Genomic DNA, 57,671 nt, shown 5'->3' on the forward strand with positions numbered 1-57,671 from the left:
ATATTAACGTCTTGGAATGGTCTTATGTTAGCGGCTCTTGGAAAGGCATATAAGATTATTGGAGATAAAAAATATCTAGAGTCTGCTAAAAAAGCTATAGATTTTATTTTTAATAATATGATAGATGGTAATGGCAGATTATTTGCAAGATATAGAGATAGTGAAATATTACATAAAGGATATTTAGATGATTATGCATTCTTAATATTTGGACTTATAGAGATTTATGAAAGTAGTTTTGAAAGCACATATTTAGAAAAAGCTATAAAATTAACTAAAGATATGATTAATTTATTTTGGGATGAAAAAGATAATGGATTTTTTATTTATGGTAAGGATGGAGAAAAGTTAATAGCACAGCCTAAAGAATTATTTGATGGTGCAATGCCATCAGGAAATTCCGTTGCCTCTTATGACTTAATAAAACTTTCTAAGATTACAGGTGATTTAGAATTTGAAGAGATAGGAGAGAAGCAACTTAATTTTATAACAGGTTCTGTAAATAATCAAGAAATAAATCATAGCTTTTATCTAATATCAGCTTATCTAGCATTAACACCATCTAAAGAATTAATATGTATCTTAAAAGATAAAAATGAATTATATGATTTAATAAAATATTTAAAATCTATTAATAGATTTAATTTAAATATTTTAGTTAAAGTAGAAGATAACAAGAAGAAAATAGAAGAAATATTACCATTAATTAAAAAGTACTCTTTGATTAATGATAACTCTACATATTATTTATGTGAAAATAATTCTTGTAAATCGCCTGTTAATAACTTAAAAGATCTTAATTTAAAATGATAGTTTATACTTATTGAGAAATATTGTTTAAGTATATTTAAAATCAATAAATCTTACAATAATTAAAATAGTTTAATATTGGGAGATTTATTGATTTTAATATAAGAAGTTTGACTTTTAATTAAGGACTAATTATTCTGTGATAACTTAAAATTTTTTATATTATTAAGTCATATTTTGAAACATGGTTACTATGTTTAAAATTCCATATCCCCATTGAGGATTAGGATAAATATCACCTATTCTTTTAGTAGTTCCTCTTGCAAGAAAGGATTTCATACTTTGAGAATACATATAAGGATAATTTCCAAGAACAATTCCCCATTCAAATAACATAGCACAGGCACCAGCTAATACAGCAGCAGCTACACTTGTTCCATTAACAATTGCAGTTTTATTATTTGGAGCTACAGTTAAGGCGTTAACTCCTCCAGCAGCAACATCTATTTTATTTTCATAATTGCTTGTGAATGCCATTCCTGAATAATTTACTATATTGTTATTGTTTTGATTATAGGCAGCAGCAGTAATTAAATATTCAGAATTTCCAGGATTAGTAATTGTCCCATAAGGATCTGACCAAGAAAAATGAGTACTTCCATGTTTTATACCTTCTTGTGGTATCCAAGCATTAATTGTAGCATATAAAATAGAATTACCTGTTAATCTAAGTTTCCATATGCCTTGCTGTATATTATAAAATCTAATACGTATTAATTCATCACCGGTAAATTCTTCTGGTAAATAATAATTAACTCTTATTGAGGTTTTTTCAAATATAAAGGTATAAAATTCAACAGAATTAATTAATGGAGTCATTATACCAGTATTCTCGCCAGAAGGAGAAATTACATCTAAAGATACCACATTTGGAGAATCTACCCAAATTTCAACCCACAAATCGGTCTCTTCAGGAGATACATCTATTTCGATTGATCTTATTTGATTATTATTAGTCATTATTCTAGAAGCATGACTCATTTTATTTCTTTCATTTCCAGTTCCTGTAACAATTGCAATTCCATTATTTGATGAAATTGTTTCTAAATATTTTTCTAAAATGTCATTTCCAGTATGACTACCTAAGTTACTTCCAAGTGGTAAATATATAACTATTGGTTTAAAAGCATTTAAATAATATCTGTATAAATACTCCATTGCGGAAAAAATAGCTGTTATATTAAATACAGGTACTTTTACATTAAATTGTTCTTTAAACGAATAATCTTCTAATAACTTTACAACTACAAAGTTACATTCTGGAACTACACCTCTTAGATTAGGATTTTTACCAGTACCTCCAATTATCCCAGCCATATTTGTACCATGTCCAATTTCATCTTTTGTAGGTACTATTTCATAAGGAGAATTACCATTATTATAAGCTTGTATAGCTTCATTTATTTTATCTTTTGAATAAACACTTCCAAAAGGTACATCATCATTATCACTATTAATTGTTTGATCCCAAATATATTCAATTCTTGTATTTCCATTTTCATCCATAAACTCTTCACACAAATAATCAATTCCAGTATCTATAATGCCAATATTAACCCCTTTTCCTTTTAAATTTAAAGGCGAACCTAACTGTAAAAAATTAGCTCTAGAAGCTTCTACTGGTGAAATTTCTTGAAGTGTATACATTTCAGCTGGCTTTACATATACGATAGAAGAAAATTTAAGTAATATTTCAGTTGGTTCTACATCTTTGGGTACAGAAATTATTGCATATTTATCATTAATTAATAATACAAAATAATTAGGTTCCTTTGATACTTCTTCTGCTATATCGCCTTGATATTGTATAACGTAATTATCAAAATTTACATCTCTAAGAATAGTTTTAGGTATATTAAAATTTCTTTTCATAAAAGTCCTCCATCAGCTCTTTTGGAATTCTTATAAATAAGTTATTTATATAGTATTCAATAAAATTATTAAATTTATTTCTAGACATTGTATACGATCTACTTATAAAATCAAATATCCCTAGTAAGTCAAAGGAACCATATCCAATTTCTTCATTTGGAAAAACAAAAGCTTTACTTCTAGAAGCTCCATGCATAAAATAACTTCTAAGTTTTTTTGAATACATAGTAATATCATTTTCATTTACAATTGCCCATTCAAATAAAAGTGCACAAGCACCAGTTATTATTGCTGTAGCAGCAGAGCTTCCAGATAATAAAGAAGTACCACCACCAACTTGGGTTGTTAATATATTTATTCCTATAGTAGCAATATCAGGATTTATTGCATTGTTTGTATTAAATCCTTTTCCAGAAGAAGCAACTAAAGTGTTATTACTGCCATAGTATGCTACAGTAACAGTATTAAAAGCTGTACTTGGTATTGTTAATGTATTAAGAGGACTTGGTTCAAGAAATATTGTATTTTCTGGTAAAGTTATTTTAGGAGGAAGCCAAATATCAAATCTTCCATCAGTAATATATTCTCCTAGCAAACTAAATTTCCATATACCAGATTTTATATTATTAAAAGTTACGTCTATAAGTTCATGTCCTGTATAATATTCAGGGGTATAATATCTAACAGTCATACTAGTATCCACAAAAACAAAATCAATTACTTGTATTTTATCTATTTTAGATTGAATTAACTTTGATGATTCACCAGTTGGAGAAATAACAGTTAAAGAAGCTCTATTCGGTTTCTTTATCCATATTTTAAATGAAAAATATTTAAGTTCTTTAGGAATTTTCAATTCAACTGTTTTTACATCATTTACATTTTTAATATAACCAACTACATGACCTTGAGAATCGCCCTCGTTTCCTACACCTGTTATTAAAGCTATTCCTCTAATACTTGCAATAGATGATACATATCTAGAAATTAAATTCATACCATCATGACTACCTTCAGTACTTCCAACCCCTAGATATATGACAGTAGGTTTTCTAGACTTTATAGCGAATTGTTTTATATATTCTATAGCAGATAAAACTTCTGATAAATTATAAACAGGAACAGGTTTAATTCTATTATCTACCAACATTTTTTTGTAATTTGTCGATTCAAATAACTTGACCACAATAAACTCACAATTATTAGCTATACCTTTAAATTCAGGATTATAACCTCTAGCTCCAATTATTGCAGCTGCTTTTGTGCCATGGCCAACTTCATCTTTAGATGGAACAATTTTATAAGGATCTTCTTTATTTCTATAAGCAGTAATAGCTTTGTTTATTTGCTCATTGGAATAAGTTTCACCTATGTATATTGAATTATCTGTATTAGAACTTTCTTTAATACTTTGATCCCATATATTAATTATTCTTGAAGTATCATCTTCTCTAATAAATTCTTCATTTAAATAATCAATACCAGTATCAACTATTCCAACTAATACGTTTTTACCTGTTAAATTTAAATAAGGGTTGATTTTAATAGTATTTATATTATCAACAGAACTTGGAGAAATATCTTGTAATACAAACATAGTTCTAAAATCAACAAATATAATTTCTGGTACATCATTTAAAAGTCTAGATAAGTCAGAAGAACGTACAGCTATAATTCCTAAAGTAGAATTAATTATATCCCCACAAGCATAAGATATTTTATCTATTTTTTCTTTAAAATTACCTTTATATTCAATTATGTAGTTTTCAAAACCTGGATCAAAGTAAAAATCACAACTTCTATTCTTCATACTTAACTCCTAAAAATTACTTAATATTAGTATATTTTAATAATATATAGTTAATGAGTATTGTTTATTAAAATATGAATATATATTAATAAAATAATTATTTTTTTAATTACACTTGAATTTAATCTTATTTTTATGTATTATTTAAATATGAAAACATTTCCACAAATGTATTAACTAATAATATAAGTATTTTATTGTATTTATATATTTTTTTAGCAATTAAAGCAAACGTTTGCATTGCTTTTTTAAAAAAGTAATAACCAATGCAAAATAAATGAATTTTTTATCATAAATATAATATAATTATAATAAAATTTTAATTATATAGCATACAAAAACAGTAAACTAATTGTGATTTAGTAGCAAATACAAGTTATATCAATAGATAAGAAATGAAAGGAGAAATTTATATAAATTATAAAACAAAACTAGAAAGGGGAACAAAAATGAACTATTTAAGTAAAAAATTAAAAAAATCATTAGTAATTATTTTAACATTTGTAATATCGTTTTCGTGGTTTCTATCTTACGATACATGCGCAAATGCATCATCTATTAATGGGGATTATAAAGTTTATGTAATGGCTCCGTTAGAAAAAATAACAGATTGGAATAAATTTAAAAATGAATTAATAACTTTAAAAGAAAAAGGTGTACATGCTCTTACTACAGATGTATGGTGGGGTGATGTTGAAGATAAAAGTGATAACGATTTCTCTTGGAATTATTATAAGAAATATGCAAATGTTGTACGTGAATCAGGTTTAAAATGGGTTCCTATCATATCTACTCATCAATGTGGTCAAAATGTAAATGATACAACTTCTATACCACTACCAAAATGGTTGTGGTCAAAGGATACTACTGATAATATGCAAATTAAAGATGAACTAGGACATTGGGATAAAGAAACACTTAGTCCTTGGTGGTCTGGAATTGAAAAACAATATGATGAACTTTATGCTTCATTTGCATCAAATTTTAGTAATTATAGTGATATAATAGATAAAATTTATCTTTCAGGTGGACCATCTGGTGAATTAAGATTTCCTTCATATAATTTAGCATTTAAATGGGATTATCCAGAACGTGGATATTTACAATGTTATAGTAAATCAGCTATATCAGATTTTCAAAATGAAATAAAGAATAAATATACAACTATTTCTGCAGTTAATCAGGCTTGGAATACCAATTTAACAAGTTTTAAAGAAATAACTCCACCTACAGATGGTGATAATTTCTTTACAAATGGTTATAAATTAACTTACGGAAAAGATTTTTTAAACTGGTACCAAGGAGTTCTTGAAAAACATTTAGATAAAATAGCTTCAATTGCACATAAAAATTTTGATCCAGTTTTTAATGTTAGAATAGGTGCAAAAGTATCAGGAGTACATTGGTTAATTAATAGTCCAAGTATGCCACATTCAGCAGAATATTGTGCAGGATATTATAATTATGATGATTTACTTGATGAATTTAAGAAATCAAATATAGATTTAACTTTTACATGCCTTGAAATGAATGATAAAGATGCATATAAAAATCCAATGTATTCAGCACCAAAAAGTCTTGTTATCAATGTTGCAAATTTATCTAATGATAAAGGCATAAGAATATTTGGAGAAAATGCACTACCAATTTCTAATAATAATAGGGCTTATGAAAATATTAATGAAATGTTATATAATTATAATTTTTCTGGGTTTACACTTTTAAGATTTGGACAATTATTTAATGAAAATGGTACTCCAAAACCAGAATTAGATTCTTTTGCTAATTATATTATTAAAAAACCTGTTAAAGTAACATTTAAAATAGATAATCTTAATTTAAAGGAAGGTGAAAATTTATATTTAACAGGTAATTCATGGGAAATGGCTAATTGGACTACTGGATTATATCCATCAAAATTTAATTATAAAGATAGAAAGGCTACAGTAACTGTAAATCTTGCCGAAGATCATACTTATGAATTTAAGGCCATAAAAAAAGATAAAGATGGAAAAGTAACTTGGGAAAGTGGAAATAATCATTCTTATACAGTTCAATCAAGTGGAGGAATATGTAATTTTAGTTTCAACAACTAAAACATATTTTAAATAATTTAGGCTATTGTATTTATACAATAGCCTAAATTATTTATCCTTAAATTTTCTTATTATTAAAGAAGGCAGTAATAAGGAGAAATTTAAGTTATATTAAAAATATTAGTAAGTTCTGAAGTAGTTAATAAAAAAATTATTTAAATATAAATAGTAAATATAATGAAGTGCAAGATTTAATATTGAATTATCTTAATAACTTATTCTTTAAATACATTTATGTTATGAAAATATAAATATATTCAAAGAATAGGCTGCTACAAAAATGTAACAGCCTAAATTTATCTACTTACTTATATATAATTATTATTTAGTTACCATAGTTGCTATTTGATTTCCAAAAGTAACTGGATTATCAGGAACCCATGCATCGCTACCTTTATCATCGTGTATCTTTTTAAATGCAAATGTATTTTCTACAGTATCTGATGATGCTTCAGCTCCATTACATTTTTCTATTAGTTTTTGTATATAAAGTTCACCCAATTTAGCTAATGCAACTTTTCTATCTGTAATATTCATTTTTTGAACTTCTGCTAATGCTTCTTTAGCAGCATTTTCATCAAGTTGTGTTGTATTAACATGAGTTGTTTTTATTTTAACAACTGCAGTTTTTTTATCACTTGATACTGTTTCTACAGTACAAGTTGCTTTTTTTTGTGCATTTATTTGAGCATTATAAATACTATTTATTTGATCATCTGTAAATGATAAACTAGCTGCATTTAAATTATTTTTAATTGCATCTTTAATTGTTTTTTCATATTGTGTTTTTAAAGTAGAAGCTTCTTCATCTTTAATTCCCAAAGTTTTCAAAGTATCTGATTCTCCATAAATAACCATTTCATAAAATGCTTTAGCGAAATCTTCTGGTGGTGCAACTTTTTTACCACATCCTGTTATCATAGTTACAAGCATTAAAGTAGATAAAATTACTGTAATTAGCTTTTTAAAATTTTTCATTATTAATCCCCCTATTTAGTTAAATAATTTGCAAAAAATTAACATATACATAATTTGCAACATATTAATTATCGTAACATTATTACATAACTTTACCTTAATAAATAAAAAATTTCAATTAATACTATATTTTAGGCATATTATCCTTAAAATATATTTGTATATCCAATAAAATAAAAAATTATTATTAAAATTAAATTTACAAGAATTTTATTTTGTGTGATAATGTAATAATGAATTTTTAGTAATGAAAAGTAAGTGAGGTAAAAACATGAAAACAGGATTTGATCACCAAAAATATTTAGAAGAACAATCAAAATATATTTTAGAAAGAGTTGATAGTTACGATAAGTTATATTTAGAATTTGGTGGTAAGCTTTTTAATGATAGACATGCTATGAGAGTACTTCCAGGATTTGATGAGAATGCAAAAATTAAATTATTACATAAATTAAAAGAAAAAGTTGAAGTAGTAATATGTGTTTATGCTGGAGATATAGAAAGAAATAAAATAAGAGGTGATTTTGGAATTACATATGATATTGATGTTTTAAGACTTATTGATGATCTGAGAGCTTATAAATTAGAAGTTAATAGTGTAGTTATTACAAGATATAATGGTCAACCAGCTACTACAGTATTTATAAACAAGCTTGAAAGAAGAGGAATAAAAGTATATAAACATAAATCAACAAAGGGATACCCAACTGATGTTGATACAATAGTTAGTGAAGAAGGTTATGGACAAAATCCATATATAGAAACTACAAAACCAATAGTAGTTGTAACGGCTCCAGGTCCTGGAAGTGGAAAACTTGCCACTTGTCTTAGTCAATTATATCATGAATCAAAAAGAGGAAATATAGCTGGATATTCTAAATTTGAAACATTCCCTGTATGGAATGTTCCATTAAAACATCCATTAAACATTGCATATGAAGCTGCAACGGTTGATTTAAAGGATGTCAATTTGATCGATTCATTTCATATGGATGCATATAATAAGGTTACTGTAAATTACAATAGAGATATTGAAAGTTTTCCAGTGTTAAAAAGAATAATAGAAAAAATCACCAGAAAAGAATCTATCTATAAATCACCAACTGACATGGGAGTTAATAGAGTTGGATTTGGAATAATTGATGATGATGCAGTTAAAGAAGCTTCAAAACAAGAAATAATAAGAAGATACTTTAAAACTGGCTGTGATTATAAAAAAGGCTATGCTGATAAAGAAACTTTTGAAAGATCTAAGTTAATAATGGAAGAAGTAGATTTAAAAGAAACCGATAGGAAAGTGGTTCTGCCAGCTAGAGAAAAATCTGGAAAATTAAAAAAGGCTACTGATGAAAATGAAATTTGTCCAGTGGTAGCAGTAGAATTAAATGATGGAACAATATTAACAGGGAAAAGCTCTGATTTAATGGATGGAGCAGCTGCTGTAACAATTAATGCAATAAAATATTTAGCTAATATTGCAGATGACATATATTTAATTTCACCTGTTATACTTGAACCAATAATGAATTTAAAATCTAAAATATTTAATGAAAAAAATATATCATTAAGTTGTGAAGAAGTTCTTGTTGCTTTAAGTATTTCAGCAGCAACAAATCCAATAGCACAAGTTGCAATGGAAAAATTACCTTTATTAAAAGGATGTCAAGCTCACTCAACAACTATATTATCACGATCCGATGAAAAAACTTTTGGAGAATTAGGAATAGACGTAACATGTGATCCTAATTATCCATCAGCAAGCTTATATTATAATAACTAAAATTTTTTATAGGTTTAAATTATTAATAACATAAAGAGATTATAATAGATTTTTAGTCTATTATAATCTTTTTTTATTAAGCTGTGTTTTAGGAGAGGACTGATATATACATAAGCAACGCTGGACTAAGTAATTGAACTTAGGAATGCTAAATCAGGATAGTTCCATTTTAGCTTATTTCCAATATAAAATTGTAACAAGCAGTAAATGTGACAATACTCATTAAAGATTCTCAAAGTATAATTACAATCCCACTTTACTTTTTAAATGTATCAACACACATTTAAAACACAGCTTTTAATTAAAGTAAATTTTACTAAATTAATATAAAGATAATATATAGAATTTTTAGGATAAAATATTTTATTATATAGTAAAATATAATTATAGTTAAACAATATGTAAAGTACTATTTTAGGTAATGTTAAGAAAAATACGTTTAATTATTTACTAAATTTTTTAAAAGTAAAAATTATATAGATTAGTATAAAGTAAAAATATTAAGGAGGATATAACTTGGAAATATACACAATAGGACATTCTAATTATTCTATAGAAAGGTTAATAGATATGTTAAAACATTATAATATTGATACTGTTGTAGATATACGAGGTACCCCATATTCCAAATATAATATTCAATTTAATAAAGAGATGTTTAGAAAAACTTTAATACAAGCAGGGTTTATATATATTTATATGGCAGAAGAATTTTCTGCAAAACGTGGAATTAAAATATCATATAATGGAGAAGGATATGCAGATTTTGAAAAAGTAATAAATGAATCCTCCTTTTTAAAAGGTATAGATAGATTAAAAAATGGAATAGCCAAAGGCTATAAAATAGTATTACTTGGAGCTATGCAGGATCCTATAAGATGCCATAGAAGTATACTTGTTGGAAGAGCATTAAGAAATAATAATCTTAATGTTAAACATATATTAGATGATTATTCTATAGCAACTCAGGAGGATATTGAAAAAAATCTTTTAGATAAATATTTTAGTAATAGAAATCAATTAACAATAGATAATTTGCTAGGAAACCAACCAAGTGAAGATGAACTTATAGAAGATGCTTATAGACTTGCTAATAAAGATATAGGTTTTAGGGTTGAAGGAATAAAATAATAATTAATATAAAATTTTTATATTAGTTTTACACTTTAAGAAAACGTGGTGTACAATAATTGATTAAATACATATTTATATAATATAAATACCTATTTACAATAGCTTTATTTAATTGAATTTAAGGAGAAAGATTATGAATATAGATTTTCATGTACATGGTATTCTTAGTAAAAAACTTAAGTTTGATTCTGAATTGTTTTTACAAGGAGTAGAGTATGCTAAGGAAAATGGTTTAGATGGATTTGTTTTATGTGAGCATTTTAATGCTATAGATTTGCTATCTTCATACTCATATTTGGAAGAAAATTATGAATATGTTGGAGATAGATATATAGTTGACGGATTTTCTGTTTTTATTGGAATGGAAGTAGATATAAGATATGGAGGACATGTTATAGTTTGTGGTAATAGAGAAGATATACTAAAAATCAGAAATTATCTGGAACCATATACATCAAAATCTAATTTTATTCCTTTTGGAAAATTATTAGATTTAGGAGAAAAATACAATTGTTTGATGATTGGTAGTCATCCCTATAGAGAAAAGCATAAGTTATATTTACAACCTAAAAAATATTTAGAACGATTAGATGCATTAGATTTAAATACAAAAGATATTTATAAAAGAGGACTTTCTATTGTAGAAGAAGAAGTTGCAACTTTAGCAGAAAATTTAAATATACCATATGTAACAGGAAGTGATAGTCATTATCCAGTTCAACTTGGAACTGTAAAAACCTGTTTTGAAAATGAATGTTATACAATAAATGATTTAAAAGAAAATATTAAATCTAAAAAATATGTAATAGAAATTTCTAAAGCATTAAAATTGAAAGTCTATACTTCTAAGATAACTAAAAATTATATAAAGAAACAAATTAAATTATCAAAAAACAATTATAAAAATTTAAAAAGTAATTAAATTAAAGATAGACTATTTTAATCACTTAATCATTAACCTTTATACATTTCTTTTAATATTTCATATGATATCTTAAGAACAATTCTAAGGAAAGAAAGTAATGAATGTTTTTTTTAGTAAACTATTTAGAGGGGATAGCTTAAATTTTATCAATGGGACAAAAGCAAATTATGAAACTGTTATAACTGATTATGTTAATTCTCATAACTATTCAAGCAAAACTAAATATTTTATATGGGTTGATTTAAAAAATTTTAAAGTAAATATATTTCATGGTAGTAAAAATAATTGGAAAATAATTCATAGTTATTTATGTACTATTGGGAAAAAAGAAACCCCAACTCCAAAAGGGACTTTTACAATTGGAGTAAAAGGATTATATTTTGGAACTAATAAAGGGTATAAATGTTGGTATTATACACAATTTAAAGGAAATTATTTATTTCATTCTATAATATATAACTTAGATGGATCAATTAGAGATGGAAGATTAGGAAAAGAACTATCTGATGGATGCATTAGACTTACCAAATTAAATGCAAAATGGATTTGGGATAATGTGCCTGAATCTACGAAAGTAGTAATAAGTTAATTTAAATGTTATTATTAATCTAAAAATATGTTATATAAAGGCATAGATAATATAATTTATGCTTTTATATAATTTATTTTTAGATTTAACATAATTTCTAGCATATCTGATATATAATATTGTTATAAAAGATTCTTATTAAAATGGAGAAGTATATGAATATAAATGAAATAAAAGAAAAAATTGAACATACAATCCCTTATATAAATGGATGGAATAAAGATAAAAGAGCTTCAATAATAATACCTTTAGTAAATATAAATGATGATATCTGTATTTTATTTGAAGTTAGATCTAAAAAATTAAATGCTCAGCCAGGAGATATATGCTTTCCAGGTGGAAGAATAGATAAAGATGAAACGCCTAAACAAGCTGGAATTAGAGAGTTCTATGAAGAACTAGGAATTAAAGATGTAAATATAATAAATGAATTAGATCTTACTATAAGACATGATGGAATGATTATTCATTCGTTTGTAGGAATAGTAAATAATATAGATGAACTACTAATAAATGAAAGTGAAGTAGATCATATATTTTATGTTCCTCTTCAATATTTACTTTCTCATGCTCCATTAGAATCTGTGGGAAAATTAACTGTTAATAGAGCCTCTGATTTTCCATATAATTTGATATTTAATGGAAAGAATTATAAATTTAAAGAAGGTAAATATGTTTCTCTTTTTTATAGATATAAAAAGTATGTAATATGGGGAATTACAGCTAATATATTAAAAAACTTTTTAGATAAATTGTAGTCATTATACATAAAATCAATAGAATTATATAACTTGAGATCTATACAATTATCCATAATATTTATTGAGGAGGTATTAGGTAATATTACTTTAATTAGAATTTTAGTTTTAGAAATATAATTTATATTTTATGCACATACTAATACTATAAATATTGTTTAGTATTTATATAATTATAAAATATTTTTAAATAAGGAGAATTATTATGGAAAAAGAACATTATACTATTCAAGGATTATCAAATTCTAATATGAAAACACAAGTAAAAAATGCACTTGAAAAAATAGAAGGTGTAAATCAAGTATGTATAGACATGGCAAGGGAAACTGTTGAAGTTATGTATAATAATCCAGCAACATCATCAAAAATTAAGAGTTGCATTGAAGGTACAGGACATAATATTGAATAATATATTAGAATAGTAAGATTATTGAAGATTACTTATAAATAAAATAAATTTTTAGTAATTATCTCTTGTAATCTATTACAATAAGACGTATAATTAAATTAAGATAAGATATCATTTATCTTAGTGTGCTGACACTTAAATCCGGCAGAGGAGTATATCAAAAATAGATATACAGTTGGTGACGGGCAACGGAAAAATCCCGGAAGCAATGTACGATATTTAAAGGCGTACTCAGTTGGCGGACAACTTAAAAATCAGTACTAAGAAGAGAGCAAGCATTTTAAATGTTTGCTCTTTTTGTAGTGTAAATATTTAGAAAATTGTATCGTAATAATTAAGTTAAGATTAATTATTACAGATATTTTTTAGTGATGATAAGTTAAATAATCTACTAACAGTTAATAATGTGAATTATTGGATGAAATATTGTCGTTGAGTTATAATATATTATATAATTTAAAATTTATAAAAATAAATAACGTAGAGTCAATATTAATGGAGGTAATATTAAATGCTTGAAGAAAATACATACCAAGAAATATTAAATAGATCATATGAAAGATGTATTAAATATGGTGTGGAAAAAAATATTCACTATCCTTCAAGAATTCTTAAAAAGAAAGAACTTAATATATTGATGAGAAAAAATTTTCAATTAATAAATATAGCTAAACCATTTATGGAGATACTTTATGATTTTTTAAGAGGATCAGGATTTTCACTATATCTTACTGATGAAGATGGAGTTGTTCTTACTATTATAGGTGATGAAGATATAATAAGAGATCAGATTAAAGTTGGAATTATAGAAGGAACAGATATGAGTGAGAAAAGTGCTGGTACTAATGGAATAGGAACTGCCCTTTATGAAGATTGTTCAGTTCAAATCTTAGGAGAAGAACATTTTATAAAAATTTTTCATATTTGGACATGCTCCTCTGCTGTTATTCATAATGAAGGAAAAGATATAATTGGATGTTTAAATTTAACTGGAAGACGTCAACTAGCACACGCTCATACTTTAGGTCTTGTAGTGGCAGCTGTAAAATCAATTGAAAATCATTTGAAGTTTGAGAGAACTCAAAAAGAATTATTTAAAGCACATCAATATCTAAATAGAGTTATGAATTCGTTAAATTTGGGTATTTTTGCTGTAGATATAGAAGGTATAGTGAAAGCTATAAATAATAGTGCATGTGATATGTTAAATATAAAAGAAAATGATGTTATAAATAAGAATGTAAATTCAGTTTTATCTAATTGGGAAGAAATATTTGACCATCTAAAAAATGGAAGGACATATGAAGATATAGAAATTGTATATTCAAATAAAAAGAAAAGATTTAATTTAAATGTATATCCAATAAAAGATAAAGAAAAAAACATAAATGGTATGGTGTGTATATTTAAAGATATAAAAAATGTATATAATTTAGTTAATAAATATACAGGAAGAACGGCCCAATATACATTTACAGATATAATTGGTAAAAGTGAACAAATCATAAAATTAAAAAAACAAGCTCAAAGTATATCAAATAGTCCTTCTACGGTACTAATTCAAGGGGAAAGTGGAACAGGAAAAGAACTTATAGCTCAATCTATTCATAATAATAGCGATAGAAGAAACTATAGTTTTGTTGCAATAAATTGTGGAGCAATACCTAAAAGTTTAATTGAAAGTGAATTATTTGGATATGAAGAAGGAGCGTTTACTGGTGCTAAAAGAGGTGGATGTGCAGGAAAATTTGAACTTGCAAATAAAGGAACATTATTTTTAGATGAAATAGGAGAAATGCCATTAGATATGCAAATAAACCTTTTACGAGTATTACAAGAAGGCTGTATTACTAGAATAGGTGGAAACAAATGTATTAATGTAAATGTTAGAATTATTGCTGCAACGAATAAGAACCTAAAAAATGAGGTGGAAAAAGGAACTTTTAGAGAGGATTTATACTATAGATTAAGTGTAATTCCAATATATGTCCCACCATTAAGAGAACGAACTGGTGATATAGAAATTCTTATAGAGCATTTTTTGAAAATAAAGTCTCTTAAATTAGGAAAGTCTATTCCTAATTTAAATAAAAATTTATATAAAAAGCTTTTGAATTATGATTGGCCAGGAAACATTAGAGAATTAGAAAATTGTATTGAGAACATTGTAAATATGGATGGAGATACTTATTTTAGTTTTGAAAATAAAAAAACAGTTAAAGAAAAGAAGAATCACTCAAATATAGAATTGCAGTATAATATGTGTTCATTAAAAGAATTGGAAGAAAAAGCTATAAACATTTGCTTAAATAATTACAATGGAAATATATCTAAATCTTGCAAGGTTCTTGGAATAAATAGAAGTACTCTATATGCGAAAATTAAAAAATATAATATTAAATTTAGATAAAATAGTATGCTAATTTTTTAAATTTTTATGTATATTTTATATACTGTATGAAAAAGCAACAGTGTTGTAAAATACAACAATATATGTATAAAATTATGTTGTATTTTACAACACTTTTTTATTTAAAATTAAAAAATTATAATATAGATTTAAATTATTTTTATTGAAATAATAAGATAATATGTAGATTTATAAAGAAAATTTCAACAGATTAAATTTAAATAGTAAAATTGGCATAACAATTGCTAAAACATATTATGGTAAAGTTTAAAATAAAACTTAAAAATATGTTTATTATTTCTAAAATATTTTTAAACATTTTAGAAATAATAAACAAATTAATAGATATTAGGGGGATTTTACTATGAAAGGTTTTGCTATGTTAAGTATTAATAATGTGGGATGGATTGAAAAAGATAAGCCAGTTGCAGGTCCGTATGATGCCATTGTACGTCCATTAGCTGTGTCACCATGTACTTCAGATATTCATACTGTTTTTGAAGGAGCACTTGGAAATAGACATAATATGATTTTAGGTCATGAAGCTGTAGGCGAAATTGTTGAAATTGGAAGTGAAGTTAAGGAATTTAAAGTTGGCGATAGAGTAATAGTACCTTGTACCACTCCTGATTGGAGATCTTTAGAAGTTCAAGCTGGATTTCAACAACATTCAAATGGCATGCTTGCTGGATGGAAATTCTCAAACTTTAAAGATGGAGTTTTTGCAGAATATTTTCATGTAAATGATGCTGATATGAATTTAGCTCTTTTACCAAAAGAAATACCTCTTGAGAGTGCTGTTATGATAACGGATATGATGACTACTGGTTTTCATGGAGCTGAATTAGCTGATATACAAATGGGTTCTAGTGTTGTAGTAATAGGAATTGGAGCAGTTGGATTAATGGGAATAGCAGGTGCTAAACTACGAGGAGCAGGTAGAATTATTGGCGTAGGAAGTAGACCTGTTTGTGTTGAAGCAGCTAAATTTTATGGAGCAACTGATATTGTAAATTATAAAAATGGTGATATAGTTAAACAAATTATGAATTTAACAAATGGAAAAGGGGTAGATCGTGTTATTATGGCAGGCGGTGGTTCCGAAACTCTATCTCAAGCAATATCCATGCTTAAGCCTGGAGGAGTTGTTTCAAATATTAATTATCATGGAAGCGGAGATACCTTACCAGTGCCACGTGTTGAATGGGGCTGTGGAATGGCTCATAAAACTATAAGAGGAGGTCTTTGTCCAGGTGGACGTCTAAGAGCAGAAATGTTAAGAGATTTAGTAATATATAATCGTGTTGATTTAAGTAGATTAGTTACACATGTATATAATGGTTTTGAACATATAGAAGATGCACTTTTATTAATGAAGGATAAGCCAAAAGATTTTATTAAAGCAGTAGTTTTATTATAAAAAGATTTCTACTAAAATATTACTGGAAATTAAAGTTTTCAGTAATATTTTTTTATTTTAAAAGATAATAGATATTATTAAATTATGTTTAAATTAAGTGCACTATTTTTATTGTTAATTAATATATTAAAATTATTATATATTTTAAATCACTTTTTATGGAGGATAAACAATGTCTCATTTAAATAATAGTGAATTATTACTATTATCTAATTTAATATATCTTAAACTTAATACATTTAATTATAATACTATTAGAAAACTTGTGAAATCACTGTTATATAAAAATAACTTAAATAAAGCTATTATAACTAATGGTGAATGTGGAGAAGCTGTAAACAAGAAAGAATGGTTATTAATCTTAAAACAAATACAAAAAAATAATAAGCTAAGTAGCTTAAAGATTGAAAATATAGAAGTTGATAATAATGGTTTAAAAACTGCTTGCTTTATTGATAATTATGATAATGTTTATGTTGTATTTAGAGGAACTAAAACAATAGAAGAGTGGGAGGATAATGGCGAAGGAGCTTATATGTCTGATACACCAGAACAAATAAGTGCACTAAATTATATAAATAATCTTAAATATATAAATATTACAGTCACAGGTCATTCCAAAGGTGGGAATAAAGCTAAATATGTTGCACTTTTATCTGATAAAGTAGATAGATGTGTATCTTTTGATGGACAAGGCTTTTCAAATAAATTTATTGATAAATATTATAAAAAAATAAATGAAAATAAAGATAAAATATTATCTATTAGTGCTAAGTATGATTATGTAAATTGTCTTCTTAACTCTGTAAATGAAGAGAAGGTATATATAAATACACCAATTGAAAAAAATCCATTATATTATCATAAAGCTAACATAATGCTAGATAATGCAGGTACATTAAGAGAAGAAACCACTCCATGTTCATTTGTAAAAATAATAAATAAATTTTCTACATCACTAATATCTGAACTGCCAGAGCGACATAAAAGTTTTGCTATAAATAGTTTAACTGATATTGTTGAACTTATTTTATGTGACAAGGACTTAGATAAAAATTTATTACAATTTGCAAAAGGAATAATAATATTATTAGAATATACGAAGCACTATAATTTAAAATTAGAAATAAATTTAGCATATAATCTGCTTAAAAGCTTAAGTGTACCATTTGTATATTGGAATGATTTTATAAAAATTGAAGAAAGTAATTCTGAAATAATATTAAATAATACCTTATTAGAAATTAAAAATAATGAAGATAGTATAATTTTTAAACTAAAAAAATTGGGATTAGAAGGAGAAAAAATAGCTACTATTATTCAAAATGCTACTAACAATTTAATACTTGACTTTCAAAATGTTAATTAAAATACATTATTAATTAAAAAAATTCTAAAGTCGTAGATTTCAGTCTTTTAGATTTGAAATTTATATGAATTTATTTACAGTAAAAAATAATCCATATCATTAATTTAATTACAGGGATTATTTTTTATTATATACATGCTTTTTCTATTTAATCTAAAAATATTGTGCTATAATGAAAAACAAGTTTTTATTAAAAAGAAAGCAAATAAATTTAGAATAATAGATTTTGCAAGTAAAATTAGAGAAGATCTTAATTTTATAATAAAAATAGGAAAAGAAAATCCGAAATGCAGAAAAACATATATGAAATATAAGAAAATGAGGGATTAATATGTCTATTTTAAATGAGTTATTACAACCTAAGTTATTAGATATTTTAGAGGATGATATAAATATTGAATATGAACTAATTAATGAAAAAGATATGTCAGATAATTTAATTGAAAATCATAAATTAGATTGTATAAATGAAGAGAGAATAGAAATAAACAGGTGTAAATTTGTAAATGTTATATTTAATGAATGTTCTTTCAAAAATATAAGTTTGCTAGATGTTGTATTTGAAAATTGTAATTTATCTAATATAGATTTTTCTGATGGAAGTATCCATAGAGTTGAATTTAAAAAGTGTAAGTTAACAGGAAGTAATTTTGATGGATGCAATATGCAAAATGTGCTTTTTAAAGAATGTATAGGTAAGTATTCTAATTTTTCATATTCTAAAATGAAACTAATAAATTTTGATGAGTGTAATATGGAAAGTGGAATTTTCTTAGAATGTAATTTTAATAAGATAGCTTTTAATAGTTGTAATTTAATATTAAGTGAGTTTACAAATACTTCTTTAAAAGGGATAGATTTTACTAACAGCGATATATCATCAATTATATTAACTGGAAAAGAATTAAATGGTGTTATAGTATCACCTATTCAAGCTTTAGAATTTTCTAAACTACTTGGAATTATTATCAAGTAGAGCTCTAAAATATGTTAATATATGAAGTGTACTATTTATTTAGAAGAAGAAAAAACTTAATAAGGAGAATTTATGATTAGAGAATTAAAAAAAGGCATTTACAGACATTTTAAAGGAAAAGAATATCAGGTTATAGATATAGCAATACATAGTGAAACGAGAGAAAAATATATTGTATATAAAGCACTTTATGGAGATTTTAAAACTTTTATTAGACCATATGATATGTTTATGAGTAAAGTTGATAAAGAGAAATATCCTGAAGTAATTCAAGAATATAGATTTGAATATATACATGATTAAATGAAAATTAATCGTAAATATCTATACTATATATTAAATTAATCATATATTGTATAATTTAAATTAGACAATTTTTAAAATTGATACTATAATGCAATATTTATAAATATTATTTAATTAAGGAGCTGATTTTTTTAATGAGCAAAGTTATTGTTATTGGAGCAGGTCCAGCAGGAATGATGGCTGCAATAACAGCTGCAAAAGAAAATAAAGTATTACTGCTAGATGGAAATGAAAGATTGGGAAAAAAACTATTTATTACAGGAAAAGGTAGATGTAATGTTACAAATGCAAAGGATATTTCTGAGTTTTTTGATTATATACCTGGTAACTCACATTTCTTGTATAGCGCATTATATACATTTACTAATGAAGATACTATGAGTTTTTTTTCTAATGAAGGAATTAAATTAAAAGTTGAGAGAGGAGATAGAGTATTTCCAGAGTCAGATAAATCATCTGATATAATTAGAGGTCTATCAAATGCATTAAGTAGAACAGATGTAAAAATAAGATTAAATTCTAAGGTTACTGATATAAAATGTAAAAATAATAAAATAATAGGAATTGAGATAAATAAAAATGAAGTTTTAAAGGCAGATTACTATATTATAGCTACTGGAGGAGCATCTTATCCTCTTACTGGATCAAGGGGAGAAGGACAAGGATTTGCTAAAAAATTAGGTCATAGTATAATTCCATTAAAGCCAGCACTTGTTCCTATGGTTGTGAAAGATTCTAAAACAAAAGATATTATGGGATTAGCACTTAAAAATGTAGAAATAACAATAAAAGAAAATGATAAAAAAGTTGTATATAAAAACTTTGGGGAAATGTTATTTACTCATTTTGGTGTATCAGGACCTATTATATTAAGTGGAAGCCGATTTATAGAAGATAATAAAAAGTATATATTACATATAGATCTTAAACCATCATTGAATTTAGGTGAGTTAGACAAAAGAGTGCAAAAAGATTTTAATAAATATTTAAATAAAGATTTTAAAAATTCTTTAAATGAGTTATTACCTCAAAAATTAATTCCAATAATAATAGAGAGATCTAATATACCTGAAGATAAAAAAGTTAATGAAATAACTAAAGAGGAAAGAAGAACATTAGTAAATCTTCTTAAAGACTTATCGTTTGAGTTAGATGGATTAAGACCTCTTGCAGAAGGGATAGTTACAAAAGGTGGAGTTGATGTTAAGGAAATTGATCCATCCACAATGAAATCTAAAATTATAGATAATCTTTCTTTTTGTGGAGAAGTAATTGATATAGACGCTTTTACAGGTGGATATAATGTGCAAATAGCATTTTCTACTGGAGTAATTGCTGGAAGTCATATTAAATAGTAAGTTAAATATTTCTTGTTTGAAATACTAAAAAATTATATAATCTTATTAAAGGTTTTTATTTAATATAAGATTTTTAGAAAAGAGGAATTGTTTTGAAAATAGCAGTAGCAATAGATGGTCCGGCTGGAGCTGGAAAAAGTACAATAGCAAAATTAGTAGGTAAAGAATTTAATTTAATGTATATAAATACTGGTGCTATGTATAGAACTGTAGCATTAAAATGTAAAGAAAATAATATATCTGAAAATGATGTAGAAAAAATTTGTTTATTAATAGATACTATGGAAATGCACTTTGAAAATGATGATTTATTTTTAAATAATGAAAATATTCAAAGTAAAATAACTTTACCTGAAATAAGTAGTATTGTTTCTTCATATGCATCTATACCTGAAGTGAGAAATAAACTTGTTAAACTTCAAAGAGATATGTCAAATAAATTTGATGTCATAATGGATGGAAGAGATATTGGTACAGTAGTGCTTAAAAATTCTAAGTTTAAATTTTTCTTAACTGCTACTCCAGAAGAAAGAGCAAATAGAAGATTTAAAGAACTTAAAGATAGAAATATTGAGTGTTTATATGATGATATATTAAAAGATATTATAGAAAGAGATTATAAAGATACTAATAGAAAAGTTGATCCATTAAAAAAAGCAGATGATGCAATTGAAATAGATACTACTGGTTTAAATATAGTTCAAGTTACAGAAAAAATTAATTCTTATATTAGAGAAAAAATTAAAAATATTTAAATCTTTAGGAGAATAAACTAATGAAAGAAATAATTTTAGCGCAAAACGCTGGATTTTGTTTTGGAGTAAAAAGAGCTGTTGATGAAGCTATTAAGATACAAAAACAAGAAAGCAGAAAGATATATACTTTAGGTCCATTAATACATAATAATGATGTTGTAAAATTTCTAGAAAAAAATAATATATATTCTATAGATTTAGAAAATATAAATACTTTAAATAAAGATGATGTTATTGTTATAAGATCTCATGGAGTGTCTAAAGAAGTATTAGATCTTTTAAAGCAAAATCAATTAAAAATTATGGACGCTACTTGTCCTTTTGTAACCAATATACAAAAAAAAGTAAATAAATATTATAAGCTAGGATATACTATAATAATACTTGGAGATGCTAATCATCCAGAAGTTGTTGGGATAAATGGTTGGTGTAATAATGAAGCTATAATTTCTAGAAATGGTGAAATTGAAGAAGAGGGATTTTCTAAAGTATGTTTAGTATCACAAACAACAGAAAAAGCTACTAATTGGGAAAGATTATTAAAAAATATATCTACAAAAGCTAAAGAAGTTTTAGCTTTTAATACAATATGTGCAGCTACAGATGTAAGACAAAAAAGCACTAATAAATTATCAAAAGAAGTAGATACTATGATAGTAATTGGTGGTAAAAATAGTTCTAATACAACTAAATTATATCAGATTTCAAAACAAAATTGTAATAATACTATACACATAGAAAATGTTAATGAGTTACCTGAAAAATTTATAAATAATAATATAAATAAAATAGGTATTACAGCTGGTGCATCTACGCCAGATTGGATTATTAAGGAGGTAATTGGAATTATGAATAATACAGAAAATATTAAAAATTATGATCAATTATCATTAATGAATGAACTTGATAGAAGGTTTGTAATTGGTGATGAGATAGAAGGAGAAATACTTTCAAAAACTAGAGATGCTATTATAGTTTCACTTGTTGGATATAAGATAGATGGGGTTATTCCTTTTAATGAATTAACTTCAAATGAAGATGTAGAAAGTGTATTAGAAAATCTTAATGTAGGAGATAGTATAAAAGCTAAAGTTATAAAACTTCAAAATTCTGATGGATATGTTGTTTTATCAAGACTTGAATACGAAAGAGAAGAAGCGTATAAAGAACTTAATGAATTATTTAATGAAGGGAAAACTTTAAATGTTAAAATTAAAGAAGCTTCAGAAAATGGACTAGTTGCTTATCATAAAGGAGTAAGAATATTTATACCAGCATCTCAAATAGATGTTAAGTTCACTAAAGATAAATCTCAATATATCAATCAAATATTAGAAGTTAAATTAATTGATTATTCTACAGAACAACCTAAAAAAGTTATTGCATCTAGAAGAGTTCTATTAGAAGTTATTAAAGAAGCAGAAGAAGAAAAAGCTTGGGAAAGTTTAAATGTTGGAGATGTAATAAACGCTGAAGTAAAAAGATTTACTAGTTTTGGAGCATTTTTAGATGTTAATGGAATAGATGGATTATTACATTTGTCTCAAATTTCTTGGAATCATGTTAAAAATATTGAAGATATATTAAAAAAAGGTGAATTTATAGAAGTTAAGATAATAGCTCTTGATAAAGAAAATAAAAAGTTATCTTTATCAAGAAAAGAATTACTTCCAAAACCATGGGAAAATGTGAAAGAAAAATATCCAGAAGGTTCAATAGTTTTAGGTAAAGTTGTAAGAATTAATGATTTTGGAGCTTTTGTAGAATTAGAACCTGGTGTTGATGGTTTAGTTCATATTTCAAAAATTTCATATAATAGAATATCTCATCCATCAGAAGTACTTAGTGTTGGTGAAGAAGTTAAAGCTAAGATATTAGAAGTTGATGAAGAAAATAAAAGAGTAAGTTTAAGTATAAAAGATATTTAATAAAATATGTATACAATAAAAAGAATCCCAATATAATTTATATAGGGGTTCTTTTTATTGCAAAAAATAACTTCTGTTAAATACCATTAATTGACTAAGTATTTTTTTAATACTATACTTTATTTAGTAGAAGTGAGGAGTTTTATGTTTATAATAGAAAAATTATCATTTAAAAATTTAAAATATTTAGAAATGTTACAACAAGAGGCAAATAATAAATATATGAATGATAAAGATTTTTTTGAATTATACAATAAAAAATCATTTATTAGTAAATATAGAAAGAGAAGAGAAATAAAACTTTTTAAATATGAAAATGAATATATAGGTTATTTATGGATACAATATCCATTAACAGAAGTTATAAAAATTAATTCATTATATATAAATGAGAAACATATAGATTGGCTATCTAATGAATTATTTCATATTTTTAAAGGAAAAACATTAAGTTTTGATGTAGTTGATAGTAAATTAACTTATGATATAATGAATAAACTAAATTTTAAAACAATTAAATCTACCTCGTTAATGAAAATGCAAATATCTAAATGTAAATTTAAATTTAATAAAAATGTTAATTTTAAGATTTTCACTAAAAAACAAGATGAAAATTTAAGATGTTTTATCCAAAATTCTGTATTTCAAGATAATGAAAGAGTTCCATTAGTTCCATATGATATAAAACAGGAAGAGCAAGAGGATTATTATATAAATGATTTATGCGTTTTTATAATGCTTGGAAATGTAGCGATAGGATATGGACAAGTTATCGCAAAAAAAGATTTTTACACAATAGTTAATGTAGGAATATTAGAAGAATATAGGAAAAAAGGTTATGGAGAAATGCTTATAAAATATTTGATTTATTTATGTAGTAAGAGACATATCTCATGTATTGCAATAAATGTTGAAGTAGAAAATTATAAAGCTATGAATTTGTATAAAAAAATAGGTTTTGAAGAATATAGAAGAGTGACTACATGGGAAAATAAACTATACAGTAATTTAAAATCATAATTATAGGGTGGGATAATATGAGTTATAAATTAATTTGGAAACATGATAAAGGATTAGTATATGGAAATAAAAATTATTTTAAAAGTAAATTAGAATTTCTTAATACTGTTAAAAAAGAGCACAAAAAAATAACGGAATATGATTGTTATGTAGATAATATAACATTAAAAGTTTATGTTATAACTAAGGATGGTCTTGATAAAAACACTTTTGTACCTATTTCAGATACAGATATAAATATAGAAACAATGTATTGTGGTAATTTTTATACTTTAGAAGGTTTAAGTGGTAATTAAGATCAAATAAAATATATAATAATATTTTATTTAACTTAACACTACTGTATATTCAAGCATAGTCTTTTAATTATGAAAATTATTTGATATAATACAGAAGTATAATTTAAAAAACTTGGAGGAATACTAATGCAATTTGATATAGACATTTTAAAACAAAATAAAATAGATAAAAAACAATTCTTCTTTATTGAAACTTGGGGTTGTCAAATGAATGAAGAAGATTCGGAAAAACTTTCAGGAATGCTTAAATCTCAAGGATATGAGGAAACTGATAACAGAGATGACGCCTCAATTGTAATTTTTAATACTTGTTGTGTAAGAGAAAATGCTGAAAATAAAGTTTTCGGTAACCTTGGAAGGTTAAAGAAGCAAAAAGAAAAAAATCCCAATCTAATAATCGCTCTATGTGGATGTATGATGCAACAAAAAGGTATGGCAGATGAAATATTACGTAGATTTCCTTATGTAGATATAATTTTTGGAACTCATAATGCATATAAATTTCCAGAATATTTACATAGAGTCCAAGTAGAAGGAGTTCAAATTAAAGAGATTTTAGATAAAGAAACTGAAATTGTAGAGGGAGTTCCAATCGATAGAAAAAGCAATGTAAAAGCTTTTGTTACTATAATGTATGGATGTAATAATTTTTGTACATATTGTGTAGTTCCATATGTTAGAGGAAGAGAGAGAAGTAGAAAGCCAGAAGACATAGAAAACGAAATAAAAGAATTAGTAGCTATTGGTTACAAAGAAATTACTTTGCTTGGACAAAATGTAAACTCTTATGGTAAAGGTCTTGAAGAGGAAATTACTTTTGCACAACTTTTAAGAAGAATAAATGAAATAGAAGGTCTTGAAAGAATAAGATTTATGACATCTCACCCTAAAGATTTAACTTTAGATGTTATATATGCTATACGAGATTGTGATAAACTTTGTGAACAAGTACATTTACCAGTACAAAGTGGTAGTGATAAAATATTGCAAACAATGAATAGACATTATAATAGAGAACAATATTTACAATTAGCAAAAAAGATAAGAGAAGAAATTCCAGATGTAACATTTTCAACTGATATAATAGTTGGCTTTCCTGGAGAAACAGAAGAAGATTTTCAAGAAACTCTTAGCTTAGTAAAAGAAGTTAAATATGATGCTGCATTTACATTTATATATTCAAGAAGAAATCACACACCAGCAGATAAAATGGAAAATCAAATACCTGATGATATTAAACACAATAGATTTAATAGACTTGTAGAAGTAGTTAATGAAGGAATAGTTGCTGGAAATAAAGCTTCTGAAGGAAAAATATATGAAGTTTTAGTTGAAGGAACTAGTAAAAATGATGAAAATAAATTAACAGGTAGAACAAGAAATGCTAAGCTTGTTAATTTTGACGGCTGTAAAGAAATGATTGGTAAACTTGTTAAAGTTAAAATAGTTGAAGCTAAATCATTTTCTTTAGTAGGAGAAGTTGTAGAGTAGGAAAGTAGTATTAATAAACTAATTAAGATTAATTGTTATAAATCTTAATTAGTTTATTTTTATGTTTAAAATTAGGTTGATTTTAGATTGATTAAAGTATAATATTTTACAAATTTTAAGCTTCAATATATATTTAAAATTAATTTAATTATGGCTTTAGATAATGAATTAATATAATTTGTTTTAAATTAATTCTTATTAGAACATAATCTGAATTTGTAAAATATATTTAAAAAGTGCTATTTTTACGACGGTAGAACATATGTTCTATAGCTGCAAAAATAGCACTTTTAACTATCAATTCCTGAATTTAAAATGATAATTTGATTATAACGTTAAAGAATACTATTTAATTAATTCTATAAATGTACAATTGATCACATTTTCCAGATCTTTAGGATTCATTTCAATTTGAGAACCAATTTTTCCTCCACTAAATACTATTGTTTCATAATTTAAAGCTGTATTATGGATAAATGTCTTAAAAGGTTTTTTCATTCCTATAGGAGAACAACCACCCCTTATGTATCCAGTTATTTTATTTATATCTTTAACATGAATCATTTCAATATTTTTTTCTTCAGCAGCTTTAGCAGCTTTTTTCATATCTAATTCCTGTGCAACCGGAACAACATAAACATAAAATTCTTTAGAATGTCCTTGTGTAACTAAAGTTTTGAAAACTTGATTTTCATCTTTATTTATTTTATGGGCCACAGCTACACCGTCTATTTTTCCATCTTTATTTTGATAACTATAAGTAGTGTAATTTATTTTCTTACTATCCAAAATTCTCATAGCATTAGTTTTAGTTTCTTTAGCCATAACTTTTTCTCCTTTAATTAATAAAAAATTCATTATTATTATATATTATAATGGATTTTTATCCAAATTCTTATTTAACATCTATTTCAAAACCACGATTTGAAAAAATAACAAAAGTAGAAATACTAGAATTAATTTATTTTCAAATTCTAAATTTCATACAAATAGACTTGCGTTCTATGTGTAAAAATTAGTAAGAAGTAGTATTGAAATTTAATTTCTTATTAATGAAGAATAAAATTGTAAAATAATTGCCAATTAATTCTACAATAGCTATGGATAATAATTATTAATAAGGATTGTTCATATTTAGTTGGATTTATTTAAGTATAGGGTTTTATAAAATAAGTGCATAAAACTTAGTATATTTGTCTATAATTTAAAGGAAATATTTTTTTATTCATTAAATTCAAGATATTATTTAATGAATAAATTTAAATCAAGGTTAAAATTTTGCAAAAAAAATCATTATTATTATAAAAAAATGCTCATTTTTATTTCGGGAAATATACATTTCCCGAAATAATTGATTAAAAATTCATTTATTGGTATAATATATTTAAATCTTATAGAAATAGATTTAAATTAAAATAAATGATGGTGATAAAAATATGAATTATGATATTGATTTTTTCCAAAACAATGATTTACCCGATTCTGTAATAGATTTTTTAAATTACTTAGAAACCATAAAAAATAAATCTGGTAATACAATTACTGCTTATAAAAAAGATTTAACAATATTCTTTAGATTTATGAAATTATATAGAGGGCTTGTTAAAGATAAAAAAATAGAATTTGAAGATATAAATATTACAGATATAGACGATGAATTTTTAAAAACAATAAAATTAAGAGATTTATATGCATTTATGTCCTTTATAGAAAAATATAGAAATAATAGTGCTTATGCTAGAGCTAGAAAAGTTGCTACTTTGAAATCATATTTTAAGTTTTTGCAAGGAAAAGCTAAATTAATTATGGACAACCCTACAACAGAACTGGAATCCCCCAAAATAAATAAGAGGCATCCTGTATATTTAACATTAGATCAAAGTATACATTTACTATCTTCATTAGACAAAAATAATAAAAATTATGCCAGAGATTATTGTATATTAACACTATTCTTAAATTGTGGGATGCGTTTATCTGAATTGTGTGGAATATATATTGAAAAAATCAGAAATGATACTTTAACTATTATAGGTAAAGGTAATAAAGAACGTACTGTTTATCTTAATGAAGCGTGTTTAAAATCAATTGAAAATTATATGAAAGTTCGAGATGACTCAAAAGCATTACCAGAAAATAAAAAGTTTTTATTTTTATCTTCTCATAATAAACCAATAAACCAAAGAACTGTTGAAATAATGATTAAAAAACATATTAAAAATGCTGGTTTGACAGATGGAAAATATACTCCCCATAAATTAAGACATACTGCTGCTACCCTTATGTATAAATATGGCGATGTAGATATAAGAAGCCTTCAAAATATATTAGGGCATGAAAATATTTCAACAACTCAAATTTATACTCATATAGATGATGAAACATTAAGAGATGCTGTTAAATCAAATCCATTATCAAAATTATAATTACTACTCTCCTATTTTTAACTTATAAAAATCTCTATTATTATGAATTGTATAATAATAGAGATTTCAACTCATAAATCACTTTACATAATATTTATAGTGTAACTATATCTTATTATCTTATGGGTTCACCTAAAGTATCTTTGAATTGTTTAACATATGCAGGATCATTTCCTTCATATACAACTAATGTATTTCCTTTTCTATAATAATATGGTTTACGAGTGTAATCTGCTGTTGAACCTTCTATTGTCATTCCGTTTTCTGATATTCTCTTTATATCTTCATTAGCTTTGTTAATATCTTCATATTCATACACTCGTACATAATCATTTCCCACCATGTAATCAGTTTCTTTTCCACTAAAATAATTTTTTTCATTTCCAGTTACAGCATCCTTAAGTTCCTGTCCGGCATTTACTATATCATCTTTAAAATTTATTGCTGTATATTTTATACTTTCACCAGCATTCTTTGTTGTGTCTTTGACATCATTTCCTAGATCTTCAACATCCTCTTTAACATTTTCTCCTGTTTCTTCCATGTTATTTTTTTCGTTATTATTAACATTATCAGAAGTATTATTAGGTCCACATCCTACAAACATTGAACATGAGATTAATGTAGATAATAATAACGCTAAAATTGATTTTCTTTTCATAAATTTTACACCTCATTTCTAATTAATCTTTCTAATTTAGTTTGCCAAAAACAACTTAATATATTCATTTAACATACATTTTAACCATAATAAATATTATGTAAAGTAAACAATAAAAAAGATAAAATAACTTTAAACATAAGTTATTTTATCTTTTAGATATTTATATAAACAATGTTCCAAATGATTTATTAAAGTAATTTAAATTATCAGCATCGTTTCCTTCATATCGTATAAGTAATTTCCCTTGCTTATAATAATGGGATATACTAGAAAATTCATCTTCTATTCCAATTTTTTTTGATTGAGAAAGTGTGATTATATCTTCATGTAAACTATTGCGGTTATTATATTGATATACATATACTTTATCATTTCCAATACTATAAGAAGTTGCTATTGTTGATCTAGATAAATTATCTTCCACTGAATAATTAGTAATATCATATCCTGAATTTTTTAAATTATCTATAAATTTAGCTGTATCAAAATGGAATTCTTGACCAACTTCATTAATTCCTTCGTTTATTTTACTTGAAGCATTTTTATAAGTATTATTTGATGCTCCGTTATTTAAGTTATTACATCCAATCATAAACATTGATGTGGATAAAAATGTCATTGCTAATAATGTTAAAATGAATCTATTTTTCATATAAATTACACCTCTTTTTCACAACTATTTCATTAATAGTTTGTGTTAAAAAGGCCTATATATTCATATTTATGCTTTGTTTTTAAATTTTCTTACTCCAGGATATATTTCTTCTGTGAGTTCTTCTATATTATCATCATTAAATAATTCATTATCATCTAAGTATTCAATATGATCAAAAGCATCTTCATATTCTACTTCTTCATTATTATTAATACTAAACTCTTCTGAATTTAATCCATTAGATGATATAAATTTAGAATAAGCGTCTTTTAAATCTAAGTTACGTTCTTCCATTTCTTCTAATTGTTCTTCACTAAGAGATGATTTTAAATTATTAACAAATTCTTTCTCCAATAATTTGTTTTCATCTTTTGTTTTTGCAATATCTTCTATTTTTATAGCTTTAATATCTACTCCATCTATTTCTAAACATTTACCACAGTTATCACATATTTTATTTTCATATATATCGCAATAATCATCATCAGTATATTTATTTTTCATATTAAGCACCCTCATTTCTATTATGAAATTGTCATTATATTATATCAAAACCAGGAATTTAAATCAAATAAAATTTATAAATATAACAATTAGAACATACAGAACATAAGTTTGTTATATTATAAAACCTATGTTATAATAACTATAGGATAGAGAGGTGTAATATCAATGATAGAAAGCAAAGATAGACAAACAGAAATATATGAATTTTTAAAAGTATATATAGAAAATAAGGGATATCCACCTTCAGTAAGAGAAATATGTGAGGCCGTTTCATTAAGATCAACTTCTACGGTACATGGTCATTTAAAGAGACTGGAAAAGAAAGGTCTAATTAGAAGAGATCCAACAAAACCAAGAGCATTAGAAATTGTTAAAAGTGATAGTGAAAAAAAAGAAATGATAAATATTCCTATAGTAGGTAAAATTACTGCTGGGATGCCTATACTTGCAAGTGAAAATATAGAAGATTCTTTTCCTATACCTCTTGATTACATAAAACATGATAATGAGCTGTTCATGTTGAGAGTATCTGGCGAAAGTATGGTTAATGCAGGAATACGAGATAATGACTTAGCAATTATTGAAAGCTGTCAAACTGCATTAAATGGAGATATAGTTGTTGCATTAATAGATGAAGAAGCAACAATAAAAAGATTTTTTAGAGAAAAAGATCATATAAGATTACAACCTGAAAATGACTCTATGGATCCTATAATAGTTGATGATTGTTCTATTTTAGGTAAATTAGTAGGAATATTTAGAGCTTATTAATAAAAATAAAAAAAATTGATTAAAGGTTTAATAAAACAAGCTGAAATATAAGTAAAATTTAATATTTCAGCTTGTTTTATTGTTAAAATATCTTTTATTAATTAATAGATACTTATTTTATCTCTAATACTCTACTCAAAGCTATCAAAATTCCTATTTTACCATGATCAAAGTTTAATCCACCCTGCATATATGCAATATAAGGTTCCCTTATTGGACCATCTGCAGATAATTCTATTGTTGAACCAGATATAAATGCTCCTGCAGCCATTATTATTTCATTATCATACCCTGGCATAGCCCAAGGTTCACATACAGCAAAAGCATCAATTGGTGAGGCTGCCTGAATTCCATTACAAAATTGAATTAATTTCTTTGGATCTCCAAATTCTATAGCTTGTATTATATCTGTTCTTTTATCAGTTGATGCTGGGAATCCTTTAAATCCAGCAAGTTCCATAGTTTTTGCACAGAATATAGCTGTTTTTACAGCTTCAATAGAGACATGTGGTGCTGAAAATAAACCTTGATACAAGCTCCTCATAAGACCATAAGTAGCTCCATATTCCCCACCTATTCCGGGTACAGTAAATCTATAAGATGCTTGTTCAACATATTCTTTTTTACCTACTATGTATCCACCACCTGGAGAAATACCTCCACCTATATTTTTCATAAGAGATCCGGCCATAAGATCTGCCCCTACTTCTGTTGGTTCAATAGTTTCTATAAATTCTCCATAACAATTATCTACAAATATTAAAACGTCATCTCTTACTTCTCTTATACATTTTATTACTTCTTCAATTTCTGAAATTAAAAAAGATTTTCTTGAAGCATATCCTGTACTTCTTTGAATGTGTATTAATTTTATATCATTATCATTTTTTAAAACTTCTTTGATTTTATCAAATTGGAATTTCCCATTTTTATCTAAATCAATAACATCTGTTTTTACATTATATTCATCTAAAGAACCTTTAGTTTTTTTATTAGCAAGTCCTAATACCCCTAAAAGTGTATCATAAGGCATTCCAGAAGCACAAAGTATTTTATCACCAGGTCTTACATTTCCCATTATAGCAGCACCAATAGCGTGAGTACCACTTACAAAATTATGTCTAACCAATCCAGCTTCTGCTTGAAATATTTTAGCATATACTCTATCTAAAGTATCTCTTCCAAAGTCATCAAGTCCGTATCCGGTGGTATTAGTAAAATGTGATTCACTTATTCTCTCTTCTTGAAATGCTTTTAGTACTTTAAGTTGATTAAATTCTCTTATTTCATCATACTCTTTAAAAATATATTCTGTTTCTTTTAGAGCTTGTTTATATAATTTAAATGCTTCCTCACGAACATTATAATTATTGATTAGAAATTCTTCTGTTTTTTTTAACATTTTTATATATTCTCCTCCTAGGTGTTATAAATATATTTTCTCAAAAATAAATAGGCAATTAATTGCCTATTTATTTTAGTTTTCATTATCTACAAATAAAATTGGTTTTGCTGGAGTTACAGTAGTTATTGAATGTTTATATATAAGCATTTGTTTATTATCACAATCTAAAATAACAGTAAAACTATCAAACCCTTTTACAGTTCCATTTAATTGAAAGCCATTTGAAAGATATATTGTTACAGGTATCTTATTCTTTCTAGCATTGTTTAAAAATATGTCTTGTAGATTATTTTGTTGCTTATTCATAAAACCATATTTACCTCCATTTTTTATTCTCTTTATATTATTATAAACCTAGTTATTTGTTATGTCATCAACAATTTTACTTAATATTTCCTCATCAGATAAAAGATCTTTATCTAAGAAAATACATCTAGGATCTCTTCTAAACCAAGTCAATTGTCTTTTAGCATAATTCCTTGAACCTTGCTTTATTAAATTTATAGCTTCTTCTAATGATATTTTTTTATCTAAATAATAAAGTATTTCTTTATAGCCTATACCTTGCATCGATTGCATATTTGCAGTATATCCAAGTTTTTTTAGTTCTATACATTCATCAATAAGTCCTTTTTCTATCATTATGTCTACCCTTTTGTTAATTCTATTATATAATTTTTCTCTATCCATAGTTAATACATAATAGTGTATATCATAATCTGTTTTATAAAAGTCATTTCCTACGTTATAAGAACTAAATGGCTTTCCAGTAAGTTTATATACTTCTAATGCCCTTATTACTCTTTTTCTGTTATTAGGATGTATTTCCTTATAACTTATTTCATCTATTTCTTTAAGCATTTCATGAATATAGTTATTACCATTTACCTCTGCTAATGATTCCAAATAAGTTCTGTATTCTTCATCTTTTTCAGCTTCTGTAAAAGTAACATTGCATGTTAAAGAATTTATATATAATCCAGTACCTCCAACTATCATAGGAAGCTTTTTTTTATTTATAATTTCTTTTAAAGCTTTTTCTCCTCTATTTTTAAAATCTGCAACTGAAAATTCTTCTTCTGGTGAAAGGATATCTATCATATGATGTTTTACATCTCTCATCTCTTCTTTTGTAACCTTAGCAGAACCTATATCCATATTTGCATATATTTGCATTGAATCTGCTGATATTATCTCTCCATTTAATTTTTCAGCAAGTTTTATTGAAAGTTCTGTCTTTCCTACAGCTGTAGGTCCTCCAAGAACTAAAATCTTTTGTTTCATTATTAAATAATCCTCCTAAACTTTTTGTCTATATCTGTACTAGTAAATTGAATAATGGTTGGTCTTCCATGAGGACAATGGAATGGATCATCTATATATCTTAATTCTTCAATTAATTTAACCATTTCTAATTCACTTAATGGATCATTTCCTTTTACAGCTGCTTTACAAGCTTTAGTTGCTATAGCATTATGTTTTACTTCAGTAGTTTTACCAGAACCTAGATTTTTAAGATTATCTAGTATTTCTAAGAATAAATTTCTAGGCTTAAGTTTCCCTAAAAAATATGGAACTTCTTTTAATGCAATAGACGTACCACCAAAATCTTCAATAGCAAAACCCGCTTCCTTAAATACATCCTTATTTTCTTCAAAATACGAATAATCATCTATGCTTAAATCTATTACTGTTGGTATCATTAAAGGCTGAATTATTATTTCTCCTGAGTTTATATCATTTAAATATTTTTCAAACATTATTTTTTCATGAGCTGCATGTTGATCTATCATATAAAGAGTTCCAACATATTCCCCTAATATATAAGTTTTATTATATTGACCTATAATTCTTATAGCAGGAAATTTTGGACTTCTTTCTTCTTTTTCAATTTTTCCAGTATTTATTTCATGTTTAATATATTTGTTATCTAGATTTTCACATGAAGTATCAGTTTCATTTATTGTAGTATATTTAAGTTCATTTTTATCATAAACCAGATTTATATTATTTTTATCATCACTATGGACATCTAATTTAATATTTTCACCTTTTAAATCAATAGGAATTTCTATACTTTCAGGTGTATTCTCATTAATTTGTGTATTTTCAATAGATTTTTGTTCATAAATATGCTTATTTATGCTATTATTACCGTTGTCAGAACATATGTTCTTTTGTGCTAAATTGTTAATGTTATATTTAACTTTTTCCTGTTCTTCTTCTATTTTAAATGTAATTTCTTCTATATTTAAACTTGAGTTTTTATTTTTATCTTTATTTTCCTCTTCTTCAGGTATTGAAAATTTATCAAAAACTTCTTCCTTTAAAGATGCATGAACAGCACCAAATATCTTTTTAAATATAAATCTCTCATCATTAAATTTTACTTCTGATTTAGTTGGATGAATATTTACATCTATATATTCTGGATATATTTCTATGAATAATATAAAAAAAGGAAACTTATTTATAGTGGAGAATGATTTAAAAGCTTGCTCTACAGCAATTCCTAAACTTCGATTCTTTATATATCTGTTATTTACAAAAATACTTTGGTTGTTTCTAGAACCTCGTGCAATTTCTTCTTTTCCCACATAACCATAAATTGTAGCTATATCACATGTGTTTTCAAAATATAATACATTTTCAACTATATTTTTCCCATATATAGTTCTTATTACATCTTTCATATTACCATTTCCATATGTATGAATAACTTTCTTACCATTATTAAATAGTTTAAAGCTAATATTAGGATTAGATAAAGCTATTCTAGTTATAATATCATTAATCAAAGATGATTCTTTAGATGTTGTTTTTAAAAATTTCTTTCTTGCAGGAACATTAAAAAACAAATCTTTTACTTCTATTATAGTTCCTTTATTAATTCCACACTCTGTAATTTTTGAAAATTTTCCACCTTCAATTGTTATTTCATAACCAAATTCTTCATCTTCTTGTTTGGTTTTTAAATTAACCTTAGCTACTGATGCAATAGATGGTAGTGCTTCTCCCCTGAAGCCTAAAGTACTTATACTATATATATCTTCAGATTCTTTTATTTTACTTGTAGCATGAGGCATGAAAGCTTTATGTATATCTTCTTTATAAATTCCATCACCATCATCTATAATTCTTATTAAAGAACTTCCACCCTCTTCTATTTCTATTAATATATTTTCAGAGTTTGCATCTATGGCGTTTTCTACTAATTCTTTAACTACAGATGCAGGCCTTTCTACAACCTCTCCTGCTGCAATTTTATTTGCTGTATCTTCATTTAATATATTAATTCTTTTCATATAGTGCACCCCCCTTATAAGTATTTACATTAATAATCAAATAAAATATAATTTATTATAATACATATTTATTTATAATTCTTTTGTTTAAAGTTTCTTCAAATGTATTATATCCAATTTAACTAGTAATAACAAATCTAATTTAAATATACAAATACAAAAACCCTTAGGTATTTTTAAAGAAATTAACACCTAAGAGTTCTTGTATTACTTAACTAATCATTTTAATTTTATTTACGTCTTCTTGCAAAGTCTACAAATTTAAATTTATCCGGTCTGTGTCTAGATTCTGTATATTGAAATAGACTTGTATCATCTAAATAAGTATAACTTTTTACAACCACTATCATATTGAAATTTTTCATGTTCAAATACTTTTTATCTTCTTCTGTAGCAAATTGAACAGTTATTTCTTTCTTAGCATAAGCTATTTTTAATCCCAATTCATCTTCAATATACTTATAAATGGATTCTTCACATATTTCTTCAGTAATATTTTCAACAAATTCTTGTACTAAATAATCTTTATCTAAAATTATTTTTTCATTTTTAATACTTCTAGACCTTATTATTTTCCAAACTTTATCTTCAGATTTTAATTCTAATTTTTTCATAATATTTTCATTTGGTTCAATGCATTCCAAAACTTCAACCTTAGTTTTAGAATTAGGTCCTAGTTTATCTGCAATTTCTTTGAAACTAACTACACCTGATACAGGAAAATCAAATTTATTTATATCTAATACAAAAGAACGCCTACCTTTGATTTTTTGTATATATCCGTTTTCCTCAAGTAATTTTAATGCTTTCCTTGCAGTATCTCTAGAAACACTATATTCTTTCATAAGATCACTTTCTGAAGAAATTTCATCATTTGCTTTATATATTCCATTTTCTATTCTATTTGCAATTTCACTATATATATTAAAATATTTACTACCCATTATTTATCACCATTAATATTTTAACATAACTTTGACTTAATTCTCAACGATATAAGCAATAGATTCATATGGTCTAAGTGAAATTTTATTATTTAAATCCATACTATCTTTGTAATTTGAAATTAATATTTTATTATTGCCTATTAATTCTTGTGGTAATAACACTTCAGTTTCTTCACCATAGAAATTATTTAAAACTATTAATTTTTCATTCTTATATTCTCTTGTATAAGCTAACACTTTTTCATGTTCTTCAAGTATCATTTTAAAAGATCCATTAGAAATTACATCATATTTTTTCCTAATTTGTATAAGTTTTTTATAATGGTAGAATATAGAATCCTCATCTTTTAATGCATTCTCTGCGTTTATTTCTTTATAAGATTTTCCTACAGGTATCCAAGGAGAACCAGTTGAAAATCCACTATTTTTTTCAGCATTCCATTGCATAGGTGTTCTTGAATTATCTCTTGATTTTGAAGCTAATATTTTATATATTTTTTCTTCATCAACGCCATTTTCTTTTAAAATATCATAATAGTTTTTTGATTCGATATCTCTATATTCATCTATAGAATTAAAGTTAGGATTTATCATACCAAATTCCTCACCTTGATAAATATAAGGTGTTCCTCTCATTAGATGAATACAAGTTCCAAGCATTTTTCCGCTTTCTTTATGATATTTATCTGTATTTCCAAATCTAGAAATTATTCTTGGCTGATCATGATTACACCAAAATACTGCATTCCATCCATTCCCTTTTTCCATACCTTCTTGCCATTCTTTAAAAATGTTTTTTAGTAATTTGAAATCAAAATCCATAAGTGTCCATTTATCACCATTATTATAATCTACTTTTAAATGATGGAAATTAAATACCATAGATAGTTCTTTTTCTTCTGGATTTGAATATTTAATACAATTATCTATGGTTGTAGAAGACATCTCACCAACTGTTATTATATTGTCATGTTTTCCAAAAGTATTTTTATTTAATTCTTTTAAATACTTATGTATATTAGGTCCATCTGTATAAAATCTTCTTCCATCTCCAAGAATGTCATCTTCAAATTTTTCTGGCTTAGAAATTAAATTTATAACATCAAATCTAAATCCTTTAACACCTTTTTTTATCCAATGGTCTACTATTTTATATATTTCATTTCTAACTTCTGGATTTGTCCAATCTAAATCCCCTTGTGTTTTATCAAATAGATGTAAATAGTATTCATCAAATTTATCTACATATTCCCAGGCATTTCCTCCAAACTTTGATTCCCAATTAGTTGGAGGTTTACCATTGTTACCTTTTTTAAATATATAAAAATCCTTAAATTTTTTATCTCCACTTAAAGCATTTTTAAACCATTCATGTTCTGTTGAAGTATGATTAAATACCATATCAAGCATTATATGAATATTTCTTTTTTCTGATTCTTTAATAAGTTTATCAACATCTTCATTAGTTCCAAATAAAGGATCTATATTATAATAATCTGCTACATCATATCCATTATCATTTTGAGGTGATACATAAAAAGGAGTAAGCCAAATATAATCAATCCCTAATTCTTTTAAATAATCTAGTTTTTCTATTACTCCGTTTAAATCGCCTATTCCATCTCCGTTTGAATCGTTAAATGATTTAGGATATATTTGATAGACAGTACTTTTTTTAAAGTCTTGCATACTGCTAATTCCTCCAATTTAAAATTATTATTTGCTAGTTTAACTAGCCTAGTTTTTTCTTTCCAACTATAAAAGTTAATATGAATGGAACTACTATAGCAACAACCATTGCTACTGCAAACATAAGCATGTGTTGTGGCTGAATTGATAAAATACCAGGTAATCCACCAATTCCTACAGAGTTTGCCATTACTCCTGTTGAAACAGATATTATAGCTGCTATAGCTGATCCTGCCATTCCGCATATAAATGGGAATCTATATTTTATGTTAATACCAAATAATGCAGGTTCAGTTACTCCAAGGTAAGCTGATATACATGCTGGAATTGCTATTTGTTTTTCTTCTTCATTTTTTCTTTGAAGATATATCATAGCTAAAACAGCTGACCCTTGAGCTATATTAGATAAAGCTATCATTGGCCATAAAGACGTTCCTTGAAATTGAGCCATTAATTGTAAGTCTATTGCATTAGTCATGTGATGTAATCCAGTTATAACAAGTGGTGCATAAAGGAATCCAAATATTGCAGCGAATATACTTCCAAATGATGAAGTTAATCCACCATAAACCACTGATGATACCCAAGCTCCAATAGTCCAACCTATTGGTCCAAGAACTGTATGAGCTATTAAAACAGTAGGTACTAAAGCAAAAAATGGTACTAATATCATTGATATTGAAGAAGGAACTATTTTTCTAACTCCTTTTTCAAGATATGCTAACAAGAATCCAGCTAAAATAGCAGGTATAACTTGTGCTTGATAACCAATCATATCTATTTTGGCAAAACCAAAATCCCAAAATGGAATTGTATCAGCTCCAGCAACTGCATAAGCATTTAAAAGCTGTGGTGATACTAATGTAATACCAAGTACTATACCAAGTATTTGAGTTGTCCCCATTTTCTTAGTTACAGCCCATGTAATCCCAACAGGTAAGAAATGGAATATTGCTTCACCAATTAACCATAAAAAGCTATGAGTTCCTGCCCAAAATTGTGATACTTCAATAAGAGTTTTTGTACCGTTTTCAAACATTTTAATATCACCAATGATATTTCTAAATCCTAGTATAAGACCACCTACTATAATTGCAGGTATTAACGGTGAAAATATTTCTGCTATATTTGCCATCATTTTTTGAACGATATTCATGTTTGATTTAGCTGAACTTTTTATATTATCCTTACTAACTCCTTCAACTCCAGCTAATGCTGTGAATTCGTTATAAAATACTGCTACATCGTTTCCAATAATAACTTGAAATTGTCCAGCTTGAGTAAATGTACCTTTAACAGATTTTATTTTTTTAATTTTTTCTTCATCAGCAACAGATGTGTCATTTAAAACAAATCTCATTCTTGTCGCACAATGTGAAACAGCACTTATGTTTTCTTTTCCACCTATGTATTCTAATAATTGTTTAACTTCATTACTATACTTAGCCATTATTTTACCTCCTTTTTATACATGTACGTACATGTTGTAATTAAATAATAACTTATACGTATATGTTTTGTCAATGTTTACATTGAATTTTTTATCATTAAAAGATTGCCCTAAAACGAATTGAATATTCAAAACATTCTAGGGCAATCTTTTTATACATTTTTATTATAAAATTTTTTAATTTATATCATCATTAAAAATGTTATCTTCTCTAATTATATAATTACATTGAGAATTAGGGCAAACTCTCTCGATTATTATATATGTTCCATCTATTTTACGCTTTCTAACTAACATTTCTTTACATTTTGGACATTCTAATGGAAGACTGCAACCACAATTCATAAATTTATCTCCTCTTTTTATTATTGAAATTTTTTTGCTTCTGTAACTAATTTGTATAAAGCATTCATAGCTTCCATAGGATTAAGTGATAATATTTCTACTTCACTAAGTTCTTTTATAAAACTTTCTTTTTCTATAAATTCAAAGTTAATTTGCATGTTATCCCTAGAAACATCCTTATTATTTTTATTATGCTTCTTACTATTTACTTCTTTTAACTCTTTAATTTCCACTTTTAAAGACTCTATGGTTTCTCTATACTCTATATTTTGATTTTCTATTTTTAAAATTTTCTCTTTATCATAATCATTTTCTTGTATAATTGTATTTTTAGATGAAACTATTCTATCTTCATTTTTGGTACAATCAACAGCAATTTCTTTTTCTTCATATGAATCTACTGTAGAAGATGAAACCTTATTTATATCAAATGTATTTTTATCTTCTAAATCATTAAGAATTTCTCTAGCACGATTAATAACATTATCAGGAAGTCCTGCAAGCTTTGCAACTTCAATACCATATGATTCATCTGCGCCACCTTCTACTATTTTCCTTAAAAAGACTACACTATCTTTTAATTTTTTAACTGCTACAGAATAATTTTTAACCCCTGGTAAAACTCCTTCAAGTTTAACGAGTTCATGATAATGAGTTGCAAATAAAGTCTTACATCTCAAATCCTTATTTTTAGTTATATACTCAATAACAGCCCATGCAATAGAAAGTCCATCATAAGTTGAAGTTCCTCTTCCAACTTCGTCAAGTAAGACTAAACTATTACTTGTTGCATTTTTTAAAATATTAGAAACTTCCCACATTTCAACCATAAATGTAGATTTTCCACCTGCTAAATCATCTGATGCTCCAATTCTTGTGAAAATCTTATCACAAATAGATATATCAGCACTAGCTGCTGGTACAAAAGATCCTATTTGAGCCATTAATGTTATTAATGCCACTTGTCTCATATAAGTAGATTTACCAGCCATATTAGGACCTGTAATTAATAATAATTCTTTATCACTTTGATTTAACTCAGTATTATTTGATACAAATTCACCTTTATCAATTACTTTTTCAACAACTGGATGTCTTCCATCTGTTATTTCAATTATTCCATCTTTGTTTATATTAGGTTTTACATAATCATTTTCTAACGCAACTAATGCCAAAGTAGAAATACCATCTAAATCAGCTATTATTCTCGCACTCTTTTTTAATCTACTTATTTCTTTTTCAATTTTTTCTCTTACTTCCACAAATAAAGAATATTCTAAATTAATAAGTTTTTCTTCAGAACCTAAAATTTTATTTTCCATTACTTTAAGCTCTTCTGTTATAAATCTTTCTGCATTAGCTAATGTTTGTTTTCTTATATATCTACCTTCTGGAATGGCATTATAATTTGATTTACTTATTTCTATATAATATCCAAATACTTTGTTATAACCAACTTTTAAAGATTTAATACCAGTAAATTCACGTTCTCTATTTTCTAAAGCAGCTATCCACTCTTTCCCATGAAGTTTACTTTGACGTAACTCATCCACTAAACTATTATATCCATCTTTTATTATATTTCCCTCTTTTAATCCTAAACCTGGATCTTCTTTAATAGATATATCTAGTAATTCTTTAACATCTGTTAATTCATCTAAATTTTTATAATATTCTTTTAAAAGAATAGAACTTGCATTTTTTAAAAGTTCTTTGATATAAGGAAGCTTATTTAAAGAAGACTTAAGTGATAATAAATCTTTAGCATTAACATTTTTATTAGATATTTTACCAACTATTCGTTCAATATCATAGATTTCTTTTAAAGCACTTCTTAAATCTTCATTAAAACTTATTGAATTAAATGCCTCTTCAACACCACTTAATCTTTTTTCAATTTCTTCTTTAACAATAAGAGGTTCATCAATCCATTTTCTTAAAGTTCTTCCCCCCATAGATGTAGCACTTTTATCAAGTACCCAAAGAAGAGATCCTTTTTTAGTTTTTTCTCTTATACTTTCTGTAAGTTCTAAATTCCTTCTTGAGTTTCCATCTATAGTCATATAATTTATAATCTCATATTGTTCTAATAAATTTATATTAGTTAAACTCATTTTTTGAGTTTCATTTATATACTTAAGAAGTACCCTACTTGGAATCTCTCTTTCTTTAGACAATCCACTTACTTCTAAATCTGAAAACTGATTTAGAAGTTCTTCTTTAGAAACTAAAAATTCATTAAAATCCTTTTTAGTTATAAGAGCAGGTAGTATATTATTTATTTCATTTAATAAATCTTCACTTATATTAATATCTACTATTATTTCTTTAGGAGATACCTTTGATATTTCATCAAGTAAGCTCATCTTAATATTATTAAAAGATGTAGTTTTAAATTCACCAGTACTTATATCAGATGTAGCTATTCCAAATTTATCTTCCTGTTCAAATATTACCATTAAATATGTATTATCATTTTCTAAATTAGAATTATTATCTACAAATGTTCCAGGAGTTACTACTTTTACAACTCCTCTTTTTACTATTCCTTTAGTTTGTTTTGGATCTTCAAGCTGTTCACATATAGCAACTTTATATCCTTTAGAAATAAGTCTTGGGATATAAGCAGCAGCTGCATGATGTGGAATTCCACACATAGGTGCTCTTTCCTCAAGTCCACAATTTTTACCTGTTAAAACAAGTTCAAGTTCTCTGGATACAGTTATTGCATCATCAAAAAACATTTCATAAAAGTCACCTAATCTATAAAATAGAATACAATCATTATATTCATCTTTTGTTTTCATGTACTCTACCATCATTGGCGTTAAAGCCATAATAAATTTCCTCCTTTTAATTAGGTATATATAGTTACCTAATTTTAAACTTAAAATCAAATCTTATTTTATCATAGGGGGCATTAGTAATCAAAAATTTATGAATTTTCATCACAATTATAATCTTCCATCTAAAAACTTTTAAATTAATTAATATGAGAAATCATTCCCTCTAAAATTGTACATGTATATTAATACGCGTACATAATCTCAATATAATATTATATATTTTTTAAAATTTAGAGAAAATCATAAATATAAAGATAAAAAGATCTTCCAAAATAAAATGGAAGATCTTTTTAGATAATATACTTTATAATACTATTTTTAAATAAGTCGTTTATCTTATATTTAAAGAACGATTTAACTTCTTCTAACTGTTCTTTGGTATAAACGTATTTTCCATATCCAAATTGACCATATTTATACTTACGTTCTTCATCATTCATTGGCAAAGTATTATCTGGGAATACTTCATTTATAACATTCTTTGCTCTTGGTGTGTATCTATGTGTTATAATTTCAAATGATAGTGTGGATTTCAAATCTTTAGGCATCTTATCATGCAATTTTATAAGAAGTTCATTGTAATCCTCTTTCCAATTGTCATATAAAAATACTGGAGCTATTATAAATCCAGTTAGATACTCAGCTTTTGCAACTTTTTCACATGCCTCAAGTCTTAAATCATAAGAAGCTGTTCTATTTTCAAAGTCATTTATAACCTTGTTTGTATTTAAAGTAAATCTAATCTCTGTTTTTCCTTTGTGATCTATATTTAATAAAGTATCAACATCATTATATTTAGTAACAAATCTAAATCTCCCATTTTCTTCATTGGCAAAAAATTCAATGGCCTTTTGCAAAGAATTAGTATATGGTTCTACTGGAATAGGATCTGAAGTTGCTGCACCTTCAAATATTGTTATATCAGGATTTCTTTCAATGATATATTTCTTTGCTTGATTTAAAATATCCTCTATATTCACATTAACTTTAACAAATGGTTTGGTACTTAAATTAGTGTTAAGATAACAATATTGACAATGTCCTGTACATCCAGATAGAAGAGGTAATTGATAATGAGCTGATGGTTTACATGACTGAAACTTAAAACTTTTTTTAATGCCAACAACTAAAGTGTTTTTACCTTCTCTATAATAGTTATAAGTATCATTTCCTGGAATATGTGGTTTTATCCTATTTCCAGATATATTTATAATCTCAATATTTTTATTATTCTTAAAAGTATTATATATTTTTTTACCTATTTCATAATCTAAACTACCTTTTTCAAATAGTATCCTTTTTGGAACAAACATACTTAATTTTCTCCTTTCAAAATTGAATTTATTTAGAAGTGGAAATTCTTATTATTCTTGTATTTTTAGTAAATCTTATATATTTATACAAAATAGATTTTATATAATTAAAAAAATATTTTTCTAAAATGATTTAAACATATTAAAAATAACTGCTTATTTATAAACATAAGCAGTTATTTGGGTTAATTATTCATACATTATAGGTAGTTTTAAGACCTCTTATATATTTTAACATTATAATTTTATTTTATTCATTAGATTCGTAAGTTGTTATTTCTTTTATTGTATTATCAGCATTTACAAATACAACTTTAGGTTTATATATTTTAGCCTCTCTTTCTTCTATTTGCGCATAAGCAATTATTATTACTTGATCCCCAGGTTGAACAAGTCTTGCAGCAGCTCCGTTTAAACATATGATTCCTGAATCTCTTTTTCCAGGAATAACATAAGTTTCAAGTCTTACACCATTGTTATTATCAACAATTTGAACTTTTTCATTTTCTAAAATCCCAGCAGCTTCCATTAAAGTTTTATCTATAGTTATACTCCCCATATAATTAAGTTCTGCTTGAGTTATTGTTGCTCTGTGTATCTTCCCTTTTAACATATTAAGTATCATTTTAAATCCCCCGAAGTTTAATTCTTATTTTATCTTTAACTTATACATATATAGCATTTTACTAAAATACCATTCTTTTTTTTATATTGAATGTAAAATTATCAATAAGTCTTGTTTTTCCAATGTAAACAGCAATAGCTATTAATATATTCTTATCTATATATTCAATATTTTCTAATGAATCATCATCAACTAATTCAACATAATCTATTTTAGCCAATGGTTCACTATTAATTAAATCTTTTATTATACTTTTAACTATTTGGGGATTTCTTTCCCCTTTTTCTAATTTTTCTTTTGCTTTTAAAAGACTTTTACTTAATATTAATGCTGCTTTTCTTTCTTCTTCTGAAAGATAAGTATTTCTTGAACTTTTAGCTAGTCCATCTTCTTCTCTAATAATAGGACAAGTTACTATCTCAATGTCTATACTTAGATCTCTAACCATTCTTTTTATAACAGCTACTTGTTGAGCATCTTTTTGTCCAAAATAAGCTCTATCTGGTGTAATTATATTAAAAAACTTTGAAACAACTAAACAAACTCCATCAAAATGTCCTGGTCTTTTTAAGCCACAAAGAACATTAGTAAGCCCTGAAACACTTACAGTTGTTGATCTATTATCAAAATACATTTCGTCTGGATTAGGATTAAAGACTATATTAGCTCCAGTTTTTTCACATAGTTTTAAATCTTTATTAATATCTCTTGGATAACTATCATAGTCTTCATTAGGGCCAAATTGAGTAGGATTAACAAATACACTAACAATTACTCTATCATTTTCTTTTACTGCTCTTTTTATTAAACTTTTATGACCTTCATGTAAAAAACCCATGGTAGGGACATATCCAACAGTTAATCCTTCTTTTTTCCATTCTTTTATTACTTTTCTTATTTCATTTATCTCTTTTATTAACATAACTTATACCCCTAATCTTCATTAATATAATTTTTGTAATTCTTTTTCATCTATTTTAAAGCTATGTTTTTCTTCAGGGAATGAACCTTCACAAACTTCTTCAATATAAACTTGAATTGCTTCTCTCATCTGACTTCCCATATTTGCATATTGTTTAATAAATTTTGGTATGAAATCATTGAACATTCCTAACATGTCTTGATAAACTAAAATTTGTCCATCACACTTATTTCCCGCACCTATTCCTATAGTTGGTATAGATACTTCTTTTGTTATAATTTCTGCCACTTTTTTAGGAATACATTCAAGCACTATAGCAAATGCTCCAGCTTTCTCTATAAGTTTTGCATCCTCTATAAGTTTTTTAATAGCCTCTTCACTTTTACCTTGTATTTTAAAGCCACCAAAAGCATTTACAGATTGAGGTGTTAAACCGAGATGTCCCATTACTGGTATTTGTGCATCAATTATTGCTTTTATTTGTTTAATTACATTAGCTCCACCTTCAAGTTTAACAGCATTAGCTCCACCTTCTTTTACCATTCTTCCAGCATTTTTAATTGCATCTTCAACAGAAGTATGGTAAGAGAGAAATGGCATATCACTTACTATTAAAGCATTTTTTTGCTCCTTTTTTTACAGCTTTAGTATGATAAATTATTTCATCAACAGTTACTGAAAGTGTATTATCTTCTCCTTTTATAACCATTCCTAGAGAATCACCAATTAAAATTCCATTAATACCACTTTCATCAATTATTTTAGCCATAGAATAATCATAAGCTGTAAGCATACTTATTTTTTTACCTTTATTTTTAAATTCTTGAAATGTTGCTACTGAGTTTTTCATAACTCTATTCCCCCTAATATTTTGTATATATATTTGTATTCATTTGAATTTTCAAGTAGATTTTTTAATTCTAATTCTTTGTTTTTTTCATGTGCAGTATTATCAGTTTTTAATGACATTTTTAAAGCTACTAAGTTTAACAAATTAAGTGACAGCTCTTTGTATACATTTTTATGATCTTCTCTTAATACAGATAGATGCTTTTGTATAGGAGTAATATCACCTCTGGAAACAGGTCCTGTTAAAGATTTAACAAATCCTTCTGCAAAAATATTGTTAATATTGCCCATTATCAAAGGTTTTAAAGCTTCTAGAGCTTCTTTTTCACTCAAACCGAACTCTTTAAAATAGTTTGTACCTATTTCTAACAAAGATAAAACCAAATTTGAAACAAATACAGTTGCTAAATGATATGATGAATAGGTATTTATACTTCTTACAAAATACTTATTATTTAAAATTTTCATAAGAGTTATTATTTCATCATTCTCATTAATATTTTCTCCTTCAATAGAAAAATAAATGTTTTCTAATTCCTTTAAATCAGTATTTTTACTTGAAAATGCATATATTGGGTGTATAGAATAGGTTAATGCACCAGAATGTTTTACATTACTTAATAGATTTGACGATAATGAACCACTTGTGTGGCAAATAGATTTGTTTTTTAAATTAAAATTAAAACTAGATATCTCAGTGTCTATAATTGAAATTGTATCATCAGGTGTTGTAATAAATAAAATATTACTTTCTTCTATAATATTCTTTAAAGAACAATAAACTTTTGATTTAGTTGATTTAGCTGCTTTTATAGTATTTTCTAAATTTCTTCCATAAAAACCAGTTACGTTAATCCCTTTATGAGTAAAGTAGCGTCCAAGAGATACGCCTACCTTCCCAGGACCAATAAATCCTATTTTAATAGTATCACCTCCTAAAAATTTAGTGTGATACAACATCCTAATTCAATCTCATTCATATAGATATGAGTTGCTAAAAATTAAATGTGAAAATTCTGGTGAGGTTCTATTAAGATACCACCCAAAATCATTTTATCATTTAATACATAAATTTACAATAAAAATAATATGTCTTTATAAAATTTTTTATTTACATCAATGTTTTTAATAAATCAGGATAATTAGTTATTATTGCGTCTACACCTAATTTAATCATTTTTTTCATATCTTCTTTGTCATTAACGGTATATACATTTACCTTCAAATTATTATCATGTGCTTTTTTTATTATTTCCTTATTTACATTATTGTACCCTGGATGAATGGCATTTACACCTACTATTTTTGCATAATTATAAGGCTCAAATATACAATCACAGTATAATACACCTGTCTTTATATTATTATTTAAATCTATACATCTTCTTACTGAATAGTGATTAAAAGTAGATACTATAGCTCTTTTTTCTAATTTGTATTTTTCAATTAAATCATAAATTATTTTCTCTATATTTTCATAATCAATTATACTATTTTTAATTTCTATATTTATTATAATGTTCTTATCGCTAACATACTTTAAAAATTCCTCTAATGTTGGTATTCTTAATCCTTTAAATTCTTTACCAAATTTTATTCCAGCATCAAATTTTTTCAACTCTTCTAAAGTATAATCTTTAATTAATCCGGTACCTGTTGTTGTTCTATCAAGTTCTTCATCATGACATATTACTGCATACCCATCCTTAGTTAATTGTACATCAGTTTCTATTCCATCACATCCAGCTTCTATAGCTTTTTCAAAGGCAATCATTGTATTTTCAGGATAAAACCCACTAAATCCTCTATGAGCAATATTTAATATTTTTTTCATATTTAAGCCTCCTAAGTTAATACAACTTTTGTAATCTAATATGAGCGATTATATATTTGTAGATTTAATTGCTTAATACTTCTATAGTTTATCAATTGAATTTTTAAGTAACTGTTAATTAAATACTTATTAATATTACTAAAGGCTCTACTATCATGTATTTTGTTGTAATTTTCAAAAAATAATACATTATTTTCTTCATATATTTAATTAATTTATAGTATATCATATATTTTATACTATAAATATTTAACTTTTTATAATAGTTCAAAATTCTTGAATAATTTTACAACTGAATAAAATAAAAAAGCAATAAAAGATTCAAAAAAATTAAACCTTTCATTGCTTTTTATCTATTCATATCATTTCTTCAATCATACAAACACCTTCTATATTATGAAGATCTAAAATATATTCCATATGATTTTTACTTTCATTAAGTTTTAATGTCATAGTTAAGGCAATAACCTTCTTATCACTGTTGTTATTTCTAATTTCAATATTAAATATTTTAGTTCCATCATGCTTTACACATGTCATAAAATTCATAACTCCCTTAATATCGTTAAGTTCAACATAAATATCAATGGTTTTAGAATGAGTTTGCATATATTCATCAAGTTTATGAAGGCCAGTAACTACTCCCATTAAAAATATACATGTTATTATAGCGCCTTCATAAAAACCAATTCCAATAGCTAGTCCCATACAAGCACATGCCCAAAGACCTGCTGCTGTTGTAAGACCTTTTACTTGATTTTTACCTACTACCATTATTGTACCTGCTCCTAAAAATCCAATCCCACTTATCACTTGAGCACCCATCCTACTTGCATCACCTGGTAAACTTAATATATCAGTCATATATTGATTAGTAGTCATTATAATAGTAGCTCCAATACATACTAAGATATGTGTCCTAAAGCCAGCAGGTCTATTTCTTCTTCCTCTTTCAGCTCCAAGAATTCCAGCACAAAGAGTTGCAAGAGTCAACCTAGCTATTATTGATACTGTGTTAACTTCTCTTAAATAATTTATAATATCTAAATTTTGCACATTATCACCTACTTTTAAACTCTTAACAAAAATTTTTTAAAATCTATAACTTAACTGGTTAAAGATTTTAAATGGATATTCTTCTTTAAAGTTTTGTATAAGAAGAGAGACAATGTAACCAAATATTGACTACATTGTCTACTATATTTTTTTATGTTTAAATTATGTGTTTATAAAAGTTTAATGTAGATAAAAAAGTACTAATTTATATAATTTTTAAAATAAATGAATATATAATTATACTATTATTTTTAGTTAAATAAGTTAACAATTTCTTCATCACTCAACGTATTTATAAATGATCCCATATTTAAATCATCACCTAAGATTTTATCTATAAGTTTTCTCTTAGTATCTTGTAATTCTATTATTTTTTCTTCAATTGTTCCTTGTGCTATAAGTTTAATCACTTCCACAGTATTTTTTTGCCCAAATCTATGTGCTCTGTCAGTTGCTTGATCTTCTACTGCTGGATTCCACCAAGGATCAAAATGTATTACTATATCTGCACTAGTTAAATTAAGACCTGTTCCTCCAGCTTTTAAAGATACTAAAAATACATTATTTTCTCCAGTATTAAATTCATTAACCATTTTTATTCTATTCATAGAAGATACAGATCCATCTAAATAAGAAAATAGAATATTGTTTTCTTTAAGTAAATTACTTATATTTTTAAGTATAGATGTAAATTGAGAAAATACTAAAATTTTATGTCCTGCACTTATACTATGATCTAATATCTCTAAAAGTGCATCTATTTTGCCACTTGTTCCTAAATAATTTTCCATAATTACAGACGGGTCTAAACAAATCTGTCTTAATTTAGTTATATAAGATAATATCTCTATTTTACTATTTTTGAATTCATCATCTTCAACTTTCTTTTTTATTAAATCTTTTGCATATTCAGAATATGTTTTATATACTGTCTTTTGTTCATCACTTAAAGGTATAATCAATCTTTTTTCTATTTTATCAGGTAATTCTTTAATAACATTCTTTTTGTATCTTCTTAATATAAATGGTTTAACAAGTCTATTTAATTCCACAAGAATTTCCTTTTCTTCTTCTAATCTTCTATAGTATCTACTCATAAATCTTTTTTCATCAAAAAGATAACCAGGCATTATAAAATCAAAAATTGACCAAAGTTCCATTAAAGAATTTTCTATAGGTGTACCTGTAAGAGCAAAGTTAGAATTTGATTTTATATTTTTAACAGCTTTTGCATTTTGCGATGAAGGATTCTTGATATTTTGAGCTTCATCTAAAATACAATAGTCAAATACCATAGTATATAATTCTAAATCTCTTCTTAAAAGATTATATGTTGTTATAATAACATCATAGTTATTATATGTTTCAATTTGATCTTTACGTGTCTCTTTATTTCCATTTACAATACATACACTTATATGTGGAGCAAATTTTTTAAATTCATTAAACCAATTATATATAAGAGATGTTGGTGCAACTATAAGTGTATGTGAATTTTTTCTTGATGATAAGAAAACTATTGTTTGAAGTGTTTTACCAAGTCCCATCTCATCTGCTAAAACTCCACCAAAACCTAAATATTCTAAAGACCTAAACCAATTATAACCATCTCTTTGATATTCTCTTAATGTTGCTTGAATTCCATATGGAGGTTGAAAAGATTTATCTTTTATATTATGGACTTTATTTCTTATTTCACTAATTGTATCTCTGCCATCTATAAATCTGAAATCTTTATCTTCTAAATATTCATCTAAATAAATAGTTTTATTTTTATATAAATCAATCTTATTATTATTTAACTTATCCTCTAAAAGTAAATTGTCTAGAAGTGTTAAAATATCTTTTAAATTTTCATCTTCTAAATCCAAAAATTCTCCATTTTTTAATTTATAATATTTCAAATTATTTCTAAAACTTCTTAAAATATTACTTGTCTCTTCTTTAGATATATCTCCTATTAAAAATTCAAATTCGAAATAATCAAATTTTCCTTTTCTAATGTCACCTCTAAAATCTGATTTTGATATTTTCTTTATTCCCTTAAAATTTTCAGAATAAAAAATTTCTCCATAATTTTGAAATTTATCTATATCATATCTGAAAAATTTAAATATATAATCATCATCTTTTAAAAATAAAAACTTATTATTAACATCTTCAAATCCATATCTTTTTATTAGTTTATATACTTCTTTTTCTTTTTCTGAATCTCTATATATAATTTTATCCTTAAACTCTTCAAAATAATTAAATTCATACCCACCATATGAAACTTTTAAAGTCATATAAATATTTTCCCTATCTTTATCAAAATAAAATTTAAATACAACTGGAGCTATTACCACCTTATTTTGTATTTTATTAGATAAGTTTAAAATACTACTAACATTTTGTATAGAAGGTATCAATTCTTTTAATATTCTCTTTTCATCATTCTTATTAAAAGAAATACTTTGAGTATTATTAAATACTTTTAAATATGGAGATAACCTTTCACTTTGTTCTATAGATGGAACATATATTGAAGTTCCATAAAGAAAGACATCTTCATCTTGTGTAAGAGCTTCTGGTATTCCACTTGGAACTTCTAATATAATATTGTTTCCTTTTTCAATTAAAGAAAATGGAACAGGTATATCTTCATAGAGGATTTCAGAATCAATTATTCTACAGAAGAAGCCATCACCTAAGTATACTCTATGATCTTTTATTATATCTAAAAAGCTTTTAACCAAAATATCTGGAATAGTTAAAGTTTTTCCATTTATAATTTTATCTTGGCTTCTTCTAAATGAACTTTTTAGATTTTCTCTTTCACTTAATCTATAGATAAATTTAATAAGTCTTCTATCATTAAATGAAAGACTTTGTTTTCTTATATCAAAAATAAAGTCCTTTCCATACTTAATAGGCATTTTATTGTACATACATACTAAAAACTGGTTTATATCTTTTAGTACATACATTTTATTATTAACATCTTTAAGACCTATTTTAAATTCTGCTTGAAGTTTTGAAGACCATGTATTTCTATTTAAAGTTATTTCAAATTTAATCCTATTTTTATTATCATCTAATAAGGAACTTAATATATCTTGAGATTGTGAATTTTTTGAAAATACCTTAGAATTATCATCTTTGTTTTTTTGTAACATCAACAATTCTTCTTTTAGATTTTCATTATTATCTAACCTATTTAAAAAATAATAAAATGATGCAACTAAATGTTTGCAACAATAATTATCTTTTGAAAACTCCTTCTTTTCAAAATCTTCACAACTACAATATGTTCCTATAACCTCTTTAGTTTTACTATCCATCTCTATCTTGCATGAATATTCATTAAAAAGACTTTCTGATATTACAGAAGATAATATACTTATCATATGATCATCTACATTTATTTTTATGTCTTTTACTAAATCATTTTTTAGTATAGCTTCAGCTTTTACTCTGTTTCTTCCACTTATACTATTATTGAATCCTTCCATTAAAACTTGTTTTATCATAAATTATCACCATTTATAAATTACTTATTTATTTCCCTCATTTTTGTTATTAAAGAAGATTCTATATATTCTGACTTAGAAAATCCTTTTCTAAAATATCTTATTTGTTTATATTTGTTTCCTTGAAGTTCCATATCTAAAATATCTATCCTATCACCTTTAAATATTAATGGTTCTTTTTTCCCTTTTAGATTTATTTGTAATTCCAATCTAACATCCTCCAATTGTATTATTTTTTCTTGGCATTATACTCTTCTATAGCAGCTGCTATTTCGTTTAAATATTCCCATCTTTCATATTTGTGTTCTAATTTTTCTTCTAAAGCCTCTTTCTCTTTAATAAGCTCATTAAGTTTTCCATAATTAGTAGCATTTTTCTCTAATTCTTTATCAATATCTGATATTTTTTCTTCTAAAGTAGATATATCTTCATCAATAGTTTCAAATTCTTTTTGTTCTTTAAAAGTAAATTTAGGTTTATCTTCTTTATTTTTAACTCTTTCTTTTTTTACTTTTGTAGTAGATTTTTCTTCCTTTGGATTTTCATTTCTTTTTTCAATTTCTTTTGATATTAAGAAATCACTATAATTACCATTGTATTCTTTAATAAATCCATTTCCTTCATAAGAAAATATTTTATTACAAATTCTATCTAAGAAATATCTATCATGAGATACAACAATTACAACTCCCATAAACTCATCTAAAAATGATTCTAATATTTTTAATGTTTCGATATCTAAATCATTTGTAGGTTCATCTAATATTAAAAAGTTAGGTGATTCCATTAACACCCTTAAAAGATGTAATCTTCTTCTTTCTCCTCCTGATAACTTTTCAATAGGAGTATATTGCATTGTGCTATCAAATAAAAATCTTTCACACATAGAAGAAGCTGTTATTTTAGTTCCATCTTCTGTTGGAATATATTCGCCACCTTCTTTAACATAATCTATAACTCTTAAGCTATCATCCATGTTAGTATTGTCTTGTGCAAAACACCCTATTTTTACGGTATCACCTATTTCAATTCTACCACTATCTACTGGAATTAATCCTCTTACTAAATTAACTAAAGTAGTTTTTCCAGCACCATTTTCTCCAACTATTCCAATTCTATCATCTCTTAAAAATATATAGTTAAAATCTTTTATAACTTGTTTTTCACCAAATGCCTTATTTATATCATAAAGCTCAACTACTTTTTTTCCTAATCTACTTCCAACAAAAGATATATCTACATTTTCTTTTCTTTCTATTTGTTTTATATTAACTAATTCATCAAATCTTTGAAGTCTTGCTTTTTGCTTAGTGGTTCTAGCTTTTGCTCCTCTTTTAACCCATTTTAACTCATTTCTAATTAATGATTCTCTCTTTTCTTCTTTAACTTGTTCAATTTCTAATCTTTCAACCTTCTTTTCTAAGAAATCTGTATAATTTCCTGGATATGAATAAAGATTTCCTCTATCTAATTCAATAATTCTATTTGTGACTCTATCTAGAAAATATCTATCATGAGTTATCATTAAAAGAGCACCTTTTCTTGTATTTAAAAATTCTTCAAGCCACTCTATTGATGTTGCATCAAGATGGTTTGTAGGCTCATCTAGTATGAGTAATTCACAAGGAGTTATAAGTGCTGATGCAAGAGCAACCCTCTTTTTTTGTCCACCTGACAAATTATCAATTATTTCATTATAATTAGATATTCCAAGTTTATTTAAGATACTCTTAGCTTCACTTTCTAAATCCCATAAATTAAGAGAATCTATTTCACCTTGTAATTTTATAAGTTTATCATTTAATATATCAAAATTTTTACCATTGCAAGTATTTATTTTTTCTAATACATCTTCATATTCCATAAGAAGTTTCATTTCTCTAGTGTCGCCTCTAAATATTTGTTCTAAAACAGTTGCTCCACTTTTAAAAACTGGATTTTGAGAAAGATATTCTATTCTAATATTTTTCCCTTTAGTTATAGAACCATCAAAAAACTCATCTTTTCCACCAACAATTTTAAGAAAAGTTGATTTTCCTGCACCATTAATACCTATAAGTCCTATTTTATCACCATCATTTATTCCTAAGGATACATTGTTTAGTAATGTTTTTTCACTATAACTTTTATGTATATTTTCTAAAGTAATTATATTCATTAAAATTAAAACTCCTTCATTTTTATAATCCACCTATAATTGTAACATACTTTAAGAAAGTTCAATATCTGTCTAATAACTTAAAATTAAATTTTCTTTAAATTATAGTTTTTTATACATACTATAAATTAATTAATTAAAGATATTTTAACATATTTTTCTATGACATAAACATGCCTTCCTTTGGATAAACTAGATTTATCTAGTTTTAAATGGTGGTGAAAAAATTATGAAAAAATTAAGTGCTTTTTTTATATGCTTTCTTATACTTTTTAATATTCCAATAACATCAAATGCTGAGGAAGTTAGAGATTATGAAATTCAAATGAAACAAGATTTATTAGTTTTAATGATATCATATCCTAATGACATTGTTGGAGTTGAAAAAAATGATGATAAAGTTTATATAGTTATGAAGTCTGGCAAAAAAATTCTATATGATGATAAAATTCAAAAAAGTCATGAAGAAAAATTAGCAAATCCTGATTTACAAGATATGCTAGAACAATATTATCCTATTGATAAAAATGATATAGTTATGGATAAAAGTTTTGATCCAGGCAGAGCTAGGAATTATGATTTATTAAATGAAGTTTATTGTAGTTCAAGAAATGCCATTGAAAAAAATCTTGTTAATTTAAAATATGGTTATCCAAATTATCAGTTTAATAAACAAAATAATGCCAATGTATCGTTAGATAATACATTAAAAACTCTAGTTCCATTATGCAAAAATAGAAGTGATATATCAAGTATACTTTATCCTGCAAGTGGAACATACAATTATAGGGTTATATCTGGAACTAATAGGTTAAGTCCTCATTCTTATGGAATTGCTATTGATTTAAAAAGTGATAAAAGAGATTATTGGAAATGGAGTAATGAAAAAGATGCACAAAAAAGAATTTCAGAATATCCTAAAGATTTAGTTGAAGCATTTGAAAATAATAATTTTGTTTGGGGTGGGAAATGGGGACATTTTGATATTCTGCATTTTGAGTACAGACCTGAAATTATTTTAAAAGCTAGATATTTTACTAATTGGAATAATGAAGAAAACTGGTTTGAAGGAGTCCCATTAGAAGATGAAAATATAAAAAATTATATTAATATTATCGAAAAAGCATTAATCTAAAATACAAGTTAGAAAGAGGTAGTAATTATGTCATTATTTAATTTTAGCAAATTATCTCTAAAAAAAGTAATTGCAATATTTATATTTGTATTAACATTTTTTAATATATTTTCATTTAAAAATGTCTTAGCTGATGATACCGAAAATGAATTAAAAAAATACGTAGAAAATATTTTCTTAATAAAAAGTAAAGCTGTATTAACTCAAGATTTAGAATGCTTAAAAGGTTTATACTGTAATAATACTAAGATTGGTAAATGGGCATATGAATATGAAGAAAAAAAAGTTAAGTATATAAATAACTGGGCTGAAAAACAAGGTGTTAAATTTTTAGATATAATACCTAAAATTAAAATTACTAGATGTAACGTTGGTGATAAGACTAGTAATTTTTATATATTATGTGATACAGAATATAAATATGAATATTTAGATCAACCTAATGTAATTAATAGTTGTAGAATAGGAACTTCTCATATAATGAGACTTAGTAAATGTAATGATGGATGGATAATAACAAAAGAATGGTATAGTGATCCCTTTGCAGATTCTTTAAGTTTAGAAAACATTAAAGTTAATGATATTAAAGATCACATAAAAAAACAATCTTCAAGGGATTTTTCAGAATTAAGCGAGAGAAGAAAAAATGCTTTAGAATATGCTGAAAAATACTGTGGGGTATCTGTATTAGATGAATATAAATTTAAATATAATAGAAAATATAAAAATTTTAACTGTGAAGGTGGAGATTGTGCAAACTTTGC

Annotated in this window: 48 protein-coding genes and 1 pseudogene (2 of these 49 running past the window's edge); 23 read left to right on the forward strand and 26 right to left on the reverse strand. The window is 25.4% G+C overall.

Annotated features, from left to right (window positions below; all coding sequences use genetic code 11):
* Positions 1-810: the 3' portion of a thioredoxin domain-containing protein gene (locus tag BGI42_RS07585; RefSeq protein WP_069679744.1), read on the forward strand. The gene continues 1,221 nt to the left of window position 1, outside the view; only the last 810 of its 2,031 coding nucleotides appear in the window; its start codon lies off the left edge, out of view; it ends in the stop codon at positions 808-810.
* Between the two features lie 165 nt (positions 811-975).
* Here BGI42_RS07585 and BGI42_RS07590 read toward each other — a convergent pair whose 3' ends face one another.
* Positions 976-2,682, reverse strand: coding sequence for a S8 family peptidase (locus BGI42_RS07590; RefSeq protein ID WP_069679745.1), 1,707 nt, complete (start codon positions 2,680-2,682; stop codon positions 976-978).
* Positions 2,666-4,492 (reverse strand): S8 family peptidase, encoded by a 1,827-nt coding sequence (locus tag BGI42_RS07595; RefSeq protein WP_069679746.1) that lies wholly within the window; start codon positions 4,490-4,492, stop codon positions 2,666-2,668. Before BGI42_RS07595 ends, BGI42_RS07590 begins: the two co-directional genes overlap by 17 nt.
* A gap of 449 nt (positions 4,493-4,941) precedes the next feature.
* On the opposite strand from BGI42_RS07595, the gene BGI42_RS07600 reads away from it, so the two are divergent.
* On the forward strand, positions 4,942-6,588 hold the full coding sequence (locus tag BGI42_RS07600) for a family 14 glycosylhydrolase (protein WP_069679747.1): 1,647 nt from the start codon (positions 4,942-4,944) through the stop codon (positions 6,586-6,588).
* Positions 6,589-6,909: 321 nt separating this feature from the next.
* On the opposite strand, the gene BGI42_RS07605 is transcribed toward BGI42_RS07600, so the two are convergent.
* Positions 6,910-7,566: a DUF5105 domain-containing protein gene (locus tag BGI42_RS07605; protein ID WP_069679748.1), complete on the reverse strand. Its 657-nt coding sequence runs from the start codon at positions 7,564-7,566 to the stop codon at positions 6,910-6,912.
* 271 nt (positions 7,567-7,837) lie between these two features.
* Between BGI42_RS07605 and BGI42_RS07610 the strand changes: the two genes are divergently transcribed.
* The 17 genes from BGI42_RS07610 to miaB all read left to right on the forward strand — a co-directional run bounded on the left by BGI42_RS07610 (position 7,838) and on the right by miaB (position 26,493).
* On the forward strand, positions 7,838-9,346 hold the full coding sequence (locus BGI42_RS07610; protein WP_069679749.1) for a DUF1846 domain-containing protein: 1,509 nt from the start codon (positions 7,838-7,840) through the stop codon (positions 9,344-9,346).
* 516 nt (positions 9,347-9,862) lie between these two features.
* Positions 9,863-10,477, forward strand: coding sequence for a DUF488 domain-containing protein (locus BGI42_RS07615; protein ID WP_069679750.1), 615 nt, complete (start codon positions 9,863-9,865; stop codon positions 10,475-10,477).
* A 136-nt stretch (positions 10,478-10,613) separates the two neighbouring features.
* The gene (locus tag BGI42_RS07620; protein ID WP_069679751.1) at positions 10,614-11,402 is read left to right on the forward strand and encodes a PHP-associated domain-containing protein; all 789 of its coding nucleotides are present in this window, start codon (positions 10,614-10,616) and stop codon (positions 11,400-11,402) included.
* Positions 11,403-11,502: 100 nt separating this feature from the next.
* The gene (locus BGI42_RS07625; protein WP_069679752.1) at positions 11,503-11,994 is read left to right on the forward strand and encodes a L,D-transpeptidase; all 492 of its coding nucleotides are present in this window, start codon (positions 11,503-11,505) and stop codon (positions 11,992-11,994) included.
* 155 nt (positions 11,995-12,149) lie between these two features.
* Complete coding sequence (locus tag BGI42_RS07630) at positions 12,150-12,752, forward strand: NUDIX hydrolase (protein WP_069679753.1); 603 nt, start codon at positions 12,150-12,152, stop codon at positions 12,750-12,752.
* A 205-nt stretch (positions 12,753-12,957) separates the two neighbouring features.
* Positions 12,958-13,161, forward strand: coding sequence for a heavy-metal-associated domain-containing protein (locus BGI42_RS07635; protein WP_069679754.1), 204 nt, complete (start codon positions 12,958-12,960; stop codon positions 13,159-13,161).
* 511 nt (positions 13,162-13,672) lie between these two features.
* Positions 13,673-15,571, forward strand: coding sequence for a sigma-54-dependent Fis family transcriptional regulator (locus BGI42_RS07640; protein WP_069679755.1), 1,899 nt, complete (start codon positions 13,673-13,675; stop codon positions 15,569-15,571).
* Between the two features lie 364 nt (positions 15,572-15,935).
* Positions 15,936-16,991 (forward strand): NAD(P)-dependent alcohol dehydrogenase, encoded by a 1,056-nt coding sequence (locus BGI42_RS07645; RefSeq protein ID WP_069679756.1) that lies wholly within the window; start codon positions 15,936-15,938, stop codon positions 16,989-16,991.
* A 172-nt stretch (positions 16,992-17,163) separates the two neighbouring features.
* Positions 17,164-18,360, forward strand: coding sequence for an Mbeg1-like protein (locus BGI42_RS07650; RefSeq protein WP_069679757.1), 1,197 nt, complete (start codon positions 17,164-17,166; stop codon positions 18,358-18,360).
* Between the two features lie 331 nt (positions 18,361-18,691).
* The gene (locus BGI42_RS07660) at positions 18,692-19,336 is read left to right on the forward strand and encodes a pentapeptide repeat-containing protein (RefSeq protein WP_069679759.1); all 645 of its coding nucleotides are present in this window, start codon (positions 18,692-18,694) and stop codon (positions 19,334-19,336) included.
* A gap of 75 nt (positions 19,337-19,411) precedes the next feature.
* Complete coding sequence (locus BGI42_RS07665; RefSeq protein WP_069681049.1) at positions 19,412-19,639, forward strand: DUF1653 domain-containing protein; 228 nt, start codon at positions 19,412-19,414, stop codon at positions 19,637-19,639.
* A 137-nt stretch (positions 19,640-19,776) separates the two neighbouring features.
* Positions 19,777-20,997, forward strand: coding sequence for a BaiN/RdsA family NAD(P)/FAD-dependent oxidoreductase (locus BGI42_RS07670; protein WP_069679760.1), 1,221 nt, complete (start codon positions 19,777-19,779; stop codon positions 20,995-20,997).
* Positions 20,998-21,092: 95 nt separating this feature from the next.
* A complete protein-coding gene (gene cmk, locus BGI42_RS07675) occupies positions 21,093-21,755 on the forward strand; it encodes a (d)CMP kinase (protein ID WP_069679761.1) in 663 nt (220 codons plus the stop codon).
* 20 nt (positions 21,756-21,775) lie between these two features.
* The gene (locus BGI42_RS07680) at positions 21,776-23,683 is read left to right on the forward strand and encodes a bifunctional 4-hydroxy-3-methylbut-2-enyl diphosphate reductase/30S ribosomal protein S1 (protein WP_069679762.1); all 1,908 of its coding nucleotides are present in this window, start codon (positions 21,776-21,778) and stop codon (positions 23,681-23,683) included.
* Between the two features lie 144 nt (positions 23,684-23,827).
* The gene (locus BGI42_RS07685; RefSeq protein ID WP_069679763.1) at positions 23,828-24,703 is read left to right on the forward strand and encodes a GNAT family N-acetyltransferase; all 876 of its coding nucleotides are present in this window, start codon (positions 23,828-23,830) and stop codon (positions 24,701-24,703) included.
* A gap of 17 nt (positions 24,704-24,720) precedes the next feature.
* On the forward strand, positions 24,721-24,999 hold the full coding sequence (locus BGI42_RS07690) for a hypothetical protein (RefSeq protein ID WP_069679764.1): 279 nt from the start codon (positions 24,721-24,723) through the stop codon (positions 24,997-24,999).
* Between the two features lie 129 nt (positions 25,000-25,128).
* Positions 25,129-26,493 (forward strand): tRNA (N6-isopentenyl adenosine(37)-C2)-methylthiotransferase MiaB, encoded by a 1,365-nt coding sequence (gene miaB, locus BGI42_RS07695; protein WP_069679765.1) that lies wholly within the window; start codon positions 25,129-25,131, stop codon positions 26,491-26,493.
* A gap of 345 nt (positions 26,494-26,838) precedes the next feature.
* On the opposite strand, the gene ybaK is transcribed toward miaB, so the two are convergent.
* Positions 26,839-27,318, reverse strand: coding sequence for a Cys-tRNA(Pro) deacylase (ybaK, locus tag BGI42_RS07700; protein WP_069679766.1), 480 nt, complete (start codon positions 27,316-27,318; stop codon positions 26,839-26,841).
* Between the two features lie 611 nt (positions 27,319-27,929).
* Here ybaK and BGI42_RS07705 point away from each other — a divergent pair.
* Positions 27,930-28,919, forward strand: a complete 990-nt coding sequence (locus BGI42_RS07705) for a tyrosine recombinase XerC (RefSeq protein WP_069679767.1) — start codon at positions 27,930-27,932, stop codon at positions 28,917-28,919.
* A 115-nt stretch (positions 28,920-29,034) separates the two neighbouring features.
* Here BGI42_RS07705 and BGI42_RS07710 read toward each other — a convergent pair whose 3' ends face one another.
* The 3 genes from BGI42_RS07710 to BGI42_RS07720 form a co-directional block, all read right to left on the reverse strand.
* Positions 29,035-29,580 carry a YtxH domain-containing protein gene (locus BGI42_RS07710; RefSeq protein ID WP_069679768.1) on the reverse strand — a complete coding sequence of 182 codons (546 nt, stop codon included), beginning with the start codon at positions 29,578-29,580 and terminating at the stop codon, positions 29,035-29,037.
* A 163-nt stretch (positions 29,581-29,743) separates the two neighbouring features.
* Complete coding sequence (locus BGI42_RS07715) at positions 29,744-30,235, reverse strand: hypothetical protein (protein ID WP_069679769.1); 492 nt, start codon at positions 30,233-30,235, stop codon at positions 29,744-29,746.
* Between the two features lie 69 nt (positions 30,236-30,304).
* Complete coding sequence (locus BGI42_RS07720) at positions 30,305-30,742, reverse strand: hypothetical protein (protein WP_069679770.1); 438 nt, start codon at positions 30,740-30,742, stop codon at positions 30,305-30,307.
* Positions 30,743-30,910: 168 nt separating this feature from the next.
* Here BGI42_RS07720 and lexA point away from each other — a divergent pair, with 168 nt between their 5' ends.
* Positions 30,911-31,516 (forward strand): transcriptional repressor LexA, encoded by a 606-nt coding sequence (lexA, locus tag BGI42_RS07725; protein WP_105165906.1) that lies wholly within the window; start codon positions 30,911-30,913, stop codon positions 31,514-31,516.
* 112 nt (positions 31,517-31,628) lie between these two features.
* Here lexA and BGI42_RS07730 read toward each other — a convergent pair whose 3' ends face one another.
* The 19 genes and pseudogenes from BGI42_RS07730 to BGI42_RS07815 all read right to left on the reverse strand — a co-directional run bounded on the left by BGI42_RS07730 (position 31,629) and on the right by BGI42_RS07815 (position 55,772).
* Positions 31,629-32,918, reverse strand: a complete 1,290-nt coding sequence (locus BGI42_RS07730) for a methionine gamma-lyase family protein (RefSeq protein ID WP_069679771.1) — start codon at positions 32,916-32,918, stop codon at positions 31,629-31,631.
* Positions 32,919-32,993: 75 nt separating this feature from the next.
* Positions 32,994-33,227 carry an RNA chaperone Hfq gene (gene hfq / locus BGI42_RS07735; protein WP_069679772.1) on the reverse strand — a complete coding sequence of 78 codons (234 nt, stop codon included), beginning with the start codon at positions 33,225-33,227 and terminating at the stop codon, positions 32,994-32,996.
* Positions 33,228-33,275: 48 nt separating this feature from the next.
* Positions 33,276-34,205, reverse strand: coding sequence for a tRNA (adenosine(37)-N6)-dimethylallyltransferase MiaA (gene miaA, locus BGI42_RS07740; RefSeq protein ID WP_069679773.1), 930 nt, complete (start codon positions 34,203-34,205; stop codon positions 33,276-33,278).
* A gap of 2 nt (positions 34,206-34,207) precedes the next feature.
* A complete protein-coding gene (gene mutL, locus BGI42_RS07745; protein WP_069679774.1) occupies positions 34,208-36,226 on the reverse strand; it encodes a DNA mismatch repair endonuclease MutL in 2,019 nt (672 codons plus the stop codon).
* 230 nt (positions 36,227-36,456) lie between these two features.
* Positions 36,457-37,170, reverse strand: a complete 714-nt coding sequence (treR, locus tag BGI42_RS07750) for a trehalose operon repressor (RefSeq protein WP_069679775.1) — start codon at positions 37,168-37,170, stop codon at positions 36,457-36,459.
* A 36-nt stretch (positions 37,171-37,206) separates the two neighbouring features.
* Positions 37,207-38,862, reverse strand: coding sequence for an alpha,alpha-phosphotrehalase (treC, locus tag BGI42_RS07755; RefSeq protein WP_069679776.1), 1,656 nt, complete (start codon positions 38,860-38,862; stop codon positions 37,207-37,209).
* 43 nt (positions 38,863-38,905) lie between these two features.
* Positions 38,906-40,312, reverse strand: a complete 1,407-nt coding sequence (treP, locus tag BGI42_RS07760; protein ID WP_069679777.1) for a PTS system trehalose-specific EIIBC component — start codon at positions 40,310-40,312, stop codon at positions 38,906-38,908.
* 177 nt (positions 40,313-40,489) lie between these two features.
* A complete protein-coding gene (locus BGI42_RS16225; protein ID WP_192875365.1) occupies positions 40,490-40,657 on the reverse strand; it encodes a hypothetical protein in 168 nt (55 codons plus the stop codon).
* Positions 40,658-40,677: 20 nt separating this feature from the next.
* The gene (gene mutS, locus BGI42_RS07765) at positions 40,678-43,494 is read right to left on the reverse strand and encodes a DNA mismatch repair protein MutS (RefSeq protein WP_069679778.1); all 2,817 of its coding nucleotides are present in this window, start codon (positions 43,492-43,494) and stop codon (positions 40,678-40,680) included.
* Positions 43,495-43,793: 299 nt separating this feature from the next.
* Positions 43,794-44,816, reverse strand: a complete 1,023-nt coding sequence (gene splB / locus BGI42_RS07770) for a spore photoproduct lyase (protein ID WP_069679779.1) — start codon at positions 44,814-44,816, stop codon at positions 43,794-43,796.
* Positions 44,817-45,066: 250 nt separating this feature from the next.
* A complete protein-coding gene (gene panD, locus BGI42_RS07775) occupies positions 45,067-45,441 on the reverse strand; it encodes an aspartate 1-decarboxylase (protein WP_069679780.1) in 375 nt (124 codons plus the stop codon).
* A gap of 61 nt (positions 45,442-45,502) precedes the next feature.
* Positions 45,503-46,363, reverse strand: a complete 861-nt coding sequence (gene panC, locus BGI42_RS07780; RefSeq protein WP_069679781.1) for a pantoate--beta-alanine ligase — start codon at positions 46,361-46,363, stop codon at positions 45,503-45,505.
* Between the two features lie 21 nt (positions 46,364-46,384).
* A pseudogene (panB, locus tag BGI42_RS07785) lies at positions 46,385-47,213 on the reverse strand (3-methyl-2-oxobutanoate hydroxymethyltransferase).
* Entirely contained in the window at positions 47,210-48,172 is a 963-nt protein-coding gene (locus BGI42_RS07790) for a Rossmann-like and DUF2520 domain-containing protein (protein ID WP_069679783.1), read from the reverse strand. Before BGI42_RS07790 ends, panB begins: the two are co-directional and overlap by 4 nt.
* A 151-nt stretch (positions 48,173-48,323) precedes the next feature.
* Positions 48,324-49,046, reverse strand: a complete 723-nt coding sequence (locus BGI42_RS07795; protein ID WP_069679784.1) for a glycerophosphodiester phosphodiesterase — start codon at positions 49,044-49,046, stop codon at positions 48,324-48,326.
* A 357-nt stretch (positions 49,047-49,403) separates the two neighbouring features.
* Entirely contained in the window at positions 49,404-50,102 is a 699-nt protein-coding gene (locus tag BGI42_RS07800; RefSeq protein WP_069679785.1) for an MgtC/SapB family protein, read from the reverse strand.
* A gap of 251 nt (positions 50,103-50,353) precedes the next feature.
* Positions 50,354-53,614: a DEAD/DEAH box helicase gene (locus BGI42_RS07805; protein WP_069679786.1), complete on the reverse strand. Its 3,261-nt coding sequence runs from the start codon at positions 53,612-53,614 to the stop codon at positions 50,354-50,356.
* A 20-nt stretch (positions 53,615-53,634) separates the two neighbouring features.
* A complete protein-coding gene (locus BGI42_RS07810; protein WP_069679787.1) occupies positions 53,635-53,823 on the reverse strand; it encodes a hypothetical protein in 189 nt (62 codons plus the stop codon).
* Between the two features lie 20 nt (positions 53,824-53,843).
* On the reverse strand, positions 53,844-55,772 hold the full coding sequence (locus BGI42_RS07815) for an ABC-F family ATP-binding cassette domain-containing protein (RefSeq protein WP_069679788.1): 1,929 nt from the start codon (positions 55,770-55,772) through the stop codon (positions 53,844-53,846).
* A gap of 229 nt (positions 55,773-56,001) precedes the next feature.
* On the opposite strand from BGI42_RS07815, the gene BGI42_RS07820 reads away from it, so the two are divergent.
* Positions 56,002-56,907, forward strand: coding sequence for a M15 family metallopeptidase (locus tag BGI42_RS07820; protein WP_105165907.1), 906 nt, complete (start codon positions 56,002-56,004; stop codon positions 56,905-56,907).
* Between the two features lie 27 nt (positions 56,908-56,934).
* Positions 56,935-57,671, forward strand: the 5' portion of a protein-coding gene (locus tag BGI42_RS07825; protein ID WP_069679789.1) for an amidase domain-containing protein. It continues 370 nt past the right edge of the window; the window shows 737 of its 1,107 coding nt (coding positions 1-737); the start codon lies at positions 56,935-56,937; its stop codon lies beyond the right edge, outside the window.

It is taken from the genome of Clostridium taeniosporum, from assembly GCF_001735765.2.
Taxonomy (GTDB): Bacteria; Bacillota; Clostridia; order Clostridiales; family Clostridiaceae; genus Clostridium; species Clostridium taeniosporum.

What these genes read in the sequence shown, in the direction of transcription:
- BGI42_RS07610 (WP_069679749.1), top strand. Translation starts at nt 7,838, where the DNA reads ATGAAAACAGGATTTGATCACCAAAAATATTTAGAAGAACAATCAAAA.
- BGI42_RS07795 (WP_069679784.1), bottom strand. Translation starts at nt 49,046, where the DNA reads ATGAAAAAAATATTAAATATTGCTCATAGAGGATTTAGTGGGTTTTAT.
- treR (WP_069679775.1), bottom strand. Translation starts at nt 37,170, where the DNA reads ATGGGTAGTAAATATTTTAATATATATAGTGAAATTGCAAATAGAATA.
- mutS (WP_069679778.1), bottom strand. Translation starts at nt 43,494, where the DNA reads ATGGCTTTAACGCCAATGATGGTAGAGTACATGAAAACAAAAGATGAA.
- ybaK (WP_069679766.1), bottom strand. Translation starts at nt 27,318, where the DNA reads ATGGCTAAAGAAACTAAAACTAATGCTATGAGAATTTTGGATAGTAAG.
- BGI42_RS07690 (WP_069679764.1), top strand. Translation starts at nt 24,721, where the DNA reads ATGAGTTATAAATTAATTTGGAAACATGATAAAGGATTAGTATATGGA.
- BGI42_RS07640 (WP_069679755.1), top strand. Translation starts at nt 13,673, where the DNA reads ATGCTTGAAGAAAATACATACCAAGAAATATTAAATAGATCATATGAA.
- BGI42_RS07805 (WP_069679786.1), bottom strand. Translation starts at nt 53,614, where the DNA reads ATGATAAAACAAGTTTTAATGGAAGGATTCAATAATAGTATAAGTGGA.
- BGI42_RS07685 (WP_069679763.1), top strand. Translation starts at nt 23,828, where the DNA reads ATGTTTATAATAGAAAAATTATCATTTAAAAATTTAAAATATTTAGAA.
- BGI42_RS07650 (WP_069679757.1), top strand. Translation starts at nt 17,164, where the DNA reads ATGTCTCATTTAAATAATAGTGAATTATTACTATTATCTAATTTAATA.
- BGI42_RS16225 (WP_192875365.1), bottom strand. Translation starts at nt 40,657, where the DNA reads ATGAATTGTGGTTGCAGTCTTCCATTAGAATGTCCAAAATGTAAAGAA.
- BGI42_RS07600 (WP_069679747.1), top strand. Translation starts at nt 4,942, where the DNA reads ATGAACTATTTAAGTAAAAAATTAAAAAAATCATTAGTAATTATTTTA.
- BGI42_RS07705 (WP_069679767.1), top strand. Translation starts at nt 27,930, where the DNA reads ATGAATTATGATATTGATTTTTTCCAAAACAATGATTTACCCGATTCT.
- BGI42_RS07670 (WP_069679760.1), top strand. Translation starts at nt 19,777, where the DNA reads ATGAGCAAAGTTATTGTTATTGGAGCAGGTCCAGCAGGAATGATGGCT.
- BGI42_RS07730 (WP_069679771.1), bottom strand. Translation starts at nt 32,918, where the DNA reads ATGTTAAAAAAAACAGAAGAATTTCTAATCAATAATTATAATGTTCGT.
- splB (WP_069679779.1), bottom strand. Translation starts at nt 44,816, where the DNA reads ATGTTTGTTCCAAAAAGGATACTATTTGAAAAAGGTAGTTTAGATTAT.
- BGI42_RS07635 (WP_069679754.1), top strand. Translation starts at nt 12,958, where the DNA reads ATGGAAAAAGAACATTATACTATTCAAGGATTATCAAATTCTAATATG.
- panD (WP_069679780.1), bottom strand. Translation starts at nt 45,441, where the DNA reads ATGATACTTAATATGTTAAAAGGGAAGATACACAGAGCAACAATAACT.
- BGI42_RS07645 (WP_069679756.1), top strand. Translation starts at nt 15,936, where the DNA reads ATGAAAGGTTTTGCTATGTTAAGTATTAATAATGTGGGATGGATTGAA.
- mutL (WP_069679774.1), bottom strand. Translation starts at nt 36,226, where the DNA reads ATGAAAAGAATTAATATATTAAATGAAGATACAGCAAATAAAATTGCA.
- BGI42_RS07715 (WP_069679769.1), bottom strand. Translation starts at nt 30,235, where the DNA reads ATGAAAAATAGATTCATTTTAACATTATTAGCAATGACATTTTTATCC.
- hfq (WP_069679772.1), bottom strand. Translation starts at nt 33,227, where the DNA reads ATGAATAAGCAACAAAATAATCTACAAGACATATTTTTAAACAATGCT.
- BGI42_RS07680 (WP_069679762.1), top strand. Translation starts at nt 21,776, where the DNA reads ATGAAAGAAATAATTTTAGCGCAAAACGCTGGATTTTGTTTTGGAGTA.
- panC (WP_069679781.1), bottom strand. Translation starts at nt 46,363, where the DNA reads ATGTTAATAAAAGAGATAAATGAAATAAGAAAAGTAATAAAAGAATGG.
- BGI42_RS07595 (WP_069679746.1), bottom strand. Translation starts at nt 4,492, where the DNA reads ATGAAGAATAGAAGTTGTGATTTTTACTTTGATCCAGGTTTTGAAAAC.
- BGI42_RS07820 (WP_105165907.1), top strand. Translation starts at nt 56,002, where the DNA reads ATGAAAAAATTAAGTGCTTTTTTTATATGCTTTCTTATACTTTTTAAT.
- BGI42_RS07790 (WP_069679783.1), bottom strand. Translation starts at nt 48,172, where the DNA reads ATGTTGTATCACACTAAATTTTTAGGAGGTGATACTATTAAAATAGGA.
- BGI42_RS07605 (WP_069679748.1), bottom strand. Translation starts at nt 7,566, where the DNA reads ATGAAAAATTTTAAAAAGCTAATTACAGTAATTTTATCTACTTTAATG.
- BGI42_RS07720 (WP_069679770.1), bottom strand. Translation starts at nt 30,742, where the DNA reads ATGAAAAATAAATATACTGATGATGATTATTGCGATATATATGAAAAT.
- BGI42_RS07710 (WP_069679768.1), bottom strand. Translation starts at nt 29,580, where the DNA reads ATGAAAAGAAAATCAATTTTAGCGTTATTATTATCTACATTAATCTCA.
- BGI42_RS07625 (WP_069679752.1), top strand. Translation starts at nt 11,503, where the DNA reads ATGAATGTTTTTTTTAGTAAACTATTTAGAGGGGATAGCTTAAATTTT.
- BGI42_RS07815 (WP_069679788.1), bottom strand. Translation starts at nt 55,772, where the DNA reads ATGAATATAATTACTTTAGAAAATATACATAAAAGTTATAGTGAAAAA.
- miaA (WP_069679773.1), bottom strand. Translation starts at nt 34,205, where the DNA reads ATGAAACAAAAGATTTTAGTTCTTGGAGGACCTACAGCTGTAGGAAAG.
- miaB (WP_069679765.1), top strand. Translation starts at nt 25,129, where the DNA reads ATGCAATTTGATATAGACATTTTAAAACAAAATAAAATAGATAAAAAA.
- BGI42_RS07620 (WP_069679751.1), top strand. Translation starts at nt 10,614, where the DNA reads ATGAATATAGATTTTCATGTACATGGTATTCTTAGTAAAAAACTTAAG.
- BGI42_RS07630 (WP_069679753.1), top strand. Translation starts at nt 12,150, where the DNA reads ATGAATATAAATGAAATAAAAGAAAAAATTGAACATACAATCCCTTAT.
- BGI42_RS07590 (WP_069679745.1), bottom strand. Translation starts at nt 2,682, where the DNA reads ATGAAAAGAAATTTTAATATACCTAAAACTATTCTTAGAGATGTAAAT.
- BGI42_RS07660 (WP_069679759.1), top strand. Translation starts at nt 18,692, where the DNA reads ATGTCTATTTTAAATGAGTTATTACAACCTAAGTTATTAGATATTTTA.
- lexA (WP_105165906.1), top strand. Translation starts at nt 30,911, where the DNA reads ATGATAGAAAGCAAAGATAGACAAACAGAAATATATGAATTTTTAAAA.
- treC (WP_069679776.1), bottom strand. Translation starts at nt 38,862, where the DNA reads ATGCAAGACTTTAAAAAAAGTACTGTCTATCAAATATATCCTAAATCA.
- treP (WP_069679777.1), bottom strand. Translation starts at nt 40,312, where the DNA reads ATGGCTAAGTATAGTAATGAAGTTAAACAATTATTAGAATACATAGGT.